Annotated in this window: 56 protein-coding genes (1 of these 56 cut by a window edge); 33 read left to right on the plus strand and 23 right to left on the minus strand. The window is 59.2% G+C overall.

Annotated elements, in window-relative coordinates; all coding sequences use genetic code 11:
• Positions 1–741, plus strand: a 741-nt coding sequence (locus GC177_04610) for an IS1595 family transposase (GenBank protein MBI1275235.1), incomplete at its 5' end; no start/stop codon positions are given.
• Between the two features lie 624 nt (positions 742–1365).
• Here the strand turns inward: GC177_04610 and GC177_04615 are convergent.
• Positions 1366–1830, minus strand: coding sequence for a hypothetical protein (locus tag GC177_04615; protein MBI1275236.1), 465 nt, complete (start codon positions 1828–1830; stop codon positions 1366–1368).
• A gap of 364 nt (positions 1831–2194) precedes the next feature.
• Between GC177_04615 and motB the strand changes: the two genes are divergently transcribed.
• Positions 2195–3214 (plus strand): flagellar motor protein MotB, encoded by a 1020-nt coding sequence (gene motB / locus GC177_04620; protein ID MBI1275237.1) that lies wholly within the window; start codon positions 2195–2197, stop codon positions 3212–3214.
• On the opposite strand, the gene GC177_04625 is transcribed toward motB, so the two are convergent.
• Both GC177_04625 and GC177_04630 read right to left on the minus strand, forming a co-directional pair.
• Positions 3146–5710: an FtsX-like permease family protein gene (locus tag GC177_04625; GenBank protein MBI1275238.1), complete on the minus strand. Its 2565-nt coding sequence runs from the start codon at positions 5708–5710 to the stop codon at positions 3146–3148. The two genes, motB and GC177_04625, sit on opposite strands and share 69 nt — an antisense overlap.
• Positions 5697–6467 (minus strand): ATP-binding cassette domain-containing protein, encoded by a 771-nt coding sequence (locus GC177_04630; protein ID MBI1275239.1) that lies wholly within the window; start codon positions 6465–6467, stop codon positions 5697–5699. Before GC177_04630 ends, GC177_04625 begins: the two co-directional genes overlap by 14 nt.
• A 101-nt stretch (positions 6468–6568) precedes the next feature.
• Here GC177_04630 and GC177_04635 point away from each other — a divergent pair, with 101 nt between their 5' ends.
• Positions 6569–7201: an arylesterase gene (locus tag GC177_04635; GenBank protein MBI1275240.1), complete on the plus strand. Its 633-nt coding sequence runs from the start codon at positions 6569–6571 to the stop codon at positions 7199–7201.
• Positions 7202–7224: 23 nt separating this feature from the next.
• On the opposite strand, the gene GC177_04640 is transcribed toward GC177_04635, so the two are convergent.
• Positions 7225–7935, minus strand: coding sequence for a hypothetical protein (locus GC177_04640; GenBank protein MBI1275241.1), 711 nt, complete (start codon positions 7933–7935; stop codon positions 7225–7227).
• Positions 7936–7953: 18 nt separating this feature from the next.
• Positions 7954–8811: a VacJ family lipoprotein gene (locus tag GC177_04645; protein ID MBI1275242.1), complete on the minus strand. Its 858-nt coding sequence runs from the start codon at positions 8809–8811 to the stop codon at positions 7954–7956.
• 282 nt (positions 8812–9093) lie between these two features.
• On the opposite strand from GC177_04645, the gene metF reads away from it, so the two are divergent.
• Genes metF through GC177_04665 form a run of 4 tightly spaced genes read left to right on the plus strand, consistent with a single transcriptional unit; the run spans position 9094 to position 11983 of the window.
• Positions 9094–10017 (plus strand): methylenetetrahydrofolate reductase [NAD(P)H], encoded by a 924-nt coding sequence (metF, locus tag GC177_04650; protein ID MBI1275243.1) that lies wholly within the window; start codon positions 9094–9096, stop codon positions 10015–10017.
• Positions 9905–10465 carry a DUF1285 domain-containing protein gene (locus GC177_04655; GenBank protein ID MBI1275244.1) on the plus strand — a complete coding sequence of 187 codons (561 nt, stop codon included), beginning with the start codon at positions 9905–9907 and terminating at the stop codon, positions 10463–10465. The genes metF and GC177_04655 overlap by 113 nt, the downstream gene beginning before the upstream one ends.
• The gene (locus tag GC177_04660) at positions 10462–10722 is read left to right on the plus strand and encodes a hypothetical protein (protein MBI1275245.1); all 261 of its coding nucleotides are present in this window, start codon (positions 10462–10464) and stop codon (positions 10720–10722) included. The genes GC177_04655 and GC177_04660 overlap by 4 nt, the downstream gene beginning before the upstream one ends.
• A gap of 1 nt (position 10723) precedes the next feature.
• The gene (locus GC177_04665; GenBank protein MBI1275246.1) at positions 10724–11983 is read left to right on the plus strand and encodes a CCA tRNA nucleotidyltransferase; all 1260 of its coding nucleotides are present in this window, start codon (positions 10724–10726) and stop codon (positions 11981–11983) included.
• A 104-nt stretch (positions 11984–12087) separates the two neighbouring features.
• On the opposite strand, the gene phoB is transcribed toward GC177_04665, so the two are convergent.
• Positions 12088–12810, minus strand: a complete 723-nt coding sequence (phoB, locus tag GC177_04670; GenBank protein ID MBI1275247.1) for a phosphate regulon transcriptional regulatory protein PhoB — start codon at positions 12808–12810, stop codon at positions 12088–12090.
• A 145-nt stretch (positions 12811–12955) separates the two neighbouring features.
• Here phoB and GC177_04675 point away from each other — a divergent pair, with 145 nt between their 5' ends.
• From GC177_04675 to GC177_04690, 4 genes are read left to right on the plus strand one after another with little or no spacing between them, the layout of a single operon-like run.
• Positions 12956–14455 carry a YifB family Mg chelatase-like AAA ATPase gene (locus tag GC177_04675; protein ID MBI1275248.1) on the plus strand — a complete coding sequence of 500 codons (1500 nt, stop codon included), beginning with the start codon at positions 12956–12958 and terminating at the stop codon, positions 14453–14455.
• A gap of 55 nt (positions 14456–14510) precedes the next feature.
• Positions 14511–15314, plus strand: coding sequence for a hypothetical protein (locus GC177_04680; protein ID MBI1275249.1), 804 nt, complete (start codon positions 14511–14513; stop codon positions 15312–15314).
• Positions 15315–15354: 40 nt separating this feature from the next.
• Positions 15355–16212 carry an MBL fold metallo-hydrolase gene (locus GC177_04685; GenBank protein ID MBI1275250.1) on the plus strand — a complete coding sequence of 286 codons (858 nt, stop codon included), beginning with the start codon at positions 15355–15357 and terminating at the stop codon, positions 16210–16212.
• Positions 16209–16508 carry a DUF1294 domain-containing protein gene (locus GC177_04690; GenBank protein MBI1275251.1) on the plus strand — a complete coding sequence of 100 codons (300 nt, stop codon included), beginning with the start codon at positions 16209–16211 and terminating at the stop codon, positions 16506–16508. Before GC177_04685 ends, GC177_04690 begins: the two co-directional genes overlap by 4 nt.
• A 110-nt stretch (positions 16509–16618) precedes the next feature.
• Here GC177_04690 and GC177_04695 read toward each other — a convergent pair whose 3' ends face one another.
• The 3 genes from GC177_04695 to phaR form a co-directional block, all read right to left on the minus strand.
• Positions 16619–17038: a hypothetical protein gene (locus GC177_04695; GenBank protein MBI1275252.1), complete on the minus strand. Its 420-nt coding sequence runs from the start codon at positions 17036–17038 to the stop codon at positions 16619–16621.
• A gap of 81 nt (positions 17039–17119) precedes the next feature.
• The gene (locus GC177_04700; GenBank protein ID MBI1275253.1) at positions 17120–18652 is read right to left on the minus strand and encodes a peptidoglycan DD-metalloendopeptidase family protein; all 1533 of its coding nucleotides are present in this window, start codon (positions 18650–18652) and stop codon (positions 17120–17122) included.
• 235 nt (positions 18653–18887) lie between these two features.
• Positions 18888–19442, minus strand: coding sequence for a polyhydroxyalkanoate synthesis repressor PhaR (gene phaR / locus GC177_04705; GenBank protein MBI1275254.1), 555 nt, complete (start codon positions 19440–19442; stop codon positions 18888–18890).
• A 277-nt stretch (positions 19443–19719) separates the two neighbouring features.
• On the opposite strand from phaR, the gene GC177_04710 reads away from it, so the two are divergent.
• The 7 genes from GC177_04710 to GC177_04740 all read left to right on the plus strand — a co-directional run bounded on the left by GC177_04710 (position 19720) and on the right by GC177_04740 (position 27183).
• Entirely contained in the window at positions 19720–21030 is a 1311-nt protein-coding gene (locus GC177_04710; protein MBI1275255.1) for an alpha/beta fold hydrolase, read from the plus strand.
• 237 nt (positions 21031–21267) lie between these two features.
• The gene (locus GC177_04715) at positions 21268–22440 is read left to right on the plus strand and encodes an acetyl-CoA C-acyltransferase (protein MBI1275256.1); all 1173 of its coding nucleotides are present in this window, start codon (positions 21268–21270) and stop codon (positions 22438–22440) included.
• 133 nt (positions 22441–22573) lie between these two features.
• Entirely contained in the window at positions 22574–23302 is a 729-nt protein-coding gene (gene phbB / locus GC177_04720) for an acetoacetyl-CoA reductase (protein ID MBI1275257.1), read from the plus strand.
• A gap of 258 nt (positions 23303–23560) precedes the next feature.
• Positions 23561–24646 (plus strand): peptidoglycan DD-metalloendopeptidase family protein, encoded by a 1086-nt coding sequence (locus GC177_04725; protein ID MBI1275258.1) that lies wholly within the window; start codon positions 23561–23563, stop codon positions 24644–24646.
• Positions 24647–24813: 167 nt separating this feature from the next.
• Positions 24814–25218 carry a preprotein translocase subunit YajC gene (gene yajC / locus GC177_04730; protein MBI1275259.1) on the plus strand — a complete coding sequence of 135 codons (405 nt, stop codon included), beginning with the start codon at positions 24814–24816 and terminating at the stop codon, positions 25216–25218.
• Positions 25219–25224: 6 nt separating this feature from the next.
• On the plus strand, positions 25225–26796 hold the full coding sequence (gene secD / locus GC177_04735) for a protein translocase subunit SecD (protein ID MBI1275260.1): 1572 nt from the start codon (positions 25225–25227) through the stop codon (positions 26794–26796).
• Entirely contained in the window at positions 26797–27183 is a 387-nt protein-coding gene (locus GC177_04740; GenBank protein MBI1275261.1) for a hypothetical protein, read from the plus strand.
• A gap of 84 nt (positions 27184–27267) precedes the next feature.
• Here the strand turns inward: GC177_04740 and GC177_04745 are convergent, their stop codons facing one another.
• Positions 27268–27882 (minus strand): superoxide dismutase [Fe], encoded by a 615-nt coding sequence (locus GC177_04745; GenBank protein MBI1275262.1) that lies wholly within the window; start codon positions 27880–27882, stop codon positions 27268–27270.
• A 79-nt stretch (positions 27883–27961) separates the two neighbouring features.
• Here GC177_04745 and GC177_04750 point away from each other — a divergent pair, with 79 nt between their 5' ends.
• From GC177_04750 to GC177_04760, 3 genes are all read left to right on the plus strand, one after another.
• A complete protein-coding gene (locus GC177_04750) occupies positions 27962–28789 on the plus strand; it encodes a hypothetical protein (protein MBI1275263.1) in 828 nt (275 codons plus the stop codon).
• A 276-nt stretch (positions 28790–29065) separates the two neighbouring features.
• A complete protein-coding gene (locus GC177_04755; protein MBI1275264.1) occupies positions 29066–29560 on the plus strand; it encodes a GNAT family N-acetyltransferase in 495 nt (164 codons plus the stop codon).
• Positions 29560–31059, plus strand: coding sequence for a replicative DNA helicase (locus GC177_04760; GenBank protein ID MBI1275265.1), 1500 nt, complete (start codon positions 29560–29562; stop codon positions 31057–31059). The genes GC177_04755 and GC177_04760 overlap by 1 nt, the downstream gene beginning before the upstream one ends.
• Positions 31060–31163: 104 nt before the next feature.
• On the opposite strand, the gene GC177_04765 is transcribed toward GC177_04760, so the two are convergent.
• Together GC177_04765 and GC177_04770 are read right to left on the minus strand one after the other, a co-directional pair.
• On the minus strand, positions 31164–31973 hold the full coding sequence (locus GC177_04765; protein ID MBI1275266.1) for a trypsin-like serine protease: 810 nt from the start codon (positions 31971–31973) through the stop codon (positions 31164–31166).
• Between the two features lie 392 nt (positions 31974–32365).
• Entirely contained in the window at positions 32366–33166 is an 801-nt protein-coding gene (locus GC177_04770; GenBank protein ID MBI1275267.1) for a hypothetical protein, read from the minus strand.
• Between the two features lie 207 nt (positions 33167–33373).
• Here GC177_04770 and GC177_04775 point away from each other — a divergent pair, with 207 nt between their 5' ends.
• Entirely contained in the window at positions 33374–34822 is a 1449-nt protein-coding gene (locus GC177_04775) for a D-alanyl-D-alanine carboxypeptidase (GenBank protein MBI1275268.1), read from the plus strand.
• 147 nt (positions 34823–34969) lie between these two features.
• On the opposite strand, the gene GC177_04780 is transcribed toward GC177_04775, so the two are convergent.
• Both GC177_04780 and GC177_04785 read right to left on the minus strand, forming a co-directional pair.
• Positions 34970–35149, minus strand: a complete 180-nt coding sequence (locus GC177_04780; GenBank protein MBI1275269.1) for a hypothetical protein — start codon at positions 35147–35149, stop codon at positions 34970–34972.
• Positions 35150–35281: 132 nt separating this feature from the next.
• Entirely contained in the window at positions 35282–36265 is a 984-nt protein-coding gene (locus GC177_04785; GenBank protein MBI1275270.1) for a hypothetical protein, read from the minus strand.
• On the opposite strand from GC177_04785, the gene GC177_04790 reads away from it, so the two are divergent.
• The 5 genes from GC177_04790 (at position 36264) to GC177_04810 (ending at position 40829) form a co-directional block, all read left to right on the plus strand.
• The gene (locus GC177_04790; protein MBI1275271.1) at positions 36264–37031 is read left to right on the plus strand and encodes an ATP-binding cassette domain-containing protein; all 768 of its coding nucleotides are present in this window, start codon (positions 36264–36266) and stop codon (positions 37029–37031) included. The two genes, GC177_04785 and GC177_04790, sit on opposite strands and share 2 nt — an antisense overlap.
• Before the next feature lie 10 nt (positions 37032–37041).
• On the plus strand, positions 37042–37833 hold the full coding sequence (locus tag GC177_04795; GenBank protein ID MBI1275272.1) for a hypothetical protein: 792 nt from the start codon (positions 37042–37044) through the stop codon (positions 37831–37833).
• A gap of 157 nt (positions 37834–37990) precedes the next feature.
• Complete coding sequence (gene alr, locus GC177_04800; GenBank protein ID MBI1275273.1) at positions 37991–39112, plus strand: alanine racemase; 1122 nt, start codon at positions 37991–37993, stop codon at positions 39110–39112.
• Positions 39113–39145: 33 nt separating this feature from the next.
• Positions 39146–39964 carry an MlaE family lipid ABC transporter permease subunit gene (locus tag GC177_04805; GenBank protein ID MBI1275274.1) on the plus strand — a complete coding sequence of 273 codons (819 nt, stop codon included), beginning with the start codon at positions 39146–39148 and terminating at the stop codon, positions 39962–39964.
• A gap of 1 nt (position 39965) precedes the next feature.
• Positions 39966–40829 carry an ATP-binding cassette domain-containing protein gene (locus GC177_04810; protein ID MBI1275275.1) on the plus strand — a complete coding sequence of 288 codons (864 nt, stop codon included), beginning with the start codon at positions 39966–39968 and terminating at the stop codon, positions 40827–40829.
• Here the strand turns inward: GC177_04810 and mutY are convergent.
• A complete protein-coding gene (gene mutY / locus GC177_04815) occupies positions 40826–41845 on the minus strand; it encodes an A/G-specific adenine glycosylase (GenBank protein ID MBI1275276.1) in 1020 nt (339 codons plus the stop codon). The genes GC177_04810 and mutY overlap by 4 nt on opposite strands.
• A gap of 118 nt (positions 41846–41963) precedes the next feature.
• Between mutY and GC177_04820 the strand changes: the two genes are divergently transcribed.
• Entirely contained in the window at positions 41964–44033 is a 2070-nt protein-coding gene (locus GC177_04820; protein MBI1275277.1) for a hypothetical protein, read from the plus strand.
• Between the two features lie 20 nt (positions 44034–44053).
• Complete coding sequence (locus GC177_04825; protein ID MBI1275278.1) at positions 44054–45079, plus strand: TAXI family TRAP transporter solute-binding subunit; 1026 nt, start codon at positions 44054–44056, stop codon at positions 45077–45079.
• A 30-nt stretch (positions 45080–45109) separates the two neighbouring features.
• Here GC177_04825 and GC177_04830 read toward each other — a convergent pair whose 3' ends face one another.
• Positions 45110–45778, minus strand: coding sequence for an AAA family ATPase (locus GC177_04830; GenBank protein MBI1275279.1), 669 nt, complete (start codon positions 45776–45778; stop codon positions 45110–45112).
• Between the two features lie 161 nt (positions 45779–45939).
• Here GC177_04830 and GC177_04835 point away from each other — a divergent pair, with 161 nt between their 5' ends.
• The 3 genes from GC177_04835 (at position 45940) to GC177_04845 (ending at position 48837) form a co-directional block, all read left to right on the plus strand.
• On the plus strand, positions 45940–46917 hold the full coding sequence (locus tag GC177_04835) for a threonylcarbamoyl-AMP synthase (GenBank protein MBI1275280.1): 978 nt from the start codon (positions 45940–45942) through the stop codon (positions 46915–46917).
• A 97-nt stretch (positions 46918–47014) separates the two neighbouring features.
• Positions 47015–48109: a Ppx/GppA family phosphatase gene (locus GC177_04840; GenBank protein MBI1275281.1), complete on the plus strand. Its 1095-nt coding sequence runs from the start codon at positions 47015–47017 to the stop codon at positions 48107–48109.
• Entirely contained in the window at positions 48106–48837 is a 732-nt protein-coding gene (locus GC177_04845) for a 23S rRNA methyltransferase (protein ID MBI1275282.1), read from the plus strand. The genes GC177_04840 and GC177_04845 overlap by 4 nt, the downstream gene beginning before the upstream one ends.
• On the opposite strand, the gene GC177_04850 is transcribed toward GC177_04845, so the two are convergent.
• The 5 genes from GC177_04850 to guaB form a co-directional block, all read right to left on the minus strand.
• Positions 48834–51077, minus strand: a complete 2244-nt coding sequence (locus GC177_04850) for a hypothetical protein (GenBank protein ID MBI1275283.1) — start codon at positions 51075–51077, stop codon at positions 48834–48836. The two genes, GC177_04845 and GC177_04850, sit on opposite strands and share 4 nt — an antisense overlap.
• Before the next feature lie 275 nt (positions 51078–51352).
• Complete coding sequence (locus GC177_04855; GenBank protein ID MBI1275284.1) at positions 51353–51811, minus strand: polymer-forming cytoskeletal protein; 459 nt, start codon at positions 51809–51811, stop codon at positions 51353–51355.
• Positions 51780–52964: a peptidoglycan DD-metalloendopeptidase family protein gene (locus tag GC177_04860; protein MBI1275285.1), complete on the minus strand. Its 1185-nt coding sequence runs from the start codon at positions 52962–52964 to the stop codon at positions 51780–51782. The genes GC177_04855 and GC177_04860 overlap by 32 nt, the downstream gene beginning before the upstream one ends.
• A 110-nt stretch (positions 52965–53074) precedes the next feature.
• Positions 53075–54334 carry a methyltransferase domain-containing protein gene (locus GC177_04865; GenBank protein ID MBI1275286.1) on the minus strand — a complete coding sequence of 420 codons (1260 nt, stop codon included), beginning with the start codon at positions 54332–54334 and terminating at the stop codon, positions 53075–53077.
• On the minus strand, positions 54334–55797 hold the full coding sequence (guaB, locus tag GC177_04870; GenBank protein MBI1275287.1) for an IMP dehydrogenase: 1464 nt from the start codon (positions 55795–55797) through the stop codon (positions 54334–54336). Before guaB ends, GC177_04865 begins: the two co-directional genes overlap by 1 nt.
• A 164-nt stretch (positions 55798–55961) precedes the next feature.
• Here guaB and GC177_04875 point away from each other — a divergent pair, with 164 nt between their 5' ends.
• Positions 55962–56699, plus strand: a complete 738-nt coding sequence (locus GC177_04875) for a hypothetical protein (GenBank protein MBI1275288.1) — start codon at positions 55962–55964, stop codon at positions 56697–56699.
• Here the strand turns inward: GC177_04875 and GC177_04880 are convergent.
• Together GC177_04880 and aceA are read right to left on the minus strand one after the other, a co-directional pair.
• Complete coding sequence (locus GC177_04880) at positions 56696–57076, minus strand: hypothetical protein (GenBank protein ID MBI1275289.1); 381 nt, start codon at positions 57074–57076, stop codon at positions 56696–56698. The two genes, GC177_04875 and GC177_04880, sit on opposite strands and share 4 nt — an antisense overlap.
• A 66-nt stretch (positions 57077–57142) precedes the next feature.
• Positions 57143–57370, minus strand: the end of a protein-coding gene (gene aceA, locus GC177_04885; protein ID MBI1275290.1) for an isocitrate lyase. Its footprint extends 1089 nt past the window's final position; 228 of the gene's 1317 nt are visible here — the last part of the coding sequence; the start codon falls outside the window, past its right edge; its stop codon occupies positions 57143–57145.

Here is a 57370-nt window from a genome sequence, read left to right on the forward strand (position 1 = left end):
AAGTGCGGCAAACATGGAAAGTTCAGCAAAATCCGCAAGCTGCCAGCTTGGCAGTGCGCCTGGTGCGGTCATCATGTCCACCCGATGGCAGGCACACCATTTGAGCACACTACAACGCCACTGCAAAAATGGTTTTATGCCATGTATCTGTTCACCACTTCACGCCATGGTGTTCCTGCTAAGGAGTTACAGCGCCAATTGAGCGTTACCTACAAGACGGCTTGGCGCATGGGACATGAGATTCGTAAGTATCTGGGTCAAGTTGACGGGGATGACGGGCTTTCTGGTCACGTAGAGATTGATGAAACCTTTATTGGTGGCAAGGGCGGTCACAAGGACAAGCACAAAAAAACCATTGTGATGGGTATGCTTCAGCGCAACGGGATGCTGATGACGAAGGTTGTGCCTGATTGCAAGAAAAGCTCTCTACTGCCTCATATACGCCAGAATATTGCGGCAGGTTCCCTGCTAAACACCGATGAGCATGTGTCCTATCGCCAACTAGCTAATGAGGGGTTCCAGCATGTGATGGTTGAGCATGGCAAGAAGCAGTATGTTAAGGGCATCCACCATGTGAACGGCCTGGAAAGTTTCTGGGGAATCCTCAAGCGTTCCATTAAGGGAACTTATATCCACGTATCGGAAAAGCACATGCCGAAATATCTGGCAGAATTTGAATACCGCCATAACATGCGGAAGCACACTGAATTTATGTTTGAACGGCTTTTGCTTTCATTCTAAGGCTAGAGCCATCTGGGTCTTGATAACCTCTATCATCGCGGTTCGTGAGACCGTTAATCGCACTCCCTCCCTATGGGCGGGGAGGCATACGCGCATGTTCAGGCGAAAGCCAAAGGCGTATGCGGTCTCTCGATGATAGGCTTATCAACTCCCCGTTCACCAGAGCCAGGGAGGGCTTATGAGAATCGTTACCGTTTTTCTTTCATGTGCAATACTAAGTGGGTGCGCCTTGGTAGAATCATCTCAAAATACCAAAATGGCTCAAGAGCAATACATCAAATGCCTGCAAGAAAACGCCAAGGTGGAGAAATGCGAAAACCTTAGAGCAATTTATCTGGTTAGACAGCAAGAGCTTGACCAGATAATGAATGCGTTGAAGCAAAACCCGCCCCCTCAGAATAATGAGCGTGATAGTCCAAGCCATTGGAATTATAATATGAACGGACAGTTCTATAGCTGTCAAAAGACAGGCAATACAGTTAATTGCTTTTAGGGGATTCGGATTCTGGCTTTGCCATGGCTTCAGCCAGCTTGTCAAACAACTCTTCATCGCCCGCAGACGGATGCTCTTTGCAGAATCGCTTGAGCTTATTCTGTTTACGGGCTTCTTCTAGGCTTAGGTATTTACCGATGCCCATTGATGAATTCTTTTAAGTCTGAACGACGTACCATCAGATTGTTCCATATGGGGCTATCGTCATTGCGCGTGACGGCCGTGCCATCAATTCGTAAGGTTCCATCAAATGTGCCATCTTCAAGCCGGGGTATTTCCTCGATAGCTTTTGATGGTGCGCGCGCGCCGTACAGGTTGTATCTGCTTGCCAACTCATCGGTGAAATGATGATCTGGGTTTTTGTCGTACCTGCTTTCTGCTAACGCGCCTGTTTTGGTGTGGCGCAACTCTTCGTAAGACTTAAGCGCAGCATCGTTTAATCGAACAAGAAACAATCGCATAATTATTCTTTCGAGGGGACTTAAAAACGCGTCAATGTCCCTCTTGAACATGTATAACAGTATGAATCCTAATGCGCAGCCAACGGCTACGCTTAGGCAGATGGATTGACCATCAGAAAGGGCCGGCTCCATCATATTTTCCATCCATTTCGTAAGATGGAAATAGCCGCATATTCCGCCACATAGAGCGGTAAAAAAGACGTTTTTAATGATATTTCTGATGCTAAACATCTAGCACAGATGTCATATTCTCTTTCAAGCGTCAACATATTACATACCTTCAGGGGATAATGTTGCGTTTTTGCAACAACTCCTGCATTTGCATCGCAAATGCAGGAGTTGTCTTTGGTTTTGATGTTCCCTGCTCTCCGTTGGTCGCAATGGAACAGTCGCTTGTGCGACGCTCTCGGCAGCGCACTTTACCTATGGATACCGAGTTGCATTAACCGAAAATTGTCAATCTCCGCCTAGGTTTGGCAGGATTCCCGAGGAGCGCCCCATGGCAGACGATGCCGAAAGACCGATAATCATCAAAAAAATCAAGAAAGGCGGCCACGGGCATCATGGTGGAGCCTGGAAGGTGGCTTATGCCGACTTCGTGACCGCGATGATGGCGTTCTTCCTGCTGTTGTGGCTGCTTTCAGCCACGACAGAAGAACAGAAAAAGGGCATTGCGGATTATTTTACCCCGACCATCGGCGTGGCCGGTGAAAAGGGTATCGGGATTGAGGGCGGCAAAACGCCCACCGAGGACGGGACATCGAAAAGCGACATGACGCCACCGGGCGTGGTGTTCGGCGCCCCGCCGACAGGGCCGATCGTCAAGGACCCTGAAGAGGTGAAAAAGGATTATGAGGCCGAAAGCGAAGCCATGAAAGAGCTGGAAACCCAGCTGAAGAACGCCATCAGCAAGGACCCTGGGCTGGGTAAGTTCCAGGATAACCTGTTGATTGAACAAACGCCGGAGGGGCTCCGCATCCAGCTGGTGGACCAGGACAAGAAGCCGATGTTTGAGGCGGGCAGCTATATCCTGACCAGTGACGCCAAGGAAATCCTCAAGGTGCTTTCACCCGTGCTTCAGCAAATGCCCAACCGTGTTTCCATCAGCGGGCATACGGATTCATCCAATTATGGGGTGAACAAGGCCTACACGAACTGGGAGCTTTCCGCCGACCGCGCCAATGCCACGCGGCGCTTCCTGATGAACCTCAACATGCCGACCAATAAAATCGTGGTGGTGAGCGGCAAGGCAGACATGGAACCGCTTTTACCGAACGACCGCGCCAACCCGCGCAACCGCCGCATCAGCCTGGTGCTGCTGCATAAAAATATCTATCCGTACGATGTGCCCGCCACGGAAGAATTGCTGGACCCCGCGCTTGGCAACGATAAGCCCGCGGCTGTGCCGGCAGAGGCCCCTGCCCCGGCCGGAGAAAAACCTGCTGATGAATCAGTCGTTCCGCAAAACGCGGAGGGGGCGAAGGGTGAGCAGCCTCCAGGTGAGACCAAGGCCGAGTAACACCGCCGTCAGCAGCGCAAAAAAGCCGGTGCCGAGCAACGTGGCAACACTCAGCTCAAACGGTGAACGCATGACCTCCGTCATCATGACCCAGGTAGCCAGACTGCCCAGCACCCATGCGGCCAGTACGGCGGATACGCCCGTGACGGTGAATTCGGTGGCCAGCATGGTGAGGATGCGGCGGCGCGTGGCGCCCAGCACCTTGAACATGGTGTGATCGAACATGCGGTTGGACTGGGTGGCGGCAATGGCGGTGGCCATCACGGCGATGCCCATGGCCGTGGCCACCAGCGCCACGGCCTGCACCACCTGGGCGATTTTCATTACCAGCGCGCTGGCATCCTGCAATGCTTCCTTCAGGCGCACCACGGGCACGCTCGGCATCGCGCCGGACATGGCGGTGAGGAAGGCGGCATCGGCATCCTCACCCCGTGTCTTCAGCGTGGCCATGTAGTTATGCGGCAGATGGCTGAGCGTGGTGGGGGAGAAGATGAGCGCAAAGTTCATGCGGTAATTGCGCCAGTTCACATCGCGGATGCTGGTCACCGTTGCCGTGATGGGCTGGCCCAGCACTTCCACCGTCAGTTGGTCGCCCGTTTTCAGGTGCATGCCCTTGGCGAGATCCTCCGTGATGGAAAGCTGCGGCGCGCCGTCGTAATCCTTCGGCCACCACGTGCCCTGCTTCACGGCGCTTTCGGGCGGGGGTTCATCGCTGAAGCTCAGCACACGGTCTCCCTGGATGGCCCAGTTCACCTCGGGTGTGATGTCGGCATGGGCGGCGTCCATGCCCTTGATGGCCGTGATGCGGCCGTGAATGGCGGGATAGGTGATGACCTGGCTGATGCCGGCGGTGTCCTTGCCGATGGATTCAAAGGCGGCGAGGTTTTCCTCGGGGATGTCGAGCACGAAATAGGTGGGCGCTTCCTCCGGCAGATCACCGCCGACCTGGCGCAGCATGTTATCCTTCATCAGCATGACGGCCACCAGCAAAGCGGTGCCCATGCCCAGCGAAAGAATGACGCTGGCGGTGGGCGCATGCGGGCGGGAGAGATTGGCCAGCGCATAGCGCCATTCCAGCCTGCCCTGCCGCGCCATGCGTGAAGCAAGCCAGCGGATGCCGGTGGCCAGCGCGGCTAACGCGACCATGCCGAGCGCGACGCCGCTGGCGAATACCAGCGTCAGCTTGATATCTCCCACCACCTTGCCCGCCAGCAGCGCCATGAGGCCAATGGCGGCGGCATAGCCGATGATGTGGAACAGCGTAACCGGCGCATCGCCACGGACGATGCCCGCACCGGCGCGGAATATCTGCGCGGGGCGGAACTGCGTGGCGCGGTAAAGCGGCCAGTAGCCGAAGGTGCAGGCCGTCAGCAGCGAAAATGACGCCACGGCGACCAGAAAGCCGGGCTTATATTTCCAGATGGGCGATATCGGCAATGCGCCCTCGAACATGGGCATGAAGAAGCCCGGTGCCAGACAGCCCGCAAGCATGCCGATGGAAACGGCCAGCGTGGCGGCGATCAGCAACTGGATGGCATAGGTCATGGCGATGACATTCATCGGCGTGCCAACGGATTTCAGGATGGCGATGTTGCTTTGACGGCGATCGAACCAGGCGGTGACGGCGTTGGCCACGCCCATGCCGCCAGTGACCAGCACCGCCAGGCCGACAAGGCCGATGTAGCGCTGCAGGCGGTCGAGCAGTTCCTTCAGGCGCGGCGCGGCATTGTGCCAGGTCTGCATCTTCCAGCCGCCCTTGGCGAAGAGGGTTTGCGCCCCGGCCACTGCGGCTTCGGCATTGGCAGGGTTTTCCAGCGCCACGCGGTAGCGGTAGGTCACGATCGAACCGGGGGCGATCAGCCCGCTGGCATCCAGCATGGCCTGGCTTGCCAGCACGCGCGGGCCGAGCAGATAGGTGTTGGTGACACGATCTGGCTCACGCGTGAGCACGGCGCGGATCATCACCACTTTCTCCCCGATGCGGAGGCGGTCACCGATATTGGCATTCATCACTTTCAGCAGATCGCGATCCACGGCGACGCCGAAATGGCCGTCGCGCTCGGCGAGGAGTTCATGAACCGGGGTAGCGGGTTCCAGTTGCACCGCGCCATTCAATGGGTAGGTCTCGTCCACGGCTTTCAGCTCGATCAGCCTGGTGGGGGGCGTGGCCTCCTTCGGCCCGTCCAGCAGGGTGGCCATGCTGCGCAGTTCCACTGTGTGCGACACACGGCCCTGTTTTTGCATCCATGCCAGTTCGTCGTCACGCGCGGCCTGGTAGGTGCGGCTGAGGCTGATATCGCCACCAAGCAGGGTGCGGCTGTCGGCTTCGATGCCGGTGAAGAGCGAATCCCTCACCACGCCGATGGCGGTGATGAGCGCCACGCCAAGCGCCATGGCCAGCAGCATCAGGCGCATGGATTTCATGCCGCCACGCGCCTCACGCAGGGCGAAGGCCGCAGCGATTTTAAGAAAAGGCGTTAGATCATGCGGCTTCATACATCGCCTCCGCGGCGGCGGAATCAAACAGCATGCCGTCCTGGATGATCACCTTGCGCTCGCAGGCATTGGCCAGGTGGACGTTGTGGGTGATGAGCACCAGCGTGGTGTTGTGCTGCTGCTGAAGATCCGAAAGCTGCTCGATCACCAGCGTGCCGGTGTCGAGATCGAGGTTGCCGGTGGGTTCGTCGGCCAACAGGATGGGCGGCTCGGCGGCGAAGGCGCGGGCCAGCGCGACGCGCTGCTGCTCACCGCCGGAAAGCTGGCTCGGGAAATGGTCGAAACGGCGATCGAGCCCGACGCGGGCGAGCAGCTCACTGGCGCGTTCGCGCGCATTGTCGCGGCCGAGGAGTTCGAGCGGGACAAGGACGTTTTCCAGCGCGGTCATGGTGGGGATGAGATGGAATTGCTGGAACACAATGCCCATGGCGCGCTGGCGGAACAGGGCCAGACGGTCCTCATTGGCGCCTACCATGTCCATGCCTGCCACAGTGACGGAGCCGGATGTGGGGCGCTCCAGACCGGCCATGATCATCATCAGCGAGGTTTTGCCGGAACCGGAAGGGCCGACCACGGCGAGCGTCTCGCCCCGTTTCACTTCCAGGTTCACACCGCGCAGAATGTTGACGGGCATGGATTTGCCCGGCATGGTGAGGTGTACGTCTTGCAGGCGAATGACGGGGTCCGTCAGGTCGAGCTCGATGGGGCCGGATTGTGCTGCGGAGAGACCACCTCCCCCCTTGGCCGAATTGACCATTGCACGCGCCTGTTGACGTATCGAGTCGAAACTTGCCATTGCCGTCCGCCGTTCTTTATTGTGGGGGGTAGTGAGCATATCGCGTCAAAAAGGATTTGGCTATGCGTCTTTCTAAGCTGTTTATTGTACTGTTTTTTTCGCTAGGCGGCATTTTTCCTGCCCTTGCGGAAGCCCCCGCGGCGGCCAGACCGGTTATCGTGGCATTTGGCGATAGTCTCTCGGCAGGCTACCGTTTGCCGCCGACGGATTCCTTTCCCGCGCAGCTTCAGGCTGCGCTGAATGCCGAGGGCATCGATGCGCGGGTGGTGAATATGGGCCTTTCGGGCGATACAACGGCGGGCGGCGTTCGGCGTCTGGAGAGCGCGCTGGCGCAAAAGCCGCAACTGGTGATCCTTGAGCTTGGCGCCAATGATGCGCTGCGCGGGCTGCCACCGGCGGAGGCAAAGAAAAACCTGGCAACCCTGCTGGAAGGCTTCAAAAAAGCCAATGTGCCGGTGATTCTGGCAGGCATGCGCGCACCGCGCAATCTGGGGCCGGATTATACGAAGCGGTTCGATGCCATGTATGAAGAACTGGCCGAGCAGTATGGCGCCAGGCTTTACCCGTTTTTTCTGGAAGGCGTGGCAATGAACCCCTCGCTGAACCTGGATGACGGACTGCACCCCAACCGGCAGGGCGTGGCCATCATCGTCAAAGGCATGGTGCCTCTGGTAAAAGGGCAGCTGAAACGGTAAGCGCCGTTAAAAACCCGGCTGGCCTAAAATACCGGCTGGGCCTTGGGTGCAGAGGAAGGCTGCGCATCCTGCGAAGCGGACGAAGAGGCGGTCGACGAGCTGCCGTTGGCGCGCTCTTCCAGACGGCCGATCAGGTAATCCAGGCCCTTGCGGGAAATGACGGAGGAGAATTCCGAACGCTGGGTGTTGATCTGGCTGACGCCCTCCACCACGATATCCATTACGCGCAGGCGGCCTTTAAGGCTGCCGACGCGGAACTGAAGCTGGATGTCGGATTCGCCCTTGCGATTGATGACGGCAAACACCGTGGAGGTTCCGTCCTGCTCCATACGGCTGTCGGTGATGTCGATCGTCTCACCGGTATATTCGTTGAAGCGGCGGGCGTAGGTTTTGATAATGTATGGTGCATAGGCTGTCATGTAGCGGCTGCGCTGCTCCGGCGTGGCGGTGCGCCAGTTGGCGCCGAGCACGAATTTGGCGAGCCAGTCCACATCCACATAGGTTTCCAGCACCGTGCGCAGCGAGCGCTCGCGCGCGTCAGAATCCAGACGTTTGTTGGCGATGATCTCGATCACCTCGTCGCCCAGGTGCTTTACCGTGTCGCGCGCTTTGGACTGGATGTCGGCGGCGGCATGGGCGGCAGGGGCATGCACGAGCATGGCGGGGCCTATAACCGTTGCGCAAAGCAGCAAAGCAGTGGCCGTGTTACGGACCATGGAACGAATGGATAGCATGGGTCGGCTCCGAAATCCTTAGTGGCAGCGGGGCGTGTTCGCCGGTTGCCAACCAATGGTGGTGGTGTTGATCTGCTTCACACGGTATTGCGTATAAGCACTGCGGTAGGTCGCATAGGGATCAAACGAGGTGCGGGCGACGTCGTCGGTGAAATCGAGATTACGCTCACGCGTATCGACAACCGTTGCACCGGCACGCACGTAGTTTACGGCTGGCTCAAGCCCCCAGGTGAAGGGGTTGGCGGCGATATCCAGCGCCAGGCCGAACGTATCGCGCAGGTTGGACGGGCCGATGATCGGCAGCACGATGTAGGGGCCGGGGCCGGAGCCGTAATGCCCGAAGGTCTGGCCGAAATCTTCCTTGCGGTATTTCAGGCCGGCATTGGTGCCGGCGAAATCAAACAGGCCACCGATGCCGAGCGTGGAATTGAGCACGAAGCGCCAGATGCTGGCGAACATGTGGTAGGTATCACCCTGAAGCAGGGCGTTGACGGCGTTAACCGGCTCGTTCAGGTTTTGCAGCGCATGGGTGACGCTTTCACGCGCAGGCTGCGGCACCACGTTGCGGTAACCCACGGCAACCGGGTGCAGAAGAATGGTGTCCACCACATCGTTGAAGCCCTGAATGGCGCGGTTGACCGGCTCGATCGGATCATAGACCTCGACATTCGCATCGGCGTAGGATTCGTCCATCCGGTCGCTGTCAGCGGGGGCGGAGGCAGCAGGCGCAGGAGCGGGCTTTGCCGCGCGCTTGACGGGGGCCGCAAATACATCCACCGGTGCGGCCGTGCCCACCAGCGCCACGCACATCACGGTTGCGAGAAGCGTTTTCATTCCTTGTTTAGCCGTCGTCATGCAGTCATTGCCCTCAAACATTGTTATGCCGAAACCCAATACCCGGTAACATTTAAACTAGCATTTACATAACCTTAACATGCGGTTAGCATTTTCGGTTAGTTCCTGCTTCCTGCCGGGTGCGCGGTTTCGGCACACATTTCCATGGGCGTGCCAATACATCGACTTACGGCAATTGCCAAGCGTTTAAAGCAAAAAACTCCGTTTGTTGATAGTGCTTTTGCCATTTGCGCCTAACTGGTTTATTTTTTATGGAGTTGTTGCAACAATACCACATCCACCTTGCGCAAAGAACAGGTTTTCATGCCCGATATTTCCCGGCTTATTTCGCACAATACCTCGCTGCCTCCCAAGGTTTCCTTCGAGTTTTTTCCTCCACAGAGCGACGAGATGCAGCGGCAGCTCTGGGGCTGCATTGAGCGGCTGGGCAGGCTGAACCCGAGTTTTGTTTCCGTGACTTACGGCGCGGGCGGCACCACGCGTGAGCGCACGCATGCCACCGTGGAGCGCATCATCCGCGAAACGCACCTGCAACCCGCGGCCCACCTCACTTGCGTGGGGGCGTCGAAAGAGGATATTCTGCATGTGGCGCGGCGCTACTGGCAGGCAGGCGTGCGGCATATTGTGGCCCTGCGGGGAGACCCGCCAGCAGGACCTGTCGGCAGCGGAAAATATACGCCCCACCCCGGCGGTTATGCCTATGCCGACCAGCTGGTTGCAGGGCTGAAATCGGTGGCGGATTTTCATGTGAGCGTGGCTGCCTACCCCGAAATCCACCCGGAAGCCCCCAGCGCGCAATTCGATATTGACCATTTGCGCCGAAAAGTGGACGCAGGTGCCGACAGCATCATCACGCAATATTTCTTCGATGTGGACATGTTCCTGCGCTTTATGGACAAGGTGCGCGCGGCAGGCATTTTCGTGCCGGTGATACCCGGCATCCTGCCGGTGACGAATGTGCAGCAGATGGTCAAGTTCAGCACCATGTGCGGCACCAAGGTTCCTGCCTGGATCACGGATATTTTCACAGGCCTTGATAATGACCCGACCACACGCCAGCTGGTGGCGGCGAGCATTGCCATTGAACAATGCCGTTTGCTCCAGCGCGCGGGCTATGACGCGCTGCATTTCTACACGCTCAACCGCGCCGAGCTGGTGCTGGCCATCTGCCATTTGCTGGGCATCCGCCCCGGCCATGAGGGGGCTGATGGACGGCGCATCGCTTAAACAGCTGCCGCCGCTGTGCAACAGCCATATCCGCATCGATGCGGAGGGTAATTGGTGGCATAACGGCACCGTGTTTGCACGGCCGGAGCTGGTGAGGCTTTTCTCGACGATTTTGAGAGAAGAACATGGCGATTACCTGCTGGTGACGCCCGTGGAGCGCTGCACGGTGGAGGTGGCGGACCTGCCCTTCATCGCCGTGGATGTGGAGCGTGCGAATGGCATCATCACCGCCATGCTGAATATCGGCGAAAAGGTGGAAATAGGCCCCGAACATACCTTGGGTTTCGATGACAAGGGCCCATGGGTTGCCCTGTGGCGCGGGCTGCGCGCGCGGCTTTCGCGCCCGGCCTATTACCGGCTGGCGGAATGGGCGGAGGAAACCCATGACGGCGGCAAAGGCGCGTGGTATGTCACCAGCCATGGCATGTCTTTCCGTTTGGACGAATGATGCGATTTCTGATTAAATTCTGGCCGGTGTGGATTCCGCTGATTGTGTATCTTCTGTGGCGCACGGCTGTGGTGAATGAGGCGAAGAAGCGTGGCGCCGAACCGCCACCCATCACGCGCGGGCCGATTTTCACCGCCATTTTCGCGACATTCGCCATGATCATTCTGTGCTTTTTAGCGCTGGGGTTTTCGGAAGAAGCCAATGATGCGCTGCCCGTGGTGCCGCACCTGAAAAATGGCGAGATCGTAGGGGGATAGAATGGGATTGTTTTCACGCAAGCGCGAAATCGTTTTGCCCCGCTTTTCTCCCGTGCCGGAATGGATGGGGCATGATTCGCTGAAGGCGCTGTTTGCTGCTTTTGCAGCGGAAGGGGAACAGCTTTGGTTCGTCGGCGGCTGTGTGCGCGACGGGCTGCTGGGATTGCCGGTGTCGGACATCGACATGGCCACCACCGTCCTGCCCGATGCGATGATGGAATTTTTGCCCAAACACGGCATCAAGGCGGTGGGAACGGGTGTTGCGCACGGCACGGTAACGGCGACCTTCGGCAAAGAACATGACCCCGTGCAGATCACCACGCTGCGGCAGGATACGGCCTGCGACGGCAGGCATGCGGATGTGGCGTTCGGCACCAGCGTGGACGAGGATGCCAAGCGGCGTGATTTCACCATCAACGCCATGTATGCAACAGCCGATGGCGAAATCATTGACCCCACCGGCGGGCTGCATGACCTGGAAAAACGGATGATCCGGTTCGTCGGCAATGCGGATGACCGGGTGCGGGAGGATGGGCTGCGCATGCTCCGCTTCTTCCGCTTCTGGAGCCGATTCGGCGAGCGTGTGCCGGACAAGATGGCCATGCGGGCCATCAAGCTGCATCACAAGATGGTCAACGCCCTTTCGGGAGAGCGCATTCGCGAGGAGATGGGCAAGCTGCTGCTGACGCAAAACGCGGTGCTGGCGCTGGACTGGATGAGCCAGGTAAAATTATGGGTGCCGATTTTCGGCATGAAGCAATTGTTTTTGCAGCGGCTGGTGAAACTGCAATCTCACCCATTAGCCCCGCGTGAATGGATTTTGTTCCTCACCGCCATTCTGCCGCGTGACAAGGAGCTTGGCGAATGGGTGGGCGAGCGCTGGAAACTGAGCCGCAAGGAACGCAACCTGCTGGCCGTATGGCAATCCCCCCTGCCCTCGCCGCGCATGGGCGATGCGGAACTGAAAATGCTGCTGCGCGCGCATGGACGTTACATCGTGCTGGGGCAGCTCTGGCTGCTTTGGGCGGATGGTGTGCTGCCCGCCAACCGGCTGCAATATCTGCTGGAAATTGCGCAGGGATGGGAAGCGCCGGTATTTCCGCTAACGGGCAAGGATTTACAGAAGCTTGGCTTCCGTGAAGGCAAGGAACTTGGCATTGCGCTGAAACAGCTTGAGACGAGCTGGGAAGCGGATGGCTATAGCCCCGACAAGAAAGCGCTGCTGGAAATGGCTAAGAAGATACTTGGTAAAGCTGCCTAATCAGGCAGGGCTGCCGAGAGCGTCGCGCCAGCGACTGTTCCATTGCGTAACAACGTGAAGCAGGGAACATCAAAATCCTCGGCATAATCAACCAGAATGGTTGATTATGCGAACGCTTCAGACATCTCCGACTTGCCGTCATTGACCTCCAGCGCGTAACCGGCGCTGCGCACGGTGCGAATGAGATCCGGCGCGCGGTCGTCAATGGAAAGGGCTTTGCGGAGACGGCGGATGTGCACGTCCACGGTGCGAAGCTCCACGTAAATGTCATGGCCCCAGACGGCATCGAGCAACTGTTCGCGCGAGAAGACGCGGCCGGGATGTTCCATCAGGAATTGCAGCAGGCGAAACTCGGTCGGACCGAGATGCACATCCTGCCCGCCACGCACCACGCGGTGGGCGGCAAGGTCCATGTTCACGTCGGCATAGCTGATGGTCTTCTCTGCCAAAGCGGGGCGGATGCGGCGGAAAACCGCACGGATGCGAGCCACCAGCTCGGTAGGAGAGAAGGGCTTGGTCATGTAATCATCCGCGCCGCAATCGAGGCCGCGGATCTTGTCTTCTTCCTCCCCGCGGGCGGAGAGCATGATGACGGGGATGTTCTTGGTCTGCTGGTTGCGGCGCAACTGGCGGCACACCTCAACGCCCGACATGGAGGGAAGCATCCAGTCCAGCACGATGACGTCGGGCATTTTCTCGGAGACCATGAGGAGCCCCTCTTCGCCGTCGCCCGCACTGTAGACGGTGAAACCATCCTGCTCGAGATTGTATTTGAGCATGGTGACGATGGCATCTTCGTCTTCAATCACCAGTACTTTGGGTTGCATAACCGCACCTGTTTGTAGTTTAACCTGTTGGCAGCACACCGAACCGAATAGAATGGGGCGGCTGCTCCGATTGCACCACCTTACCCGCAAACTACTAATAGCCAATTAACACAAAAGCTTCGAATATTTAGATATTGTTCACCAGATGGTCACCCATATACGCAGCTATGCATTGCAGGGTCTGGACGCGCTCCCGATCGACGTGCAGCTTCAGATAAGCCAGGGAATGCCTGCTTTTACCATTGTCGGCCTGCCGGACAAGGCCGTGGGCGAATCCCGCGAGCGGGTGCGCGCGGCATTGCAGAGCCTGGGGTTAAGTTTGCCGCCCAAGCGCATCACCATTAATTTGTCACCGGCGAATATTCAGAAGGAAGGCAGCCCTTTCGATTTACCGATTGCGGTGGGCATGCTGGTGGCGCTCGGGGCAATACCCGTGGAGGAAACGGCGGAGCTGGCCGTGATGGGCGAATTGACGCTGGATGGAAAAATCCTGCCCGTGCCGGGTGTGCTGCCCGCGGCGATGGCGGCGATGAACGAGGGGCTGGGACTGGTGTGCCCGGCGGCCAACGGATCCGAGGCGCGGTGGGCGGGGGAAATGCGGATTATTGCGGCAAGCGACCTGACCGCGCTCATCAACCACTTCAAAGGGACGCAGAGCATCGCGCAGCCTGCCCTGCCCCGTCAGGCGCCGCCGAATGTGGCGCGCGACATGAAGCATGTGCGCGGGCAGGAAGCGGCGCGGCGGGCGCTGGAGATCGCCGCGAGCGGACGGCATAACCTGCTGATGAGCGGACCGCCGGGCGTAGGGAAATCCATGCTGGCATCCTGCATGCCGGGCATCATGCCGCCGATGGACAGCCGGGATATTTTAGAACTCAGCATGATCGCCTCCATCGCGGGGTTGCTGGTGAATGGCGAATTGTCGGAGCAGCGGCCGTACCGTTCTCCTCACCATTCCAGCTCGATGGCCGCCATTATCGGCGGCGGGCGCAAGGCCTTGCCGGGAGAGATTTCGCTGGCGCATGGCGGTGTGCTGTTCCTCGATGAATTACCCGAATTTGCGCCACAGGTGCTGGAGTCGCTTCGTCAGCCGCTGGAGAATAAGAATGTGAGCATCGCCCGGGTGCAGGCACATGTAAGCTACCCGGCGAATTTTCAGCTGATCGCGGCAATGAACCCGTGCAAATGCGGCTATCTGGGCGTGGCGGGCAAGGCGTGCAGCGTGGCGCCGCGATGCGGGGAGCAATATACGGCAAAGCTTTCCGGCCCATTGCTCGACCGTATTGACGTGCATGTGGAGATGGCGGCGCAGGATACGCTGGATATGCTGAAAACGCCGGAGGGCGAGAGCTCCGCCACCATCGCCGCGCGCGTGGCGCGGACGTGGGAGATTCAGCGCATGCGCTACAAGGATATGCCGAATATTCGCAGCAACGCTGATTTGAATGACGATGCCCTGAAACAACATGCCAAACCCAGCGATGCGGCAGAGGCGCTGCTTCAGCAATCCATCGCGCGGCTGAAGCTTTCCATGCGGGCCTACACGCGGATGCTGCGCGTGGCGCGCACCATTGCCGATATGGAGGCAAGCCAGACCATTGAGGCGCACCATATGGCCGAGGCGCTCGGCTATCGCCGGATGTAATGGAACTGCCATAGAAGTACCTTATTTTTACGTGATAAAAGACAGGGATAGATAGATGGTGCTTGCTCAAACCGCCGTTGCAGATGCAGCCGTCAAGGCACGGCTTGCCCAGCTGGAGAAAATGGGGCTGAAAGTGATCGGCCCATGGACGCAGATGGTGCTGGAAGGCCGTGCGCGGCAGGCGGAGCAGCTTCCCCTTTTCGCCGGGCATAACCCGCTGGATATGGCCTTCAGCCTTTTGCAGGAGCAGGATGGCGATGCACTGGCGCGCGTGCTGGCTGTTATGCCGCAGGAGCAGGCCATGGCCGATGCGCCGGAAGAGAGATTGCGAGCCCTGCTGGCACGCTCGCCCAATGCGCATCTGGAAGGCAACTGGCTGGTGATCGATGAGTTCATCAAAGGGCCGGTTGCGCCGGATGAAGAGGATAAAAAACTGCCGGTTCCCGATGAGGCGATGAAAACCCTGCAACAGGGGTTGCAATTGCAGGCACGGGTGCAGGCATTGTCGGGCGGGCTGGCCATCGGCCAGGCGGCAAACACGGCGCGGCGCATCATGAACCCCGATCGTCTGCGCGAGCTTGTGGGCGATGAGCAGGCCCAGCTGCCAACGCACGGGTTTCTCGCCCAGCAATTGCAGAAGCAGGCGCGTTCGCAGCAGCAGACCGTGCAGCAGCAATTTTTGAAAGACCCTGAGATTCAAGAGATTTTCCAGGCGTCGCTGGATTCAGCCATGGAGCTGTACAGCATGTTCGCCGCCGCGGGTAACGAGGCGCAGGCCGCCAGCATGCTATCGCACGTTGCCGGGCTGCAGGACCAGCTCAACCGTATGAAAGACCAGCAGCAAGCGCGGATGAATTAACCGGCGCATGCTAACGATGGTTTAATCATTTCAGCGTCTTATGACGCGCATGTGTTCGATGGAAGTGACATTCTGGGGCGTGCGCGGCACGATTCCCACTCCCGGTGTGGATTTTGCGCGTTATGGCGGCAATACGTCGTGCGTATCGGTGAAATGCGGCGAACACTGGCTGGTGTTTGACGCGGGCACGGGCATCCATGCGCTGGGGCAGGCACATTCGGATATTTCAAATGTCGATATTTTCCTCTCCCACACGCATATCGACCATATCATGGGCTTTCCCTTCTTCCGCCCGCTTTACAACCCAACGGCGCGGGTTCGCCTGTGGGCGGGGCATTTGCGCGTGGGCAAATCGGCGGAGGTTTCGCCCACCATCCGCGGCGTGCTTTCCACCATCATGAGCCCGCCGATCTTTCCGCTGGTGATCGATGACCTGAAGGCGCATCTTTATTTCTATAATTTCCGCGCGGGCGAATCGCTGGAAGCCAAGCATCTGGTGGATCGCGGCATCCTTATCACCACGCACCTGCTGCATCACCCCGACCATGCCACCGCCTATCGCGTGGAATATGAAGGCAAGAGCGTGTGCTACGTGACGGATGTGGAGCATTCGCCGCCAGAGATAGACGACGCGCTGGTTGATTTTGTCGAGGGTTGCGACGTGCTGATTTACGACAGCACCTACAGCGAGGAGAATTACGAGGCGCATCGCGGCTGGGGGCATTCCACCTGGGAAGAAGCCTTGCGGATTGCCGAAGCGGCCAAAGTGAAACAGCTTGCGCTGTTCCATCACGACCCCGCCCTGAACGATGAAGCGCTGGATGCGCGCGCCAAAAAGCTCGCCACGCGAACCAAAGCGGCGTTCGTTGCCAAAGAAGGCATGGTGCTGGAGCTATGAGCCTTCAGCCGCTTTATGTTTGCGCGTACCTGATCGTCATCAATCTGGTCACGTTTGCATCCTACAGGATGGACAAACGCAAGGCGGCCAACGGGCAGCGGCGCATTTCGGAAAGCGCATTGCTGGTGCTGGCGCTGCTTGGCGGAAGCCCGCTCGCGTGGTTTGCGCAGAGGCATTTTCGGCATAAGACGAAAAAATCGTCGTTCCGCGTGCGCTTCTGGCTGATCGTCATCGTGCAAATAGCGGTGGGCGCGGTGCTGCTCATCAAGCTCAATGGCTGGGACCAGCTTCCCTGACCATGTGCATGGTCAGGTAGTTGACTTTTGCTGGCTCGCGATGCTCGCTATCACGCGCCAATTATGGCGCGGGGCCTCAATGGCCCAGTCGCTGCGCTCCGGTAATTTGTTTAGTCATCCTGCCCGAAACGCTGGCCGAGTTCGTCCATGCGCTCGCGGTCGCGATGTTCTTCGGCGTCTTTCGCCTTCTGCTTTTCCTTTTCCATCAGGATTTCGGTTTTCTTCACCTCACCAAACTGCACGGCCATCATGTTCTGCAATTCGTTGATCTGGTTGCTGAGGCGGACGATGGCGTGGTGGTATTGCTTCTGCTCGGCCATGTTCATCTGCACGAAGACGGGGTAATCCATCTGCATCATCGGGTTTTTGGCCACCAGCATGCTTTCGCGCTCCTTGGCGCGTTCCAGCTCCAGCAGCTTGAGGCCGAACTGGTCGCGCTGCGCCTCCAGCACCTGCATGCGCGTGCGCAGCTGGTCAAGCTCCTGCTTGCGCAGCTTCAACAAGGTTTTCAGGCTTTTGGGATTGGCCATTTTTCCTCTAACCTTCGCTGCGCGAAGGACTACGCGCCCATTGGGGCGCGGGGGCCCAACTCGCTTCGCTCATCCATCGATCTATTCGGCCGAGGCGACTTCCTGGTGCGCGCGGCCTTTGTCCAGTGCGGTCTGCACATCTGACTTGAAGGACTTGAATTTCTTGAGGTCTTTCCCGGCCAGACGGACCTGCGGCGCGAATTTCACGTTCTGCGGGTTCACCTGCGCACCGTTGACGAGAATTTCGTAATGCAGGTGCGGGCCCGTGGACATGCCGGTGCTGCCGACATAGCCGATCAACTGCCCCTGCTTGACGCCAACGCCCGGCCGTATCTTGGCGGCGATGCGGCTGAGGTGACCATAGGCGGTGGCGAAGCCGTTGCTGTGCGAAAGCTGAATGTAATTGCCGTAACCACCCTTGCCGCCCGCATAGGCCACCTGGCCGTCACCGGCGGCATAGACGGGAGTGCCCGTGGGGGCGCCGAAATCCACGCCGCGGTGCATTTTGGAATAGCCCAGCAGCGGGTGCATGCGCATGCCGAAACCGGAGGTGATGCGCGCCCCGTCAATCGGCGTGCGCATCAGGCCTTTGCGGACGCTGCGGCCATCCTCATGAAAATAACCGATCTGGTTATTGCCCTGGTCGAAACGGTAGATGGTGGTATCCTTGCCGCGCTGATCCAGCCGGGCATAGACGATGGAGCCGTTTTTCACCAGTTCGCCACGCTCATTGGTGGTGCGGTCCATCACTACGGTCAGCTTATCGCCGGGTTGGATGTCGCGCTGGAAGTCAATGTCGTAAGAGAAGGCGCCAATGAGCTCCAGCAAGGCGGCCTGCGGCACGCCGGCGCTGGTGCCGGCCTGAAGGAACGAGCTGCGAACCCTGCCCTCCAGCTTCACGTATTCACGGTTGATGTCGATATCGATGGCTTCGGCGCGGAAGCCTTTTTTGGTGTCCGGCTTGACCACCAACTCACGCGTGGGGGAAATCTCCAGGCTGAGTTCGTCCACCGGGCGGTGGCCATCTTCCTGCACGGCATTGAGCGCAATGGACATGGTGCGCCCGGCCTTCAGGTCGTATTTTTTAAAGGCGCGCGCCATGGCGGCCACCACGGCCTCCGTATCCTCTTCACGCACGTTATGCGCGGCCAGCACCACGGGGATGTCGGCGCTTTTCTGGATCTTCACCTGGGTGCGCACCACTTCCGGCTGCGGCTTGGCAACGGGTTTGGGCACAAAATTGATGGTCGGCACGGGAGGCGGTTCGGGCGGGGCTTCAGCCACGGCGGGCAATGGCTCCAGCGGCTGCTGCACAACCGCAGGCGCCGCAGCCGGCGCGGCAGCGGGCTGCACAAAAGCCTGATCGGTCGCATCGCCGGGAACAGGTTCGGCCTGCTTCATGGCAAGTGGCTGCGCATTCTCTCCGGCCTGGGCCTGCTCCATATCCTCAGGGGATGGGAAAATCGGCATAAACAGGAGGGCGGCCAGCCCGGCAGCGCCAAGCCCCGTGACCATGCCCGCACCAAATACGGTGGCAGGGCCTTTCCTGCGCAGGACATACCAAGGGTATTCAAATACGCTGATTCGCTTGTGTGGGACCTTGCTGTAGTCCATTCCCCGTACCGCTGCTTCCACTATATGTTGTGGTTAAGACTGTCTTAACCGCTCTTTTATGCAATAGCAAGCACTATAGATAGTATGGCGAAACAATAATTTTCCAAAGTAGCAATGACGGATTAATAGACGGTTAACAGCCCTGTCCACATTTTTGATGGCGAAATGACATACCAGATATAGAAAAGCCGCGCATTTCTGCGCGGCCTCGCTTCCCTTGATTATCAAGGAGAATCTATTTGTCCTTGCGGAAGCTGCCGAGGAACATGTCCATGCTGTTCTGGAACAGCTCCATGTTCTGACGAGCGACGCCCTCGAACATCTGGAACGGGTTGAAATTGGCAAAGTCCTTGAAGCCCTGCTGCATGTTGCCGGTCATCGAACCAGTCATTGGGTTGAAGCCGTGACGGGCGAACATTTCCTTCATGCGCTCCTGGTTCTGGGCGAACATCTGCATGCTGGCCTCCAGATAGTGCGGCACAAACTGATGGACGGAGCCGTCGTACATCTTGATGAGTTCCTTCAGGAAATTGGCGGGCAGCATGCCCTGCGTACCCTTGGATTCGCGGTCGAAGATGATCTGGATCAGCACGGAATGGGTGATGTCCTCGCCAGTGCGGGCATCAAGCACCTGAAATTCGGAGCCTTCCTTCACCAGATCATACAAATCATCCAGCGTCACATAGATGCTGGTGGCCGTGTTATAGAGACGGCGGTTGGCGTATTTTTTGATGATGACGGGTTCTTCTTTTTTGCTACTTGCCTGAGAGGCCTGGCCTTGGTTCGTCATCGATACTACTCCCGTTCTTGTCTATTGGGTGCATTTCCCGTATACCTAGCGCATTCAGTGGTATTTAGCAAATTCGGCGAGATGGAACATCCTCATTATACCAGCAGTGGAAACGAGACGCTGGAAGCGATGGCCGCCAGGCTGATTGCCCAGTGGCAGCAGCATTTCGCCACCATGCTGAACGACCCAGAAGCCGTGCAGGCCATGCTGACGCTGGCGGAGCGCATGCAGCGCTTCTATCAGTTCCCCTATCAGCCCAACCCCTTTTCCACAGGCAATGCGCATGAAACCGGGCCAACATCCCAATTTTCCGCCGGGCAATTTCCCTTCGGCGGATTTCCTTTCGGCGTTCACGCAGCAGCACCAGAGCAGCCTAAACCCGCAGCCGGCAAAACCTCCGGGGGGATGCATGACCGGCCTCAGCCTGGGGCTGATGCTGGCGATGTGGCAAAGCTTATCGTCCAGCTCAGTGCCCAGCTTGGCCGCATTGAATCCCGCCTGGATGCGCTGGAACAACCCGCACCCCCTGCCAAACCGACCGCTTAACCCCGCATTGGCGCACAGCGCCGCAGGCCAGGTGATACACGATATTACCGATTACCTGAAAGGCGTGGCGCTGTATCAGCAGACGCCGCCGTTGCCGCGTGAGCCTTACATGGTGTTGTGGCAGCAGGGCAGCAGCGCACTCCGCATCATCAGCCACCCGGCGCCGGGAAAGCCCGCCTTGCTGCTGGTGCCCTCCCTCATCAATCGCTGGTGGATGATGGATATTCATCCGTCGCGCAGTTTTGTGCGGCACCTGGCGGCGCAGGGTTTCGGCGTGGCGGTGATGGACTGGCAGGAGCCGGGACCGGCGGAGCGGCATTTGAGCATCGACGGGTATATCACCCAGCGCCTGCTGCCCGCGATGGCGGCATTGCACCAGACGTGGCAGCGTCCGCTTTCGCTGATCGGCTATTGCATGGGCGGGCTGATGGCGATGGCGGCGGCGCAGCTGCCGTGCGAAGCGCCGATCGCCAGGCTGGTGCTGCTGACCACGCCGTGGGATTTCCGCACGCCGGAAAGCAACCCGCTGATGCTGGAGGAAGGAAGCATCCGCGTGCTGGAAAGCGTGATTGAGCGCGATGGCTGCCTGCCTGCTTCCATGATGCAGCCGATTTTCTATCGCACCGATATCTGGCGTTATGCAAGGATGTTTCAGGCACTCGGCAAACAAGGCGAGAGCGAACGCGCCCACGAGAACAGCGCCGTGGCGCTGGCCGTGCAGCGCTGGCTGCACGAGGCCGTGTCGATGAGCGCCCCCGCCGCGCGGCAATGCCTGGTGCGCTGGTTTGCGGAAAACCTGCCGATGCGCGGCGAATGGCGCATCAACGGCTATGACATCACACCTCAAACCCTGCCCATGCCCGTGATGCTGGTTTGCCCGACGGAAGACAAGCTGGTGCCGCCCGCCGCCAGCAAACCGCTGGAAAGCGCCCTGCCCCATGCACAGGTTCTGCGTCCCAAGCTGGGGCATATCGGGCTGATGAGCAGCCGCATGGCGCCGCAAGAGGCATGGGCGCCTTTAGCCGATTGGCTAAAGGCTTAGTTTAATCTTTGCTTCCTGCTCCGCGATGCTATGCAATGAAGCAGTTGCTGGCGCAACGCTCTCGGCAGCGGCTTATGTAACTTGCTCCTTGCTCGTGATGCTGCGCAATGAAGCAGTCGCCAGCGCGACGCTCTCGGCAGTATGGCAGGAAAGTCGCATCTCCATGGCTATTGCCAGTTAGCCCGGCTTTCGTTAAGTTGCCCGCGCATTTCATCCCAATTCACATACGAGGGTTCCATGACCGAGGTCGTCATCGTCAGCGCATTGCGTACCGCCATCGGGGCATTTCAGGGCGGTTTCTCCAACACACCGGCACACATGCTGGGCGCGGCGGTGCTGAAGGAAACGGTGGAGCGCACCAAGGTTGCGCCCGGCGATGTGTCCGAAGTCATCCTCGGCCAGGTATTGACCTGCGCGCAGGGGCAAAACCCCGGCCGCCAGGCGGTGATCCATGCGGGCTTTCCCGAAACGGTGCCGGGCTGGGGTTTGAACCAGGTATGCGGCTCTGGTCTTCGTGCGGTGGCGCTGGGGTATCAGGCGATTCTGGAAGGCGGCAGCTCGATTGTGATCGCGGGCGGGCAGGAAAACATGACGCTTGCCCCCTATGCCGCGCATGTGCGCGCCGGATTGCGCATGGGTGACGGCAAGCTGGTGGACACGATGGTGTTTGACGGGCTGACCGATGCCTTCAGCCTGAAGCATATGGGCATTACGGCGGAGAATATCGCCAAGAAATTCTCCATCAGCCGCGAAGAGCAGGACGCGTTCGCCGCCGCCTCGCAACAGAAAGCGGAAGCCGCCCAGAAGGCCGGTAAGTTCAAGGATGAGATCGTTCCCTTCACGGTCAAGGGCCGCAAGGGCGACACCATCATCGACACGGATGAACACCCCAAGCATGGCACGACGATGGAAAGCCTCGCCAGCCTTCGCGCAGCATTCGACAAGGAAGGCAGCGTGACGGCGGGCAATGCATCGGGCATCAATGACGGCGCGGCCGCCGTGATGCTGATGACAAAAGAGGAAGCGCAGAAGCGCGGGCTGGAAATCATCGCCACCATCCGCGGCTGGGCACATGCGGGCGTGAGCCCGGACATCATGGGCACCGGTCCGATTCCCGCCACGCAGAAACTGCTGAAGCGCATCGGCTGGAGCGTGGGCGACCTGGATTTGATCGAAGCCAATGAAGCCTTCGCCGCGCAGGCGCTTTGCGTGAGCAAGGAGCTGGGTTTTGACGCCAGCAAGGTGAACGTCAATGGCGGCGCGATTGCGTTGGGTCACCCGATTGGCGCATCCGGCTGCCGCGTGCTGGTGACGCTGTTGCATGAAATGAAAAAGCGCAGCGCCAAAAAAGGCCTGGCGACGCTGTGCATCGGCGGCGGCATGGGCGTGGCGCTGGCAGTGGAAAGATAATTTTTGCTCCCGGAATCGCCCTGTTTGACGATTCCATGGAGCGCGCTCAAGGCTGGACACGACGTCCTGTCGTGCATGTTTTGGGTGAAACCATACAAACCAAACGAACCTGATAATTGGGAGCTTGAATCACATGGGTAAAATCGCACTGGTCACCGGTGGAACGCGCGGCATTGGGGCGGCCATTGCCGTAGCGCTGAAACAAGCCGGACATAAGGTGGCCGTGAACTATGCCACGCGCGATTCCGTCGCCCAGACCTTCACGAAAGAAACCGGCATCCCGGCCTTCAAATGGGATGTGGCCGATTACGAGGCTTGCAAGGCCGGCGTGGCGCAGGTGGCTTCCGAACTGGGCAGCACGGTTGGCATTCTGGTGAATAACGCAGGCATCACGCGCGATGGCTTCATGCATAAAATGACCTACGAACAGTGGGACAGCGTGATTCGCACCAACCTCACTTCCTGCTTCAACATGTCGCGCGCGGTGCTTGAATCCATGAGGGAAAAAAGCTTTGGCCGTATTGTGAATATCAGCTCGGTCAACGCGCAGCTCGGTCAGTTCGGCCAGACCAACTATTCCGCCGCTAAATCGGGCATTTTCGGCTTCACCAAGGCGCTGGCGCGCGAAACGGCGGCCAAGGGCATCACGGTGAACGCGGTGGCCCCCGGTTATGTGGATACCGAGATGGTGCAGGCGGTCAGCGAAGAGGTAATCAAAACGAAAATCCTGCCGCAGATCCCGGTCGGCCGCCTCGGCAAGCCCGAGGAAATTGCCCGCACGGTGCTGTTTTTGGTGGATGAGCATGCCGGGTTCATTACGGGCGAGACCATCTCCGTCAACGGCGGCCAGCATATGGAATAACGCTTGCGTTATTCCATATGCCCCGTGGCTGCGCTCGCTTTACGCGCCAATTAGGCGCGGGCCAATGGTCCAGTTGCGCTGCGCGCTTCAGAAGTATTTTTATAATGCAAATCGTTTTGCCTATTGTCCTTTAGGCGGAACTTCTTTTCCTGAGATCACTTAAGGATCGCTTAACTTATCTCTCCTAGCTTGAGATTGGCCAAATCTGCCCATGCTGTGGGTGGATTACGTAATCGTCTTTAAAGTCAGGAGTTTTTCATGCGCGGCGCAACCATCAAGTCAGCCTTGGCTGGCATCAGTTTTCTGGCCCTTGCAGCCTGCGCGAGTCAAAACCCTGCCATGGTAGAATATAAGGGCGAGGAGTTTTTCGGTAAGGACAGGATGGAAACCGCCTATGGCTTTGCCAATCCGTCTGAAGCGCGGATAGCGCATGAGCCTGCCGTCAAGGCCGTGCCGAGTGGCTCCATCGGCGTGAAGGAACTGGAGGCACCCGCCCGTGTTTCCTCCCGTGATTTGAGTGCGCCGGCTAAGCCTGCTCCCATTGCGGCGACAGAACCGGCAAGCCTGAAACCGCTGCCACAGTTTTCCAGCGCATCTCCCGCACCCATCAGCGCGCCCACCACCCCCACGCTGACAGCCAAACCCGTTGCGCAAATCCAGACCGCCAGCGACCAGGACGGCACCCATGTGGTGCAGCAGGGCGAAACGCTTTATCGCCTTTCCAAATCCTACAATGTGCCGATGGATGCCCTTATGCAGGAAAACGGCATGAGAAGCCCGTCCGACCTGAAGCTCGGCATGAAGCTGCGTATTCCCGGCAGCGCGCCATCGCTGCCCGTGGTCAGTACGGCTGCGGTGAAAGAGGTTTCCGCCCCGGCCGTGGCCATGGCGCCCAAACCGGCGGTGCTGGAAACGAAAGACGCGCCCGCCAGCGCAACCCCCTTGAGCAAATCCGCTTTTGTGTGGCCGGTGCAGGGAAAGATCATCAGCCATACTGGAAGCAAGCTTTATAACGACGGCATCAACATCGCCGCGGCCGAAGGCACGCCGGTGAAAGCCGCCTCCGCCGGAACGGTGGTGCATGCGGGCAACCAGCTGGAAGGCTATGGCAACCTGGTCATCATCAAGCATGATAACGGCTGGCTCAGCGCCTATGCCCACACGCAGAACATGCTGGTGAAAAAAGGCGAAAAGGTGAACCAGGGGCAGACCATCGCCTATGTCGGAAAAACAGGCCATGTGGACAGCCCGCAGCTGCATTTCAGCCTGCGCCAGGGCAAAGAGGTGAAAGACCCTATTGCCGTGTTGGGCAAGCAGGATGATGTCACCGTCGCCGCTAACTGATGCGCTTTGCGCATCAGTTGTCTTTAGTGGCTCGCTCCGCTCTCTGCACGCGCCAATAAGGCGCGGGGTGCGGTCGCACCCAGTCGCTGCGCTCCAATTGGTTTTACCACTGGCACGCTTGGCAAAAGGCGCTATAACTCCTGACAGTTTTTGAATCAGGAGTTCGCATGTTCATTTCATCCGCTTTTGCTCAGGATGCCGCGCAGGCAGCCGTCGCACAGTCACCGCTTGGGCAATTCCTCCCGCTCATTTTGTTTGGGGCGGTGCTGTATTTCTTCCTCATCCGCCCTCAGCAAAAACGCATGCGCGATCATCAGGCAATGATCGGCGCGCTTCGCCGTGGCGACCGTGTGGTGACCGCAGGCGGCATCATCGGTGTAGTAACGCGTATCGAAGATGACAAACAGCTTGTGGTGGAAATTGCCGATGGCGTGCAGGTGAAAGTGCTGCGCAGCACGATCGGCGAAGTGCTTACCAAGAGCAATGCATCGGAATCAAAAGCCGCCAATGATGCGGGCGCCGATGCCGCCAAGGCAAAACCCGGCAAATCGAAAACACTGGCCAAGAAATAGTTCCCCATGCTTCACCAGCCCACCTGGAAGATCGTTTTTTCCGTTCTCGTCTGCCTGCTTGCCGCCTATGTCGCGCTGCCAAGCTTCTTCCCGAAGCTTCAGGGAAGCGGCCATTGGTGGGTGGCGCCGCGCAACGTGGTGCTGGGGCTTGATCTTCAGGGGGGCTCCTACCTGCTGCTGCAGGTGGATGAGAAAGCCTATTTCCGCGACCAGAACGAGCATATGGTGGATGCGGTGCGCAGCAACCTGCGCAAGGAAAGCATCGGCTACAAGGACTTGAACGCCAGTGATTCCGGCGTGAGCTTCACGCTGCGCGACCCGGCCCAGGGCACAAAGATCGCCTCCATCGCACGCAGCGTGGATGACCGTTACTCCACCACCGTGGAAGGCGACAAGGTGACGCTCGGATTCTCCGACATCACCAGGGGCGAAGCCACGCGTCAGCTGCTGGACCAGTCCATCGAGATCGTGCGGCGCCGCGTGGATGAGACCGGCACGCGCGAACCCATCATCGCCCGCCAGGGCGACACGCGCATCCTGCTGCAGGTGCCGGGCTTGCAGGACCCTTCGCACCTCAAGCAGCTGCTTGGCAAAACGGCCAAACTGACCTTCCATATGGTGAGCGAGCAATATCGCCCCACCACGGCCCGCCCTGCCGATGTGCCGGAAGGCCTGATGGTGCTTCCCTATGAGATGGACCGCGCGGGCGGGCACAATGCCGGTTATGTCGCCGTGGAGCGTAAATCCCTACTGTCCGGTGATATGCTGGTGGATGCGCACGCAACCTTTGAGCGCGGCTCGCCGGTGGTGAATTTCCGTTTCAACTCGCAAGGCGCCAGGCTGTTTGGCGATGTCACGACCAAACATGTGCAGGAACGGTTTGCCGTGGTGCTGGACGGCAAGGTTATCACCGCGCCCACGATCAATGAGCCGATTCTCGGCGGCAGTGGCATGATTTCCGGCAATTTCACCGTGGACAGCGCCAACGATCTGGCGTTGCTGTTGCGCGCGGGCGCCCTGCCCGCACCGCTCACCGTGATGGAAGAGCGCAGCGTGGGGCCGTCGCTCGGGTCGGACTCGGTAAAAGCGGGTGCGCGGGCCAGCGTTCTGGCCATTGTGCTGGTGATGGGCTTTATGCTTGCCCGTTACAAATTATTCGGCCTGTTCGCCAGCATCGCGCTGGCGCTGAACATCGTCATCCTGATGGCGGGCATGTCGCTTCTGCAGGCCACGCTTACCCTGCCGGGTATCGCGGGTATCGCGCTGACCATGGGTATGTCGGTGGATGCGAACGTGCTTATCTTCGAGCGCATCAAGGAGGAAATCCGCAGCGGACGCACGCCCATGTCGGCCGTGGTGGCGGGTTTCGACCGTGCTTTCGGCACCATCATGGATTCCAACATCACCACGCTGATTGCCACCGGGCTGCTTTATTATTACGGCACCGGCCCCATCAAGGGTTTTGCCGTGACGCTGTCGCTCGGCATCATGACGTCGATGTTCACCGCCGTGACGGTGACGAAAATCATCGTGGCAAGCTATGTGCTGAAGCGCCGCCCGAAAACGCTGGCCATTTAGATGCTCACCGCCCCGCACATGCGCGAGGCGCTGAAGATCATCCAGCGCTACGGGCCTGGGCATATTGTGGTGAACGGCACGTCCTACCGGGAGCCCATTCTGCTGGTGGCCAATCAGGTGTCGCTCTGGCCGGGGACGCGGGAACATTTGTGGGATGTGAATCTCTACGCGCCGCTATACCAGATGGAAGATTCACCGGAAGTTCTGCTGATCGGCACAGGCAGCCGCATGCAGATGGCGCAGCCGGTGTTTCGGCAGGCACTGAAGGAAAAATTCCCCGCCGGGATTGGCATTGAAAGCATGGATACAGGCGCGGCCTGCCGTACCTACAATGTGCTGATGGGTGAAGGCCGCCGCGTGGCGGCCTGCTTGCTGCCGCTGGAATAGGCATGAAAAAAACCCGGCCAAGGCGGCCGGGTTTTCCATTTACTTTTCCTTGCCGGAGGCAAGGATACGCGCTTATGAGCTGGGTTACGCCGCCAGCTTGAATTCCTGCGTCAGATTTTTCGCTGCAAACTCCCAGTTGGCGAGGTTGGCCAGGAAGCTTTCCACGAAATCCGGACGGCGGTTCTGGAAATCCAGATAATAGGCATGCTCCCACACATCCACCGTCAGCAGCGGGCGCTGGCCTTTGGTGATGGGGGTTTCGGCATTGGCGGTTTTGACGATGCGCAGCTCGCCCGCTTCTTCCACCAGCCAGGCCCAGCCGCTGCCAAACTGACTGACGGCGGCGGCCTTGAAGGCTTCCTTAAATTTGTCGAAATCGCCGAAGGAGGCGTCGATCTTGCCGGCGAGCTCGCCGGTCGGCTTGCCGCCGCCCTTGGGCTTCATGGAATGCCAGAAGAAAGTATGGTTCCACACCTGCGCGGCGTTGTTGAAGATGCCCGCCTTGGCGCTGTCGCCCGCGGTTTTGCGGATGATTTCCTCCAGCGGCAGGTTTTCGTATTCTGTGCCGGCGATCAGGTTGTTCAGGTTGGTGACATAGGCCTGATGGTGCTTGCCATGGTGAAAGGAGAAGGTCTCGGCGCTCATGTGCGGTTCAAGGGCGTTGGGCGCGAAGGGGAGCGGGGGAAGGGTAAAGGGCATGAATGCCTCCGTCTTATGTGTTGCATGGGGGTAATCTAGGGCCTATCCAACTTTTATCAACCCCAAGCATCATGTTTCCATGCTGAATAATCGTGAGATTGCCTTGCATTTGCAACGGCAGGACTATGACCGCTACCTGATGAGCATGCGCGCGCCCGCTGCACTGCGCCCGGCCTTGCATACACTGCTGGCGCTGAACCTGGAAGCGTCGCGCGTGCGTGAAAGCACGAGCGACGAGATGACCGGCCTTATCCGCCTCACCTGGTGGCGCGAGGCGCTGGCAGAACTGCGGGAGGGCAAATTGCCGCGCGCGCACCCGCTGGTGGAACGGCTGGCCGCCCAGCATATTGCCGAAAACCTGCCCGAAGCCCTGGTGGATGAATGGCTGGGTGCGCGGGAAAAGGACCTGGAGACCGCCCCTATTATGACGGTGGAGGATCTGCTGCATTATGCCGACGGCACCGGCGGCTGCCTGGCAGCCATGTGGCTGGCGCTTGCCTGCCCCGATGCCACGCAGCAAGCTACACAAGCCGCGCGAAACGCCGGCATCGCGTGGGCGTTGGTAGGCATTCTGCGGGCCATCCCCTATCATGCCGAACACGGGCTTGTGCTGCTGCCGCACAATCTGTTGAAGCTTCATGGGTTGAGTGCCGAGGCCATCCTGCATGGCGATGGGCTGAATGCGCTTTCCCCTGTTAATATGGCTATTCTGGAACAGGCGCGAATATCAGCACATGCAGCATGGAACGCACGCAAACATGTGCCGCGCCACGGCCGCGCGGTGATGCTGCATGCCTGGCTGGCATTGCGTTATCTTGATATCATTCTGCCTGAAAAACCCTGGGAAGCACGTGGGCCGCGCCAACGCCCGCTTTGCCTGGCGCGGCTGGCCCTGCTGAGCATTTAATGCTTTATTAACCTTGCAAGGCTATCTAAACTGGACGAAAAAACAGATGATTACAGAAACAGGAGCAGGCATATGCGTTCTAAGCTCAACAGCTGGATGCACAGCAACCAGGACATGGTCATCACGCATCTGGCCACGGCCAGCTTTTTGTCTTCGGTACTGATTCTGCTGACGGTCGCCGTTTTCTAACCGTTCGTTCAAAGGGCGTTGCATAGCACGTTTACGCGGCTATACTGCCTTCCCCCTCTGTTGTGATGGGGGTGTTCAAGGATTGGTATGGCGGTTACGGTTTCCCTCATCGATGTTTCAAACCCCGCGCAGCTCAGGGCGTTCAAGGAATTGAACGAGGCCTGGATCGAACGGTATTTCCGTATCGAGCCCGAGGATACCGCCGCATTGACCGATCCCGTCACGCATATCCTGAACCCTGGCGGGCTGATTGCCGTGGCGGAAGAAGATGGAAATTATATCGGCGCATGCGCCATGTACCGCCACAAGGACGGGCGCTTTGAGCTGACCAAAATGGCCGTGGACGAGAGCAGTCAGGCGCGCGGTACCGGCCAGAAGCTCGCGGAGTTTTTGCTGGATGAGATTCAGAAACTCGGGGCGGATTATTGCTACATTATCTCCAATACCAAACTGGAGCGGGCCATCCGGCTCTATCGCCGCCTGGGCTTTGTGGATTGCCCGGAGGACCGGCATTCGCGCTATGAACGCGGCAACATCACGCTCGAGAAATTCCTCACGGCTTCGCTCAGGAAGACCGGCTGATGGCGGAGAACCTGGCCAGCATCCTTTCCCTGCAACCCGAAAAAGCCGAGAAAGGCTTTCAGGAACTGCCCCATAACATCGACGCCGAACAGGCGCTGCTCGGCATCCTGCTCATCAAAAACGACGCGCAGACCGATGTGGGGGATTTTCTGCGTACCGAGCATTTCTACGAGCCGGTGCATCAAAAGATCTATGCGGCCGTTCTGGCGCTGATGGAAAAAGGGCATATCGCCAACCCGGTAACCCTGAAGCATTTTTTCGATAAGGACGAAGCGCTGGCCCCGGTGGGCGGCGCGGATTACCTGCATCAGCTGGCGGCGAACGCGGGCATGCTGGTCTATGCGGCGGATTATGCCAAGACGATTTACGACCTGGCGCTCAAGCGCGCGCTGATCGATATTGGCGAGACGGTGGTAAAGGAAGCCTATGTGCTGGAAGCCGGGGATTCGGCCTTCGGGCAGATCGAACGCGCGGAGCAGCAATTGTTCACGCTGGCCACCGTCGGCCAGGTGGAGCGCAGCGTCAAAGCCCTTTCCACGGCCGTGGCGGAATCCATCGCCCGTACCGAGAAGGCCTACCGCAACGCCGGGCGCGTGAGCGGCTGCACCACAGGCTTCATCGATATGGACCGGCTGCTGGGCGGGTTTCAGGATTCGGACCTCATCATCCTCGCCGGACGTCCGTCGATGGGTAAGACGGCATTGGCCACCTCCATGGCCTGCGAGGCGGCAAAGGCATTCGCCAAGGATTTCGAGGAAAACGGCAAGCAGGGCAAGTGCGGATCGGTCGGGTTTTTCTCGCTTGAGATGTCGGCCGAGCAGCTGGCGGGCCGTTTGCTCGCCGGTATTACGGGGCTCAATTCCTCACGCCTGCGCCGGGGCGAGCTGAACGAAGATGACTTCGCCAAGATGGTGGAAGGCAGCGTGGAACTGAGTGCGATGCCGCTTTACATCGACGATACGCCGGCCATTTCCATCAGCGCGCTGCGCACCCGGGCGCGGCGCATGAAGCGCCAGCATAATCTCAGTTTGCTGGTGGTGGATTACCTGCAGCTGCTGCGCGGTACATCCGCCCAGGCGGCGACCAACCGCGTGCTGGAGATCACCGAGATCACGCAGGGCTTGAAGGCGATTGCGAAAGAACTGAACATCCCGGTCATCGCCCTCTCCCAGCTTTCGCGCGCGGTGGAGCAACGCGAGGATAAACGCCCGCAGCTTTCGGACCTGCGCGAATCCGGCTCGATTGAGCAGGACGCGGACGTGGTGATGTTTGTGTTCCGCGAGGAATATTACCTGATGCGCTCCATGCCGCGGGAGGATTCGCCCAAATTTCAGCAATGGCAGGATGACATGACCAAGCTGCACGGCATTGCCGAGGTCATCATTGCCAAGCAGCGTCACGGCCCGATCGGCAACGTGAGGCTCGCCTTCCACAGCGACACGACGCGGTTTGCTAATTATGCGGGCGAGGATATGCCGGACATGATGGCAGAGTACTAATGTTTTGCTCCCTGCGACGGACCCGCTTATCGAAAAGTGGGCCGTCGCAATGGAGCGTGCTCAAGGCTGCTCAGCGCGACGCACTGTCGCGTTAACAGGCATTATCAGTGTGAGCCGCCCGCATCGCAATGGATGTTGACGATATAGCCCCTTGCCTGGCCTTCCACCTGGTCCAGCGCGTAATAGGACTGGGACTGGCGGCTGCGGAAATAGACGCCGTTATTCATCAGGAAGGGTTTGAGTACGTTGAGGGAAATGGCGACGTCGGCCTGTTTTACGGTTTCCTGGCCGCTCTGGTCGTCATGCACGGTCATGCGGGTTTTGCCGACCACCACGCCCACCACGTTGCCGGCGGTATCCAGCAGCGGGCCGCCGCTGTTGCCCTGCAACGCTGCATCGCGGAACTGGATCCATTGGGGTTCGTTCATCGGCCCCTGAAGGCCGAGGATGATGCTTTTCTTCACCTTGTACTGGCCGGTGATGCCGGCTTCCAGCGGATAGCCCATCACCAGAACGGGGTCGTTGACGAGGATATCGCCCTGCTGATCGCGCAGGTTGGCCACGCGCGTGGGGCGCAGGTCGGTTTTCAGCAGCGCCAGGTCATACTGGTTGTTGGTGGCCATCACCCGCGCGGGTGTGGGTTGCACCGTGCCGTGCAGGGTGACGTTTTTGCAGCCGTGGATAACGTGTTCGTTGGTGATGATATGCCCGGTATTGCTGACGAAAAAGCCCGTGCCGGACTGGATCATTTTCTGGCCGGGCTTGAGTGCCGGGGGCTGCTGCGCGCCGCCGCCGTCCCATTTCTTATAACCGGGGGGAATCTGCGCGCCGCCCTCGCCGGAAGGGGCTGTGAACTGTGCGGAAGCCGTGAACGGAAGCAGGCATAGCAGGGCGGCAAGAACGGGGCGGAGCATGAAGGATATCCTGTGGATTTTCTACTGCATGCTACCAAGCGGCGGTTAAGATTCGGTATGTATAGCACCTCATAAAAGGGGGGCGCACCCGCAAGGAGCGCGCCCGACCCTCGCCTAGATGCCGTATGCAAGCATCAGGGCGATTCGCAATGCCGCGAACAGCACCGCGAGAAGAAGAAGGAGTTTATCCATCTTTGGGAGTCTCCAGCTCCCGTAAATAAAACGTACCGGCGCCAAACAGCTTACGCCACGCCGGTGTGCCTAATTTTTCCGCTGAAAAATTAGAAGACACAGCAAGAATGCGAACATAACGGCGCATGTGAACGGTTTTGTGACGATAGCCATAAAAAAGGCCCGCCGGAGCGGGCCTTTTCACGTCCGTTCAGGATGCTCTAGTAAGAAGAACCCTGTTTGGAGAAGCTTTTGCTCAGGCGCTTGGAAGCGTTGGTGGCACGGCTTTGCAGCGGCTCAACGGCATCGTTGGCAAAACGGAAAAGCATGTCGGACATTTTGACGGACTGGTTGAAGAACAGGTCCACGGTCGTCAGGAAATACTTGTTCTGAACATCCATCACATCGTTGATGGTGCGGCAGCCCAGGAAGCTTTTGGAATGCTCCACCGAGTTGGTGAAGGCCTGGTTGGCAAAGCCGTAGATTTCCTCGGCCAGGTTGCGGGCAACCTCGCCGGTGATGTTGGTGGATTCCACCACGGCTTCCACATTCTCACGCGACATGTCGAGCACTTCGGTCAGGTTGCGGGAAGCGGCCTCGGTCGTTTTGCTGAGGTTTTGAGAAGCTTCGCGGCCGAAAGCCATGAATTTGCTTTGGGTCTCGCGGATTTCACGCGCACCGGTTTCCCAGAACTCGCGCAGCGCATCGCCACCCAGCTTGGCGGCCTGGCGGGCGTTGGCTTCGAATTTCTCAGGGTTCTTCCAGGCATCTTTGGCGACCTGCTGAAAGTTTTTACCGGTTTCGTAGGCGGTTTTGGCCGTCTGGTAGGCGGCATCGGTCGCCTTGGTGGTGGCGGAAACCGCGTCGCTCACGACATTGCGCGCCGTTTCGCGGGCGGCAGCTTCGTTTTTGGCAGCGGCGGCGTTGAAGGCTTTCACATTGTCCTTGGCTGCCTCTTTGGCGGCATCCACGGCGGATTTCTTGGATTGGTTGGTCGTCGTCATAGCGGGCTCCATCTTCAAAAGCGGCGATTTTCCTGTGCAAATCGCCTATTTCATCAAGTGTCGCAAGACTATAATGATTGCGCATCAACATGCAAGTGTTTTTGTGCGCCGCAACATAATCATTCCGTACGCGATATGTTGGGTTTATCTTGCGTAAAAATGGCTTCTGCGCCACAATGGGTGGTGTAAGTTTGCCATATTGATGAACAAGGCCCGAACGCCATTATGACATTCGCTTCCCCCCTGAAAAACCCATCCATAACGCAAAAAATGATGGGATTTATCATGGGCTTGGCTCTCATCTTCAGCCTTTTGCTGAGCCTGTGCTGCCCCGCGCATGCCGATGAACGCTTTGCCAGCTATGTGATTGAACTCAATAGCGGAAGGGTTTTAAACAGCAAAAATGCCGACGATCCGCGATTTCCGGCATCGCTGACCAAGACCATGACCATGTACCTCACCTTTGAAGCCGTGAAAAACGGCAAACTGAGGTGGGACACGCCGCTTTCGGTTTCCGCCAAGGCCGCAGGCCAGCCGCAAACCAATATCGGCCTGCGCGAGGGCAATACGATCACCGTCAAGGAAGCCGTGGAGGCGCTGATTGTGCGCTCGGCCAACGATGCCGCCGTGGTGCTGGCAGAGGCAATCGGCGATACGGAGTGGAATTTCGCCTTGAAGATGACGCAGAAGGCGCGCGCGCTCGGCATGAAAAACACCACCTTCAAAAACGCCAACGGGCTTCATCACCCGCAGCAGGTCACCACCGCCAAGGACATGGCGCGGATTGCCATTGCGCTGGAACGCGATTTTCCGGATTATTTCTACCTTTTCAAAACCATCGATTTCCGTTTCAAAGGCAAGACCTACGAAACGCATAACCGCGTAATGCGTTATTACCGGGGGGCGACAGGCCTGAAAACCGGCTTCGTCCGCGCATCGGGCTTTAACCTCATCACCACGGCCAGCCGCAACGGGCACGATATTGTGGCCGTCATCATGGGTGGTGTCAGCTCCAAAAGCCGAGACAACCAGATGATCAGCATGCTGGATAAGAGCTTTGCACAGCTGGATGGACGGGCCCCCTCGAAGGATATGGCATTTGCGGACCTGGATAACAGCGATGATAATGACACGGATGACGGCGCCCCCACCTTACCCAAGGTGAGTGATGATGCCAAACCGGCCAATCGTTTCATGAAAGTGTTTGCCGGTAATATTCCGACGCCGGTTGCGGGCAAAGGCGCCCCCGCCCAGGAAGCTACACCGCAGGTCGCCATGCCGATGACTGCGCCTGCCGCGGGCACGCTCGCCACCAAGCCGACCGTGGCCGCGGGCATCGCCCCCGCCCCCGTACCGCAGGTGCCCGCCGCGGCCATTACCGCACAGCAGAATGCCGCGCAGCTAACGCAACCAGGCGTAACCCCGACGGCGCGCTGGGGGATTCAGGTCGGCACCTTTTCCGACCCCCATGATGCGGCGGCGGCGGTGGCGCATGCCTCGGCCCTGGCTAAAAACGCACTGCACGGTGCGGCCATCGCCATCACCAATGTGGGCGAAGGCCAAAGCAAGCTGCACCGCGCGCGGCTTGCGGGGCTGAGCCAGGATCAGGCACGCTCTGCCTGCCAGACGCTGCTTGCCGCGCAGGAATCCTGCTTCGTATTTCAACAGAACTAGCCAGACTATGATGAGTCCATCATGCCGCCCTTGCGGTGGCGGCCTGGGGCCGCGAGGCTTCTTAGCCTTACCCTACCCCTTCAACCAGAAGGCATAAAAAAAGCCGCGGCTAAATAGCCGCGGCTTTCGTAGAAAGAAAAGGAGCTCTTAGTGAGCAGCTTTTTCTTCTTTCTTTTCGGTGGTCGTGGTCGTGGTGGTTTCACCAGCAGCCGGAGCAGCAGCTTCAACTTTGGTTTCAACTTTTTTCTCTTCTTTTTTCTCAGTAGCTTGAGCAGCGAACGGAGCAGCGATAACGAGGGCCAGAGCCAGAGCGAGCAGTTTTTTCATGATACAATCCATAGGTTTAGGAGTTGAATGGACATAGGTTGTCTACGTCTGTGGCGGATATTATCGGGCTTTTTACTTCATGCAACGAGTGATGCGTTAGATTACATAGATTTAATCTAAGCGGTTAGCATCCTATTGCCGCGAATCGGCCTGGCAGGCGTTTGCAACGGTTGCGGCCAGCTGGCGCATGTGGGCCGCGTAGCTCTGGCCGGAGGCCATGTTCAGCCCGAGCGGATCAAGCGTCAGCACAGGCAGACCAAGTTCGGCGCCGAGCTTTTCAGCAGCGGGTTGCTGCTCGGGCTCGGTAATGAGGCAACAGGCCTTGCTTTGCACCAGCGCGCTTTTCAGTGCACCCATTTTCATGCCGGAAATGCCCGCGCCCTCCAGCCCGCCGAGCGACGTCATGGTGCGGATGCCGTAGGCGCGCTCCCAGTAACGGAAGCCGTCATGCATCACCACCAGCTGCATGGGCCGACATGCCAGAAGGCTGTTGTCGAGTTCGCGCTCCAGCGCTTTCAATTCGGCATCGAGCTTCAGCTCGGCGGCAATGGTGGCATTGGCGTGAGAAGGAAAGTCGCGCTGAAGCTCAATGGAGAGCCAATGCAGCACCTGGCGCAGCACGTCGGGCTCCATCCAGAAATGCGCGTCCACCTTCTCAATTTTGCCGACCACGCGCAGCCAGGGCGCCGCCTTGGCGTTTTCCAGCATGTAGGTGAAGCCCGTATGTTTGGACTGCATCAGGGGAACAAGGCTTTGCTCCATATCGGGGCCAACCCAGATCACGGCATCGGCCTTTTGAAGGCCGGCGACGGCGGAAGGCGGCCAAGCGGCATCGTGCGCACCGCCGATGCCGGGCTTGAGCAGCACGTCCACATCCGCCCAGTCCTGCACCAGCTGGCGCACGGGCGCGGCGAGGATGGGAAGGCTCACCACCAGCTTCGCCCTGGGCGTGTCCTCCGCGCGCGCGGGCGCCACCCATGCCGCCGTCAACATGATGCCGATGCTAATGATCATCCGGATGATCCCGTGCATGCGCCCCTCCCCTGCGATAAATCTGACAGGCGGCATCATGATGATGTATAGACGCTCATGCAATAGCCCAAACGTGATGCCCATGGCCCGCCGCACCGATCACACCACCAACGCCACCGAGGAAATTCTGCTGAAGGCGGAACATCTCGGCTATACCACGCATGGCAAGGAGCTGCTGCGGCACATCCATCTGACGCTTCGCAAAGGTGAACTGTTCAGCCTGATCGGTCCCAATGGCGCTGGCAAAACAACGCTGGTGAACCTGTTGCTTGGGCTGGAAAAGCCGACGGAAGGGCATATCTGGCGGAAAGAAGGGTTGCGTGTGGGCTATGTACCGCAACGCATGGCCACCCATCCGTTTATTCCCATGACGGTGGCGTATTTCATCGGCGGCGATGGGGAGATGCTGGATACGGTGCTGCATGAAACGGGCATCGAACGCCTGACAGGGCGCATGCTGCACCAGCTTTCCGGCGGGGAATTGCAGCGTGTGATGCTGGCGCGGGCGGTGCTGAAGCGGCCGGATATTCTTATCCTCGACGAACCGGTGCAGGGCGTGGATGCGGAAGGGCAATTATCGCTCTACCGCTATATTGATGAAATCAGGCAACGGATGGGATGCGGCGTGCTGCTGGTTTCGCATGATCTGAACTGGGTGCTTTCCTCCAGCGAATGGGTGCTGTGCCTGAACCAGCATATGTGCTGCGAAGGCAGGCCCGAGCATGTGCGCGGCAATGCGGCTTTCAAGGCCATGTTTCCGCAAAGCGCGATTGTGGCGCCTTACACGCACCATCACGACCATCACCATGCCGGGGTGCATGTGCATGGAGAGGATTGCGCGCATGATTGAGTGGCTGGAGATGCATGACTGGCTGCTGCGCGCCTGGCTTGCGGCCTCCGCCCTGGCGGTGATGGCGGGGCCGGTGGGCTGCCTGGTAGTGTGGCGGCGCATGGCTTTTTTCGGCGATACATTGGCGCATGGGGCCCTGCTCGGCATCGGCGCGGGGTTGCTGTTTCAGGTGAATCCCTGGATCGGGGTGATGGTGAACAGCCTGGCTCTGGCCGCCGCGCTGACCTATGCGCAGCGTTACGCCGACCTGGCAAAGGACAGCTGGCTCGGCATTTTCTCGCACAGCATGCTGGCGGGCGGTTTGGTGCTGTATGGGCTAAGCGGCACAAGCTCCGGCGGGCTGATGGGGCTGCTGATGGGCGATGTGCTGGCCACCAGCTGGGAGGATGTGGCGCTGACGGCGGCGCTGGCGCTGGTGGCGCTGCTGGCGGTGACGCGTTATTGCTGGAAGGCGCTGGTGCTGGCCAGCATCAACCCGGGCCTGGCGATGGCCGACGGGCTGCCCGTGCGCAAGGCCGAAATGCTGTTTGCCCTTACCCTGGCGGCGGCGGTGGCGGTGGCCATGCATGTGGTGGGCGTGCTCCTGACGGGCGCGCTGCTGCTGCTGCCTGCGGCCACGGCGCGTTTTATCGCACGCACCCCGGCGGGTATGGCGGTGTGGGCCATTGTCAGCGGGCTGGTGAGCGTGCTGATGGGCATGGCGGCATCGCTGCATTGGGATATCCCCACCGGGCCGTCCATCGTGCTGGCTAACACGGCGCTTCTGGCCTTAGTTTTTATCCATGGCCAGATAAAAGATTAGGCCATGTTTTTTTTGCTGGCTCGCGTCGCTCGCTATTACGCGCCAATTATGGCGCGGGCCCTCAATGGGCCAGTCGCGCTGCGCGCTCCGGTTAAAAAATACTGGCGGCAAAGCGTAAAACAAGGGATATTCCCCTGGTATTTTACACGGACCGTTTGTGACCCATACCGCCACCCTCACCGTCGATCTCGCCATGCTCCGGCATAATCACCAGCAGCTGAAGAAGCTGGCGGGTGACAGCCGCGTGGCATGCGTGGTGAAGGCCAATGCCTATGGAATGGGAATGGAGCGCGTGGCGCAGGAGCTGGCCATGGATGGCTGCCAGCGCTTTTACGTGGCCCATATGGAAGGCGCGCTGACGCTGGCCGAGCAGATTCCCTCCGTCCGCATCGCCGTGCTGCACGGGCCGGATAAGGACACGGCCCTGCCGATGGCGGAAGCCGGGCTGGAAGCGGTGATCAATTGCCCGGAGCAGCTTTACTGGTGGCAGGCGGCGGCAAAAAAGCTTGGACGCGCCCTGCCCGCCACGCTGCATGTGGACACGGGCATGCACCGGCTTGGGTTTGCCATGGAAGGTTTTACGGAGCTGTTCAACCAACCCGGCAGGCTGGAGGGTATTTCCGTCACCCAGGTGATGAGCCATCTTGCCTGCGCGGATGAGCCCGAACACCCGCTGAACGGCTTTCAACATGCCAATATGTGCCTGGTGCGCAAGCAATTGCCGCATATTCCGCTTAGCTTTGCCAGTTCGGCGGGGATGTTTCTGGGGCCCGCCTGGCATTTTGACGAAGTGCGCCCCGGAGCCGCGCTTTACGGCATTCGCCTGACGCCGAAAATGCAGGAAGCAATCCATCCCATCGCCACGCTGACGGCGCCGCTGATAATGTTCAAAGACGTGAAAAAAAACGATTCGGTCGGGTATGGCGCAAGCTATGTGATGCCCGAAGACGGAAAGATCGCCGTCGCCCCGCTCGGCTATGCCGACGGGTTGCCACGCCGCCTGAGCAACGGCGGCCATGTATGGCTGACGGACGGCGTGCGCCATGTGCCATGCGAGATCGGCGGGCGCGTGTCGATGGATCTGGTAACGCTGATTGTCAGCGAACTGGAGGATGATTTCCTCCGCCGTGCATGGGTGGAATGGTTCGGCCCGCTGCAGCCGGTCGAAAAAGTTGCTGCGGAGGCAGGCACGATGGGGTATGAAATCCTGACGCTGCTGGGCAAGCGCCTTCAGCGTCATTACATCAACGGATTGGCGAGTGTTCATGCGCATGCATAGGATTATGGTCGTTACCGGCGGGATGTGCCGCTGATGGATGCCACCCCCGCAAATAACAACGGCTCATTTTTGCAGCGATTGAACATCCTTGCCGCCATCGGTGGCCCCGTTCTGCTGTTTCTTGAAGCGGTGGGCAGGCTGGCGCTGTTTACCGGCAACGGCATTCGCCATATGCTGACGCCGCCTTTTTATGGGCGCGCACTGTTTAAGCAGATGGTGGAAATCGGCTATTACTCGCTGCCCGTAGTGGGGCTGACGGCCATCTTTACAGGCGCGGTGCTAGCGTTGCAGAGCTATTCGGGCTTTTCGCGTTTTTCCGCCGAGAGTTCCATTGCCATCGTGGTGGTGCTGTCGATCACCCGTGAGCTTGGCCCCGTGCTGGCGGGCCTGATGGTGGCTGGGCGTGTGGGCGCATCGATTGCCGCGGAGATCGGCACCATGCGCGTGACAGAGCAGATCGACGCGCTGGTGACGCTTTCGACCAACCCGTTCAAGTATCTTTTCGCTCCGCGCCTGTGGGCCGGGCTCATCATGCTGCCCGCGCTGGTGGTGGTGGCCGATATCATCGGCGTGATGGGCGGCTACGCGGTGGCGGTGCATAAGCTCGGGTTTGCGACCGGTCCCTATCTGCGCGCCACGTTTCAATATCTGGAAACGAAGGACGTGGTTTCCGGCCTGGTGAAGGCGGGCGTGTTCGGCTTCATCGTCACCTTGATGGGCTGCTATCACGGCCATCATTCCAAAGGCGGCGCGCAGGGCGTGGGCATGGCCACCACCAATGCCGTGGTGTCTGCTTCCATCCTGATCCTGCTCAGCAATTATTTCATCACCGAACTTTTCTTTGCGAAGTAACATGCCACCACGCAAAACACCTGCCAAAACACTGGGCAAAACCATCAAGATCGTTCCCGAGAACGCCCCCGCCAGCGACGCCGTGCTGGCCAGCGCACCGGTAAAGATCGCCGTTAAGGGCGTGACCAAGGGCTTCGGCCCCAAGCATGTGCTGAACGGGGTGGACCTGGAAGTGCGCAAGGGTGAATCGCTGGTGGTGATCGGCGGGTCGGGCACGGGTAAATCGGTGTTGATCAAATGCATCCTCGGCATTTTGACGCCTGACAGCGGCAGCATCAGCATCGACGGCAAGGAAGTGACCAACCTGCGCGGCAATGCGCGCGATGCATTGATGGGCAAGTTCGGCATGCTGTTTCAGGGCGGCGCCCTGTTCGACAGTTTGAGCGTGTGGGAAAACGTGGCCTTCGTGCCGCTGCAAAAAGGCCAGCTGAGCCGCAAGCAGTGCAAGGAACTGGCGGTGGAAAAACTGGCCGCCGTAGGGCTTTCCGCCGATGTGGCCAATTTGAAACCGGCTGAGCTTTCCGGCGGCATGCAAAAGCGCGTAGCGCTGGCACGGGCCATTGCCATCAACCCCGACATCATCTTTTTCGACGAGCCGACCACGGGGCTGGACCCGATCATGTCGGACGTCATCAACGACCTTATCATCAGCTGCACGCGCCAGAAGGGGCTGACCACCCTTTCGATCACGCATGATATGGCGAGCGCGCGCAAAATCGCGCATCGCGTGGCGATGATCTACAAGGGCAAGATTATCTGGCACGGGCCGGTGAGCGAGCTGGATAACTGCGACAACCCCTATGTGCAGCAGTTCATCCATGGTCGTGCGGACGGCCCCATCCAGATGGATGTGAAGAAGTTTTAGCGCCGTTGCGCTGTTTCAGCATTCTCAAGCAATGCAAAGAGCTTATGCTCTGCCTTTGAACTAGGCAGCCTTCTAGCGGCGGGCAAGGTTACCCATTGCGCATGGGCCGGAAGCACCTGGGCATCTCCCTTTCCAATCATGTAGGCGTCGGCCAGCAAGGTGTAATGACTGTAGACCTGTTTGATGGAGCCGAGCTTTTTCCAGGAGGGGCCGATGGGCGCCTCCGGCGGTAGATGGTGCACCCGGTAGAGGCCGCCGAGATGGGCCTCGTCACGTTTCCACATGGCGATGTTTCCGGCATCGTCCGTTATCACCAGCCAGATCATGCGGCGGGTCGGCGTGGATTTTCTGGCTTTCGGCAAGGGGTATGCGCCCGGGTTCTCCTTGCCTTTGCATTGAGATGATAACGGGCACAGGCCGCAGGCGGGCTGGCGCGGGGTGCAGATCATCGCGCCGATATCCATCATGGCCTGGTTGTAATCGTCCGGGTGCTCCGTATCGAGCAAGGCCCAGGCAGCTTGCCACCATTCCTTTACGGAAGGATCCGTCAAGGCAAAGAAGCGGGCGAGTACGCGCCGAACATTGGCGTCCAGCACCGGCGCGGGGTGACGGTATGCAAAGGCGGCGATGGCATGGGCCGTGCTCTGGCCGATGCCGGGCAAGGCCATGAGCCCCTCCACCGTCTGCGGCATGCCCTCGATGGATTGTTGGGCGGCCATATGCAGGTGGCGGGCGCGGCGATAATAGCCGAGCCCCTCCCATGCCTTCATCACCGCCTGCTCATCGGCCTCGGCGAGAGAACGTATGGTTGGGAAGCGTTTCATGAAGGGCGAGTAAAAACGGTCCCTGACGGTGGCGACCTGGGTTTGCTGAAGCATGGTTTCGCTAACCCAGATGGCATAAGGGTCCCTGGTGTGACGCCATGGCAGCGATTTTCGCCCATGTTGTTGATACCAAACAAGAAGCGATGTGCGCGACGGTTGAAATTCTGGTAAGCTATTGAATATGAACGGCATGGTTTTTTTATGAATATTTCGTGAATAGCAATATGCTTACTTGCGACGAAAAATAAACTTTCGTAATGTGGCGCTCCTTTGCAATCAAGGGCTTTGAACCTCCATGCTCCGTAGTGCCGTGAAACGTTTTCAAGAATCAGCTGCCCAACCGGCAGATATTGAACAGGAAAGTACCGGCGCACCGCGTGGCGCCGTGCTGCCCGCAAGCACTGTTCAAACGCCGAAAATCAAAATATCCCCCCGTGTTGACGATTTGATTAATCAAATCGGTGGCAGTGGCGCGGGTTATTCCACCGTGGGTCATACCCCGCAGGCAGGCCAGCCGGTATCCGGGTTTGGTAGCAGGCCCATTTCCATGAGCGCATCTGCACCGGTGGCAGAAAAACCTGTGGAACCAGCCCCTGCGCCGGTGATGGCCGCTCCCGCAGTAAAACATGAAAAAACCTTAACCGAAGCTCTGGCCGCGCCATTGCCCGCGCAGCCCGCACCGCTTCAGGCAGAAATACCAGCCCCGAAGGCAGAGCAAGCGCCCGCGCCCATGCCTTTTGTGCTGCCTGCCAGCAACGATATTCCCGCGCCCATTCCCTTAAAGGCGCTTGCTAAAGACGTAAAACCCGCCAAGGCCGAGAAAATCGCGGAGAAATCGACGGCTAAAGCCGAGCCGAAAATGCCGGAATTCAAAGCACCCGAGGCAAAAAACACCGAACAGAAACCCGAGCAACCACTGCCCGAGCTGAAAGCGCCCGAGCCTAAGGCATCGCCCGCGTCACCCTTTACCACCCCAGCTGCGGCCATGCCGTTGAAGAAGGACCTCCCTTTTCGCATCATCAGCAGCGCGGAAGAGACCGTGGAACCTGCCGTCGGCAGCGGCGTCAGCGTGGCGGAATCGCTTTTCAGCTTTGCCACCAAGCCGGTGGCGAAAGCGGAACCCGCCAGGCCTGAAGCGGCCGAAACTGACAATATAAAGGCCGAGGCCGTGAATGTTGCGCCTTTGGCGGTGGCTCCGACGCCCGCTGCGCCGGAACCGGCCATGGCCGATAGCGCCAACCCCAAGGCGGTGGCCGACGCTGCCGCTCCCGCGACCGTTGTTGAATATAAGGAAGAACAGACAGCCACCATTAAAGAATCACAGGCTGCGCCCGCGCAGACGGAGGCTAAACCTGTCACCGCCAAACCGGCGCGTCCCTCGCTGAAAGACCGGTTCACGGCGGTCGCCTCCGAAGACAGCGCCCCTGCTGATGCGGCCAAACCCGAGCCAGCCGCACCGGCTGCGGACCGCGCCATCAACCCGTTTACCGGCAAGCCCTCCCTGGCAGACAAGCTGGCGGATAAAATGCAGTCCAAGGCGGCGCTCAACCCAGCGCCCATGGGCAAAATCGCCCGCCCCGCAGCGCCACGGCCGGAATATGTTCTGACCGAGCAAAAGGAAGCCCGGTTCTGGAGCAAAATTCCCCTGCCCGTGCGCTACCTGATGATCGCAGCGGCTATTTTTGCGATGTACAGCCTGTTCATGTCATGGCTGCATGAGGATGAGCCTGCGCCGGTTAGCACCGTTGCCGAAGGTTCCGCCGATACGTCGGCGCTGCCGGTGGATGAACCGGTGACGGTGGAATCCTCCCACGAGGTGAGCAATGTTACCGCGCCGGTTGCAAGCAAAGCGCCGCCTTCGGCCATTCCTTCGCTGCCCAGCATGCCCAAAAACCCGGAAAGCCATAGCTTTAACGGCCCCGTGCGCACGGCAGCCCCCGTGGCGCCGGTGCTCGCCAAGCCGGTGGAACTGATGCCGAGCATCACCGTGACACCGAAAGCCGAAGTGAGCGGCGGCAGCCTGAGCAAGGCTCCGCTGACGGCACCGGCTTCGCTTCCGCAGCCGTCGCCGATGCGCAATGCTGTGAATACCGCGATTGCTCCGGAAATGCCGGTGGGCGGAGCAATGGGTAAACAGGAGCCTGTTGCCACCGCCGCGGTTTCTGCCCCGATGCCCGCACCCGCCGCCAAACCGATGCCGGTTTCTCCTGTTGCTTCCCGTGCCGCCGCGCCGGAAACTGTACGCCCGGAAACTGTACGCCCGGAACCTGTGCGCGCAGCACCCGCCAGCAGCACACCGGCCAATACGGCCCCGACGGTCGCCAGCAAGGCGGAAACGGTGGATGAAAAACGTCTGCTGGACCTGCTTCAGCGCCCATAATCGACTCAGGAGTATTTCTCATGCGCATGTTCATCGCCGCTTCGCTGTTGCTGTGGCCAACGCTCGCGATGGCTTCCACCGATATGGTAATGCTGACCGGGCCCGAAACGGGGACTTATGTGCGCATTGGCAAGGATGTCGCAAAAGCCGTGGCCAAGGACGGCGTGACAGTGCAGGTGGAAAGCACCGGCGGCTCGGTGGAGAATGTGAACCGCATCGCCCATGCGGAGGATTCGACGGTGGGTATTGTGCAGTCGGACGTGCTGGGTTTCCTCAAGCGTTCCGGTACGGCGGAAACCAAGGCCACCGCCAATAAAATCCGCCTGCTTTACCCGCTATACAACGAAGAGGTTCACCTGCTGGCGCGCCGCGATATTGCCGATGTGCAAGGGCTGAACGGCAAGCGCGTGGCGGTGGGCGCGGAAGGCAGCGGCCATTGGCTGACGGCCATGAACGTGATGTCCATCCTCGGCATCAAGCCGTCGGAAATCATGCGTCTTTCCCCGCCGCAGGCCGCGGCGGCCGTGCTGGAAGGCAAGGCGGACGCGATGTTCTTTGTCGGCGGCAAGCCGGTGAAGCTGTTCAAGAACATGGAAAGCCTGAGCAAGGAACCCTCGCCTGCTTATAAACAGCTGCTCGGCCAGGTGCATTTCCTCGCGCTGGAAGACCCCAAACTGATGCGCGAATACAAGGCATCGGTCATCAGCAGCGCGGACTATCTCTTTTCCGACACGCGTGTGCCGACCATTGCGGTGACCTCGGTGCTGATGGTGCATGGGAGCGACGACAAGGACCTGAGCGCCAGCGAACGCCGCCAGCGCTGTGAGGATGTGCATGAACTGGGCGCGGCCATCAAAAGCTCTTTCAGTGATTTGCAAAGCAACGGGCACCCGAAATGGAACGAGGTGAACCTGAGCGCACCTATGCCGCTGTGGCAGCGTGACAAATGCGTGGACGGCAAACCTTCCATGGCCAATGCGGAAAATGCAGTCGGCAAGCTGGAGAGCGATTTGTTGAAATCGCTTGAGAAGAATAAGAAGAAATAAAGCCTGTCATGTTAGCGTAGCGAAGTGGCGCTATGCCGCCTCGGTTTCCTCTTCTTCCACCGGCTCACCATCGAGCTGAAGGACATCCCAGAGTTCCTGTGCCAGCGCCTTGACTTCCGCGGCGGCGGGGGATGAAGGCTGGGTTTCCGTCACGCAGCGGCCTTCCATGATGGAGCTGGCGAAGGCGATGCGGTTGCCGAGGCGTGTTTCGGCAAGGTTGGGTAATTGCTTGGCGATGGCGTCAACCAGCCTGGCATTGGCGGCCACGCGGTTCATCACCACCATCACGGCCTGGCTGTCGTTGGCCGCCAGATCGAGCGTCGCCTTGGTGGCCCAGAGGTCGGTCGGGCTCGGCTGTACGGGGATGATGACCAGATCGGCGCTGCGGATGGCGGTTTTGGATTCGGTTTCGGTATGGGGCGGGCTGTCGATGATGATGACATCGTGGTTGCGCTTGAGGCGGGAAATCTCGCCACCCAGGCGCCAGCCGGAAAGCTGGGTGAAGTTCATGCCCGTATAGCCTTCGCCGAAGCGTTCCTCACGCAGCTTGTGCCATTGGGTGAGGCTGCCCTGGGGGTCGATATCAATGACGGCGACGCGCAGCCCGCGCTGGCTGAGGGCCACAGCGATGTGGGCGCTGAGGGTCGTTTTTCCGGCTCCACCTTTTTGCTGGGCAATGGTAATAACCTTGTGCGACATAAGCCTCTCCGTTCGTTCACCGAATTTATTTATAGCTACTAACTTTCGTTAGTCGCTATAGTTGTTGCCTAACCTGCGCTTCGCGCAGGACTGCGCCCGCATTAGCGGGCGGGGCCTCAATGGCCCAACTCACTACGTTCGTACAAGATTAACGCATAGCCATGGTAAATCAAGCAGCCACTTCCATTTTAATGGCCGACCGCGAAGGAATTTCCCGCGCGGCCGCGCGGCTGCGCGAAGGCGGACTGGTGGCGTTTCCGACCGAGACGGTTTACGGCCTTGGCGCGGATGCAACCAATGCCGATGCCGTGGCGGGAATTTATGCCGCAAAAGGCAGGCCTTCGGCCAATCCGCTGATCGTGCATGTGGGCAATCTGGAACAGGCTGCGCGTTATGCCGAGATTTCCACCGTCGCACGGCGCGTGCTGGAGCATTTCTGGCCAGGGCCGTTGACGATCGTGCTGCCGCGCAAAGCCGGTTGCGCCCTGGCCCAGGCCGTCAGCGCAGGTGGCGACACGGTGGCCCTGCGCGTGCCTGCGCACCCGCTGGCGCAAACCTTATTGGACGAAGCAGGCTGCCCCATCGCCGCGCCCAGCGCCAACCCGAGCGGGCGCATCAGCCCCACCACGGCGCAGCATGTGCTGAACGGGTTGCCGGATGCGGGCATTCTCATTCTGGATGGCGGGCCATGCGTGAACGGGCTTGAATCCACTATCATCCAGCTGACGAATGACGGGGCCACCCTGTTGCGGCCGGGCGGCATCACCCCGACGGAGCTTGCGGCTGTGATTCCGAAGCTCCGTGACGCGGAAGCCGTAAAACCACATGCCCCCCTGCCCGCCCCCGGCATGCTGGAAAGCCATTATGCCCCGCGTCTGTCGGTGCGGCTGAATGCCATGGAGGTGCGGCCTGACGAGGCATTGCTGGCCTTCGGCCCTGCCATTCCCGGCGCGGTGCGGGTGGCGCAGCTGAGCGAAGGCGGCGACCTGGCGGAAGCGGCGCACCGGCTATTCAGCGCTCTGCATGCATTGGATGAAGGTTCCGGCTATGCATCCATTGCCGTGATGCCGATTCCGCAGGAAGGCCTGGGCCTGGCCATCAATGACCGGCTGAAACGGGCGGCTGCGCCAAGGCAATAGTGGAATTTAGGCTGATTCCAAAGACAGCTTGACGCCTTAAGGCCAAAGGCGCAGAATAAGCCCAAGTTCGAAACAAAAAATAAAAGGGCTAAGCCCAATGACCTATACTGGCTATTTTCATGCCGGGCGTGAGCCTGGCCATGATTCGGCGCATGAGCCCCATGGCAAGCGGCATGGGGAGCGGCGTGAGCGCACGCATGCTCCCTATGAACGTCTACCCATCGACAAAAACACCCCCGTCTATGCCGCACTCGACCTCGGCACCAATAATTGCCGCCTGATGGTGGCGCGTGAGGAACGCGGACGGCTGAAAGTGATCGACAGCTATTCGGAAATCGTACGGCTGGGCGAAGGGTTAAGCCATGCGGGGCGGCTTTCGGACGCAGCGATGGAACGCACGCTGGCGGCGCTTAAGCATTGTTCGGAAAAACTCCAGAATTATAACGTGGTGGATAGTCACTTTGTGGCGACCGAGGCCTGCCGCCAGGCGGCCAATGGCGGCGAGTTCATCCAACGCGTGAAAGACCAGACGGGGCTGAACCTCAACATCATCAGCCATAAGGACGAAGCGGTACTGGCCTTCATGGGCTGTTCACCGCTGCTGGATTCCGTGACGGATTACTGCCTGATGCTCGATATCGGCGGCGGCAGCACGGAGATGATGCTGGTGGATATGCGCAACGTGCTGGCACCGCGTGTGGTGGGGTGGGAATCCTACCCCGTGGGTGTGATGTCGGCGGCGGAAAAATACAATGCGCGCCGCATCGATGCCGCGCGCTACGGTGAGTTGCTCACCGAGCTGCGCGGGCCGTTCCAGCAATTCACCGAGCGGCACCGTTTTACGGAGCTGATGCAGCGTTACTATGTGCAGATGATCTGCTGCTCCGGCACGGTGACGACGCTGGGGGCGCTGTACAAGCAATTGCCACGTTACGACCGCCGCCAGGTGGATGGCATGCGCATGGACGTGCCCGCGCTCCAGCAGCTGATCGCCGAATTGCTGCAGCAGCCGTTCGAGACGCTGCAGGCCAATGCCTGCATCGGCACCGAGCGGGCGGATTTCCTCATGGCCGGGTGCAGCATCCTGCAGGCGGCGTGCGAGGCCACCACCATGCAGTCCATCACCATTGCCGACCGCGGCGTGCGCGAGGGCATTCTGCTTTCCCTCTTTCAGAAGAATTTTCACGGATGAGCGGCAAAACAGGCTCAGGCGGCAAAAAGCCAGGCGGCGGCAGCGTCAGCAAAACGGGCGGGCAGCGTTACCTCAGCACGCGGGTGAAGACGGCGCGCGGACGCAAGACCTCCTCCACGCTCTGGCTGCAGCGGCAGTTGAACGATCCCTATGTGCACCGGGCGAAAGCCGATGGCTATCGTTCCCGCGCAGCGTATAAGCTGCTTGACCTGAATGAGAAATTCCAGCTGCTGAAACCGGGCATGCGCGTGGTGGACCTTGGCGCGGCGCCGGGCGGATGGACGCAGATCGCCTGCATCATCACCAGGGCGGATGAACGCGACAAGCCCTCCGTCTTCGCCGTGGACCGGCTGGCCATCGCGCCGATGGCGGGCGCGGTGATGATGGAGATGGATTTTTTGAGCGAAGGCGCCGAAGCCGCCATCATCCGCGAGGCGGGCGGCAAGAAGGTGGATGTGGTGCTGTCCGACATGGCACCCTCTTTCACCGGGCATGCGGCGACCGACCATCTGCGCACCATGGCGCTGGCGGAAGCCGCGCTTGACCTGGCGGAGAAAATTCTGGCCACCGGCGGCAGCTTCGTCACCAAGATGATTCAGGGCTCGGAAACGCAGGTTTTCGTCAATCGTCTGCGCACACGCTTCGGCAAGGTACGCCATGTGAAGCCGGATTCCAGCAGGCAGGAATCGGCGGAGCATTTTCTGGTATGCACTGGTTTTAAAGGTTAGGCCGCGCTGGGTTCGCTACGTGGTGTCTGGTCCCACAGCTCCTGCCATTTGTTGGCGACACGGGCAATGTTGCTGGAATATTCCGCATCCACCACATTCCATTGTTGCTCGACCGCCACGTCCGTCACCCATCGATCGGGGCCATTCATGTTCGGCTGCAGGGGAACGGGCAGTATATCAATAGGAAGCAGGCGGTATTTGGCCTCCCCTTTATCAAAATATTTCTCCAGTTCGGCCAGCATTTGCAGCGGCTGGCTATGAAGCTCCTCACGGTTGCGCGCCTCGGCATATATGAGATTCAGCATATCCCTTAGCTGAGGTTTGTCGGCTACGTTCCAGATGACAGCCGACGCTTCGTGCCCTTCGCCATCGCCGACGGTGTAGAATTGATGCGGGCGTTTGGGTTTTTCCGCATCTACCTGCCCCACTTCCTCCTTCGGTTCAGGGTAGATGAACTGGGCGTTGGCGATGAGGAAAATCGGCGCGCGGTTGCCTTCGCCAAACGGTTCCATAAGGCTTAGCTGCTCGGCCAGCTGGCCTATATCCTGAAGCCGGTCCGCCGGCAGGATGCCGTCCACACGGAAGGCCGGAGTCCGGTAGCTTTTCAATTGCCGGTTCACGGCGGAGCGGAATGTATCCAGTTCCTCCGGCGGCACGCTGTTGAAACCGGCCGCGCCGGCATGGCCGCCCGTGCGCCCGGCAATGTTGTTTTCCTGCATGGCAACCCTCAGTGCATGGCCGATATCCGCTCCCCAGGGAGCGCGCGCAGAAGCACTGGCGCGGCCACTACGAATGGCCCCGACCACTGCCGGGCGGCCATAGGTGTCCGACAATTTTCCTGCCAGCAGCCCGGCAATACCGCCCGGCATGGTGCCAGTCTCATCGATGTACCAGATGACGTTGTCCTGTTCGCTTATCGTTGTTTGCTCACCGACATTTTGCATCCACTCCTCGACGGTTTTCTTACGCTGGCTGTTCCATTGCTGGAGGATGGAGAACAGGCTGCGCACGGCATCTGCATCCTGGCTCAGCAGCATCTCCAGCGCTAGGTTGGGTTCCCCCACACGCCCCTGGCTTTCGGGTATCAGGTCCAACTCATTCTGCGTCATCAGGTGATGCATTCGGTTGGCGGAGTTCAAAAGCGGACCGAGATCGAACCCGATATTCTTGGCGACCACCGCATCGGGGTTGAGGTATTGGGCTTCCTTGTTTCTGAGCTTGATTTCAGGGTCGATTGATTTGTTCCTGGCATTGATCTGCTGGTAACGCGGCATGGCCAGCTGGATAAAATAATTCAGCCCCGGCAAGGCGTTTTCCAGCGAGCCTTCGCGCATCATCTGCAGCAGCGCCAACCCTTGGGCCACGAAGCTACGGTTGTAGCGGTTCAGCGGCATGACATCCGCCACCGTGGAAAGCGTGACGGAAGGTTTGTAACGCTGGCGCAGCTCCTCCGCTCCCATTTTTTGCGGCGGCAGCACCAGATGGTCGTCGATCCATTTATAATCCTTCTGGTATTCCTCCCATTGCTGGACCTTGCGGATGAACTGATAGGCCACCGCCGCGCCCGAAATGCCGTGCAGCCCGCTCAGATCATCGGGGCGGGCGGGATCCACCGCTGCGACCTCGGCCTTGATTTTAGATGAGATCCTGACCTGAGGAACGCCCATCTCCTCATCCACTTCGTGATGGTCCAGGATGATGACGTCATGATCCTTTTTGTTGAGGTAGGCGATCTCCTCGTGGCTGCCGATGGCGCAATCCACAAAAATGAAAGTACCGGCGCCCTCTTTTATCAGGGCATCAAGCGCACGGTAATTGGGGCCGTGGCCTTCCTTGCGGGTGGGGCAGTAATAGAGGACATTCTCCGCGCCGATGGTATCGCGGAGCCAGTCCACCATGATGGCGGTGGCGGTGATGCCGTCGGTATCAAAATCGCCGTAGACGGTGATTTTCGGGATGGGATCGCCTTGTTTCTGCGCTTCCACTATGGCCTTGTAGGCTTTGCTGAATATGCGCACGGCCGTGTGCATGTCTTCCATCTGGGAGGGAGGCACATCGTCGATGGATTCCCCCAAACCGGGAAAGAAATCCTTATCCTGCATTTCACCGGCAAGGCGCGCCTGCGCAATGGACGAGGCAATCAACCCCATGTCATTGACGAGTGAGTAATCCGCCTGTTGTGGTGAATTTACGCGCCACGCATATCGCGCACCAAGCGCGGTTCGTTCCGAAGCCATCATCCATATCCCTGTTCATTTTTATGAATAGAGACTATGGGGCGTTGCTTCCGGCGGCAAGATTATTATGGCACTGCTCGCATGCAAAAAATGAAAGGCTTGCCGTTACGGGCAAGCCTTTCTGCTGATTTAGGAGTGGATGCTCTGGATCCTTCGCTGTGCTCAGGATGACAGTTTTCTAAGGCTTGCTACGCATAAATGCCGGGATCCACGGTTCGCGCTGCGCGCGCCCGAGGATGACAGTTTTCTAAGGCTTGCTGCGCAAGCCAAGAAAACTGTCACTTTGCGCTGGTGAGGACGCGGACGTTCTCGATGAGTTCGAGCTTGGGCTCGGCGGCGGCTTCCTTGGCGTTTTCGATCACGTGATGGCGCTCGCTGCGTTTGCACTGGCCATCGATGAAAGCGCCGTCCTGCATGGACATGGTCTCATGGATGATGACGCCTTTCACGCGCGCGGTGGAGGCAAGATTGACGGATTTCGCCTTGATGATGCCGTTCACTTCGCCATGGATATGCACCACATTGGCCACCACATCACCACGGACATTGCCGTTTTCACGGATGGTGAGCGATTCGCATTTCACATTGCCTTCGATATGGCCGTTGATGTCGATATAGCCATCGCTGATCAGGTTGCCCAGGATGTTCAAGTCATCGCCCAGCACGGACGGCACGCCGACCTTACCGGAACGGACTTTCTTTTCGTTAGTTGGTTTGCTGTCTTTTTTGCCGAGCATAGATACCTGCCTTGATGAAATTTTTGGGGTCCATGGGTTTGTCGTTCCAGCGCACTTCGTAATGCACGTGGTTGCCGGTGGAGCGGCCCGTGCTGCCCTGAAGGCCGACGGCGCTGCCGCGGCTCACCTGCTGACCGACCTTGACATCGATGCGGCTGAGGTGGGCATAACGCGTGCTGAGGCCATTGCCATGATCCACGATCACCAGGTTGCCGTATGCGCCATCGCGCTCTGCACGGACCACCTTACCGGGCGCCGTGCAATAGGCCAGCGAGTTGGGAGGAGCGGCGAAATCCAGACCATAATGCACGGCCAGGCGGCGCGTCAGCGGATCGCGGCGGGCGCCGAAGCCGCTGGTCATGCGGCCTTCCTTCACCGGGAAGGAAAGGGGAAGATTGTCATAGAGGTTGTTCAGCTGAATCAGGCGGGCGACCTGCTTGACCACCTCATCCTCGTTCGGCGTGCTGTAGGAAATGGGCTTGGCGGCGATGTAAGGGCCGCCCTGATTCTTGTAATCCTGATTGTCTGAATCGCTGGCGATGGCGGGAGCGGGATTATCTGAAGATTGGCCGGCGGCGGAGGCCTCGCGCTCATGCGGCATGGCTTTTTTGGCGGGTGCCATGGTGTCCACCGAAAGGCCGGTCATCTCGATAATCTTGCGCAGGTCTTCAATCTGTACCCCGGCGCGCTGGCTGAGGTTGCTCAAGAAATTCTGCTGATAATTCTGCAGTTCGGTAAGACGGGTCTCCAGGTAACCGATGCGCTCCAGCACGGCGGAGCCTTCGGCCTTGGGCGCGGGCTCGCTGCCAGCATAATGGTCGAGCAGGAAGCTCTGATATTCGGGCTTGCCTTCGGCGCCGCCTTCTTTCACGAGGCGCATCATGTCGCGATACATCAGGCTGTTCTGCGCGGAAAGCTCATTATTCTTCTGGTTCATTTCCAGAATGGCTTCCTGCTTGGTATCGAGCGTTTTCTGGTAACCGAAATAGACCCCGGTGGAATAGGAAAACCACAGCAGACCACCGATCACACCGAGCGCAACAAGCCCCTGCAAACGGCTGTTCACCGGTATGTTACGCACCTTCGAATCTGAGATGATGATGATCTTTCTCTCAGAAAAAAGCTGCCGGATGGTGCGTTTCAGTGCCTTCACCAACTAACCTTTGCCGTCTTATTTTCCCAACCGATTGCGGATCGACCCTTGGTCCAACCAGCAATCCCCCAGAGCCTGCCAGTGTGGCATGATGCTTTGCCATGCCATCATTATGTGCGGCGAAATGACGCCATAAACATTCCATCTGTTTTATGGAGGTGGGGAGTTAATTGCAAGCGAGAGCTGATGGATTTTGGATTTTTCTTATCCACAGCCGCTATGGTTTCAGGTAAGGTTTCCCCTACAAGATATTGTATGTTTTTGGCAATTTCATCGACAACGTCATGATTCTCCTGCCGGTAGATGGAGCAGGTCGCGTATATCAGCCTGCCGCCGGGTTTGACCAGAGGGGCGGCATCGGACACAAGCCGGGTTTGCAGGCCGGTGAAATGCATCAGGCCCTGTTCCTCATAGCGCCAGCGGCTGTCCGGCGCGCGGCGCCAGGTGCCGGAGCCGGAACATGGCGCGTCCACCAGCACCAGATCAGCCGATTGTTCGGGTAATTGACCGGATATGGGGCGCGTTTCGTCGAGGAGATGGGGGCGGATGATGGCGACCCCTGCCCGTCTGGCCCGTTTTTCCAGTTCATTCAGGCGGGTTCGGTCGATGTCGCAGGCGATGATCTCGCCCTTGTTCTGCATGGCGGCGGCTATGGCGAGCGTTTTGCCGCCCGCGCCCGCGCAGAGGTCGATCACCTTCATGCCGGGTTTGGCATCGGCGGCCATGGCGATGAGCTGGGAGGCTTCGTCCTGCACTTCGCACCAGCCATCCTGGAAAGGCTTGAGCGCGCTGATGTTCATGCGCTTTTCCAAGATGACACCATCAGGGGAATACAGGCCGGGCCGGGCAGCGATGCCTGCTTTGGAGAGGGCGTCCAACAGTTTCTCGCGCGTGGTTTTGAGGCGGTTGGTGCGGAGGGTGGTGGGCGCTTCCTCATCCATGGCGGCCAGCAGGGCGGGAAGTTCATCGCCATATTGAGCGGCCAGCAGCTGGTGATTCCATTCCAGCAGGTTGGCGGCGATGTGGGCGGGCGGCAGGGGCAGGGACGGCCGCGCGGCAAGCGCGGAAGTTTCCGTTTCGGTCAATGGTTCGGGGCTGTAGGCACTGCCGTCGAAGCCGGATATATCGGCATTCAACAGCATCAGGCTGCGGCCGGTCAGCGGCATGCCGAGCTGCTGCGCCTGCCATATCAGGCTTTGCCACTGACGCAGGGATTGCCAGAAACGCTCGGTGATGAAGCGGCGGTCGCCGCTGCCGATATAACCGCGCTCACGCAGGTAAGCGCCAAGGATACGGTCCGCCACGCCCTGCCCGCTTAATACGGCATCGAACAGTTCGGCCAATGCCTGGTAGCGGGCAGCCTGCTTCATCAGGCGGCGGCGCGGTAGTTCGGCGCTTCCTGCGTGATGGTGATGTCGTGCGCGTGGCTTTCGCGCAGGCCTGCGTTGGTAATGCGGATGAACTCGCTTTTGGCCTGCATGTCCTGGATGCTGCCGTTGCCGGTATAGCCCATGGCGGCTTTCAGGCCGCCGACGAGCTGATGCACCACGCCTGCCAGCGGGCCTTTGAAGGGCACGCGGCCTTCCACGCCTTCGGGCACGAGTTTCATGCTGTCTTTCATGTCCTGCTGGAAGTAGCGGTCGGCCGAGCCTCGCGCCATGGCGCCCAGGCTGCCCATGCCGCGATAGGCTTTGTAGGAACGGCCCTGATAGAGGATCTCCTCGCCGGGGCTTTCCTCGGTGCCCGCAAAGAGCGAGCCGATCATCACCACATCCGCCCCGGCGGCGATGGCCTTGGCGAGATCGCCGCTGTATTTGATGCCGCCATCGGCGATGACGGGAATGTTCTTCGCTTTGCACCAGGTCACCACATCCATGATGGCGGTGAGCTGCGGCACACCCACACCGGCGACGATGCGCGTGGTGCAGATGGAGCCCGGCCCGATGCCGACCTTGACCGCGTCCGCACCCGCTTTCACGAGGGCTTCAGCAGCGGCGGCGGTGGCGATGTTACCTGCGATGATGGCCTGTTTGGGATAAGCGGCGCGGAGCTTCTTCACCGTGTCCAGCACGCCCTGGGAATGGCCGTGGGCGGTATCCACCACGACCGCGTCGGCCTCGGCTTCAATAAGCAGTTTGGCGCGGGCGATGCCAGCCTCACCGGTGCCGACGGCGGCAGCCACGCGCAGGCGGCCCTTGGCATCCTTGGCGGCATTGGGGAAGAGGCGGGATTTTTCAATGTCCTTTACGGTGATAAGCCCCACGCAGCGGTAGGCTTTGTCGACCACGATGATTTTTTCGATGCGGTGCTGATGCAGCAGCCGACGCGCTTCGTCCTGGCTCACATCCTCGCTGACGGTGACGAGATTATCCTTGGTCATCAACTCGGCGACCGGCTGCTTCTGGTTGCTGGCGAAACGCACGTCGCGGTTGGTGAGGATGCCGAGCAGCTTGCCGCCCTTTTCCACCACCGGGATGCCGGAAATGCCGTGCGCATCCATCAGCGCGTAGGCATCGGCCAGGGTGGCGGTGGGCTGGATGGTGATGGGGTTGACCACCATGCCGGATTCGAATTTCTTTACCCGGCGGACTTCGTCGGCCTGTTCCTCGGGCGTCATGTTTTTGTGAATCACGCCGATGCCGCCCTGCTGAGCCATGGCGATGGCGAGCTTGCTTTCCGTCACCGTGTCCATCGCGGCGGACATGACGGGGATGTTGAGCGCAATGTCGCGCGTCAGGCGCGTGGTGGTTTTGGCCTCGGACGGCACAAGGGTGGAATGGGCAGGAACAAGGAGGACGTCATCAAACGTCAGGGCTTCGCGGATATGAGCCATAGATATGCAACCATGGTTGAAGGTTGCAGCGCGTCATAACCCAAAAGCGGGCGGCTGTCACCCAAATGTTCACATTGGTCAAAAATTAAGGGTTTTTTTCTATTATATCGGCCTCGATACCAATATCGCGCATTTCCATGGCTACCCTTGAAGAAATCAGACGCATGCTTACCCATACATCGGTTTTCGACCAGATGGAGCACGGGTATGTGGGCGGCAAATGCGCCGAATTCTGCCATATCATCACCCCTTACCTAAAAAGCTGGGGCGTTCCTGCCATTGAAATGTATATGCAAAACGGGCCGCAGCATGCAGTGATTTTTGCCCTGTCCGACGATCATGGCGTTATTTTAATTGACCCGACGGCGCACCAGTTTCGTTTTAAAGGCGGTGAAAATGCGCCGCAAAGCTGGGTGTGCATGCCTATTGATGAGGCGTTTGACATGCATAAAGGCAGCGTGGCACATGAATATTGGGAAAAATGCACCTATGCGGCCATGCCGAATTTCCACAGGATTCGTGGCAGAAACCTGCCGCCGGAAGACCTTGTGCTGCTGGATTACCTGAGCCCATTGTTGAAATTAGGGCTGAATATGGAGCTGCATCACATGGAATATTCGGATGAGGAGAATACCGAAATGGCGTTCCGCATCCTTCAACATGTGCATACTTATTCGGAAACGGAGGGTTATCAATCACCCTTTCTCAGCAATCTTGTGCCGCACGAAGCCCCTACGCCTGACCAGATGCTGGCGCAATTCGCCGCGCAGGAACAGGAGCGGGAATTGTATGTGGAAGAACGCTTCGCTCGCGACATGCAGGAAGTCATTTACAGCCGTTTTGTGCCGGAATTTTTGCAGCGCAGGGAGCTGAACGTAGTGCCTGACGGGCTTGGGCGCTAACCCATTTTCTGAAAATCCAGCGCCGTTCCTCTGCCCTGATGCTGGGACATCCATTCCAGCGCGAGATCGGCGAAATGCTGATCCACCAGTTTTTGCGCACCTTCCAGGTCTTTTCCGACCATGCGCGGGTGCTTGAGGCGGTCGTCCATATCCAGCACCGCTTTGCCGGGGGTCGGTTCGGTCAGGTAAAAGAGCACCTGGCTCTCATCCAGCAACGGTGCGTTGCGCGCCGCGTTCAGGCACAGACGAAACTTGGCTTCCACCACGTCCTCCTTGCCCTGTTTCTTATAGACATGCACATGGGCCGGCGGGTGCTCACGTTCGCCGGCGCTAAAGATAGCCACCTCATATTCACCGAAATGCCGACGATAGCCCATGCCGCCTCTCAAAGCTTCTCAGAGCTTTGTATCACAGCCGGTATAATATTGGATTAACGTGAGCTTTTAAGCCTTTTTCTTTGCCTTCACCTTGTGGCCGTGCTCGTCGAACTGCTCTTCTTCCGTCGAGCCTTTAAGGGCGGTCAGCGAAGTTTCCCCGCCTGAAATGGCGGTGGCGACCAGATCGAAATAGCCGGTGCCGACCTCGCGTTGGTGTTTCACGGCGGTGAAGCCACGTTTTTCATCGGCGAATTCGCGCTCCTGAAGCTCTACATAGCCGCTCATGCCGCGCTC

The organism is bacterium, from assembly GCA_016124905.1.
Lineage (GTDB): Bacteria > Pseudomonadota > Alphaproteobacteria > Rickettsiales > RI-342 > RI-342.

Coding starts and splice junctions, on each gene's coding strand:
- GC177_04790 (MBI1275271.1), top strand. CDS start 36,264: ATGGCCCGCCGCACCGATCACACCACCAACGCCACCGAGGAAATTCTG.
- mutY (MBI1275276.1), bottom strand. CDS start 41,845: ATGCCGTTCATATTCAATAGCTTACCAGAATTTCAACCGTCGCGCACA.
- GC177_04780 (MBI1275269.1), bottom strand. CDS start 35,149: ATGAAAAAACTGCTCGCTCTGGCTCTGGCCCTCGTTATCGCTGCTCCG.
- GC177_04740 (MBI1275261.1), top strand. CDS start 26,797: ATGCTCACCGCCCCGCACATGCGCGAGGCGCTGAAGATCATCCAGCGC.
- GC177_04655 (MBI1275244.1), top strand. CDS start 9,905: ATGACGCGCTGCATTTCTACACGCTCAACCGCGCCGAGCTGGTGCTGG.
- GC177_04725 (MBI1275258.1), top strand. CDS start 23,561: ATGCGCGGCGCAACCATCAAGTCAGCCTTGGCTGGCATCAGTTTTCTG.
- GC177_04825 (MBI1275278.1), top strand. CDS start 44,054: ATGCGCATGTTCATCGCCGCTTCGCTGTTGCTGTGGCCAACGCTCGCG.
- phoB (MBI1275247.1), bottom strand. CDS start 12,810: ATGCAACCCAAAGTACTGGTGATTGAAGACGAAGATGCCATCGTCACC.
- GC177_04835 (MBI1275280.1), top strand. CDS start 45,940: ATGGTAAATCAAGCAGCCACTTCCATTTTAATGGCCGACCGCGAAGGA.
- guaB (MBI1275287.1), bottom strand. CDS start 55,797: ATGGCTCATATCCGCGAAGCCCTGACGTTTGATGACGTCCTCCTTGTT.
- GC177_04810 (MBI1275275.1), top strand. CDS start 39,966: ATGCCACCACGCAAAACACCTGCCAAAACACTGGGCAAAACCATCAAG.
- GC177_04615 (MBI1275236.1), bottom strand. CDS start 1,830: ATGATGGAGCCGGCCCTTTCTGATGGTCAATCCATCTGCCTAAGCGTA.
- GC177_04755 (MBI1275264.1), top strand. CDS start 29,066: ATGGCGGTTACGGTTTCCCTCATCGATGTTTCAAACCCCGCGCAGCTC.
- GC177_04625 (MBI1275238.1), bottom strand. CDS start 5,710: ATGAAGCCGCATGATCTAACGCCTTTTCTTAAAATCGCTGCGGCCTTC.
- GC177_04635 (MBI1275240.1), top strand. CDS start 6,569: ATGCGTCTTTCTAAGCTGTTTATTGTACTGTTTTTTTCGCTAGGCGGC.
- GC177_04855 (MBI1275284.1), bottom strand. CDS start 51,811: ATGCTCGGCAAAAAAGACAGCAAACCAACTAACGAAAAGAAAGTCCGT.
- GC177_04760 (MBI1275265.1), top strand. CDS start 29,560: ATGGCGGAGAACCTGGCCAGCATCCTTTCCCTGCAACCCGAAAAAGCC.
- secD (MBI1275260.1), top strand. CDS start 25,225: ATGCTTCACCAGCCCACCTGGAAGATCGTTTTTTCCGTTCTCGTCTGC.
- GC177_04665 (MBI1275246.1), top strand. CDS start 10,724: ATGGGATTGTTTTCACGCAAGCGCGAAATCGTTTTGCCCCGCTTTTCT.
- GC177_04630 (MBI1275239.1), bottom strand. CDS start 6,467: ATGGTCAATTCGGCCAAGGGGGGAGGTGGTCTCTCCGCAGCACAATCC.
- GC177_04645 (MBI1275242.1), bottom strand. CDS start 8,811: ATGTTTGAGGGCAATGACTGCATGACGACGGCTAAACAAGGAATGAAA.
- GC177_04805 (MBI1275274.1), top strand. CDS start 39,146: ATGGATGCCACCCCCGCAAATAACAACGGCTCATTTTTGCAGCGATTG.
- GC177_04795 (MBI1275272.1), top strand. CDS start 37,042: ATGCATGACTGGCTGCTGCGCGCCTGGCTTGCGGCCTCCGCCCTGGCG.
- GC177_04695 (MBI1275252.1), bottom strand. CDS start 17,038: ATGGCCAATCCCAAAAGCCTGAAAACCTTGTTGAAGCTGCGCAAGCAG.
- motB (MBI1275237.1), top strand. CDS start 2,195: ATGGCAGACGATGCCGAAAGACCGATAATCATCAAAAAAATCAAGAAA.
- GC177_04700 (MBI1275253.1), bottom strand. CDS start 18,652: ATGGACTACAGCAAGGTCCCACACAAGCGAATCAGCGTATTTGAATAC.
- GC177_04775 (MBI1275268.1), top strand. CDS start 33,374: ATGACATTCGCTTCCCCCCTGAAAAACCCATCCATAACGCAAAAAATG.
- GC177_04875 (MBI1275288.1), top strand. CDS start 55,962: ATGCTTACCCATACATCGGTTTTCGACCAGATGGAGCACGGGTATGTG.
- yajC (MBI1275259.1), top strand. CDS start 24,814: ATGTTCATTTCATCCGCTTTTGCTCAGGATGCCGCGCAGGCAGCCGTC.
- GC177_04865 (MBI1275286.1), bottom strand. CDS start 54,334: ATGAAGCAGGCTGCCCGCTACCAGGCATTGGCCGAACTGTTCGATGCC.
- GC177_04710 (MBI1275255.1), top strand. CDS start 19,720: ATGCGCATGAAACCGGGCCAACATCCCAATTTTCCGCCGGGCAATTTC.
- GC177_04715 (MBI1275256.1), top strand. CDS start 21,268: ATGACCGAGGTCGTCATCGTCAGCGCATTGCGTACCGCCATCGGGGCA.
- GC177_04685 (MBI1275250.1), top strand. CDS start 15,355: ATGACGCGCATGTGTTCGATGGAAGTGACATTCTGGGGCGTGCGCGGC.
- GC177_04640 (MBI1275241.1), bottom strand. CDS start 7,935: ATGCTATCCATTCGTTCCATGGTCCGTAACACGGCCACTGCTTTGCTG.
- GC177_04830 (MBI1275279.1), bottom strand. CDS start 45,778: ATGTCGCACAAGGTTATTACCATTGCCCAGCAAAAAGGTGGAGCCGGA.
- GC177_04675 (MBI1275248.1), top strand. CDS start 12,956: ATGGTCACCCATATACGCAGCTATGCATTGCAGGGTCTGGACGCGCTC.
- GC177_04660 (MBI1275245.1), top strand. CDS start 10,462: ATGATGCGATTTCTGATTAAATTCTGGCCGGTGTGGATTCCGCTGATT.
- GC177_04680 (MBI1275249.1), top strand. CDS start 14,511: ATGGTGCTTGCTCAAACCGCCGTTGCAGATGCAGCCGTCAAGGCACGG.
- phbB (MBI1275257.1), top strand. CDS start 22,574: ATGGGTAAAATCGCACTGGTCACCGGTGGAACGCGCGGCATTGGGGCG.
- GC177_04765 (MBI1275266.1), bottom strand. CDS start 31,973: ATGCTCCGCCCCGTTCTTGCCGCCCTGCTATGCCTGCTTCCGTTCACG.
- GC177_04845 (MBI1275282.1), top strand. CDS start 48,106: ATGAGCGGCAAAACAGGCTCAGGCGGCAAAAAGCCAGGCGGCGGCAGC.
- GC177_04840 (MBI1275281.1), top strand. CDS start 47,015: ATGACCTATACTGGCTATTTTCATGCCGGGCGTGAGCCTGGCCATGAT.
- metF (MBI1275243.1), top strand. CDS start 9,094: ATGCCCGATATTTCCCGGCTTATTTCGCACAATACCTCGCTGCCTCCC.
- GC177_04850 (MBI1275283.1), bottom strand. CDS start 51,077: ATGATGGCTTCGGAACGAACCGCGCTTGGTGCGCGATATGCGTGGCGC.
- GC177_04785 (MBI1275270.1), bottom strand. CDS start 36,265: ATGGGCATCACGTTTGGGCTATTGCATGAGCGTCTATACATCATCATG.
- GC177_04745 (MBI1275262.1), bottom strand. CDS start 27,882: ATGCCCTTTACCCTTCCCCCGCTCCCCTTCGCGCCCAACGCCCTTGAA.
- phaR (MBI1275254.1), bottom strand. CDS start 19,442: ATGACGAACCAAGGCCAGGCCTCTCAGGCAAGTAGCAAAAAAGAAGAA.
- GC177_04880 (MBI1275289.1), bottom strand. CDS start 57,076: ATGGGCTATCGTCGGCATTTCGGTGAATATGAGGTGGCTATCTTTAGC.
- GC177_04750 (MBI1275263.1), top strand. CDS start 27,962: ATGCTGAATAATCGTGAGATTGCCTTGCATTTGCAACGGCAGGACTAT.
- GC177_04690 (MBI1275251.1), top strand. CDS start 16,209: ATGAGCCTTCAGCCGCTTTATGTTTGCGCGTACCTGATCGTCATCAAT.